General features: G+C 61.5%; 48 protein-coding genes, 3 tRNA genes and 1 pseudogene (1 of these 52 running past the window's edge). 10 read left to right on the top strand and 42 right to left on the bottom strand.

What is annotated here, in order from left to right:
• From proC to AAAV44_RS01565, 26 genes are all read right to left on the bottom strand, one after another.
• A protein-coding gene (gene proC, locus AAAV44_RS01690; protein ID WP_055285927.1) for a pyrroline-5-carboxylate reductase crosses the window boundary here: on the bottom strand, nt 1-515 show its 5' portion. 256 nt of this gene lie to the left of the window's left edge; only the first 515 of its 771 coding nucleotides appear in the window; the start codon lies at nt 513-515; the stop codon falls past the left edge of the window.
• Nucleotides 516-588: 73 nt separating this feature from the next.
• Complete coding sequence (gene rlmH / locus AAAV44_RS01685; RefSeq protein ID WP_349114238.1) at nt 589-1059, bottom strand: 23S rRNA (pseudouridine(1915)-N(3))-methyltransferase RlmH; 471 nt, start codon at nt 1057-1059, stop codon at nt 589-591.
• Nucleotides 1060-1065: 6 nt separating this feature from the next.
• Complete coding sequence (locus AAAV44_RS01680) at nt 1066-2004, bottom strand: SPFH domain-containing protein (RefSeq protein WP_270226098.1); 939 nt, start codon at nt 2002-2004, stop codon at nt 1066-1068.
• 288 nt (nt 2005-2292) lie between these two features.
• Nucleotides 2293-2379 (bottom strand) — tRNA-Leu (locus AAAV44_RS01675).
• Nucleotides 2380-2422: 43 nt separating this feature from the next.
• Nucleotides 2423-3340, bottom strand: a complete 918-nt coding sequence (locus tag AAAV44_RS01670; protein ID WP_349114235.1) for a TatD family hydrolase — start codon at nt 3338-3340, stop codon at nt 2423-2425.
• Nucleotides 3330-4190 (bottom strand): 16S rRNA (adenine(1518)-N(6)/adenine(1519)-N(6))-dimethyltransferase RsmA, encoded by an 861-nt coding sequence (gene rsmA, locus AAAV44_RS01665; protein ID WP_349114234.1) that lies wholly within the window; start codon nt 4188-4190, stop codon nt 3330-3332. The genes AAAV44_RS01670 and rsmA overlap by 11 nt, the downstream gene beginning before the upstream one ends.
• Before the next feature lie 105 nt (nt 4191-4295).
• Nucleotides 4296-5897 carry a methionine--tRNA ligase gene (metG, locus tag AAAV44_RS01660; protein WP_349114232.1) on the bottom strand — a complete coding sequence of 534 codons (1602 nt, stop codon included), beginning with the start codon at nt 5895-5897 and terminating at the stop codon, nt 4296-4298.
• Nucleotides 5898-5966: 69 nt separating this feature from the next.
• Nucleotides 5967-6845: a 16S rRNA (cytidine(1402)-2'-O)-methyltransferase gene (gene rsmI / locus AAAV44_RS01655; RefSeq protein WP_349114230.1), complete on the bottom strand. Its 879-nt coding sequence runs from the start codon at nt 6843-6845 to the stop codon at nt 5967-5969.
• 6 nt (nt 6846-6851) lie between these two features.
• On the bottom strand, nt 6852-7913 hold the full coding sequence (locus AAAV44_RS01650) for a cellulase family glycosylhydrolase (RefSeq protein ID WP_349114228.1): 1062 nt from the start codon (nt 7911-7913) through the stop codon (nt 6852-6854).
• Between the two features lie 282 nt (nt 7914-8195).
• A tRNA-Phe gene (locus tag AAAV44_RS01645) sits at nt 8196-8268 on the bottom strand.
• Nucleotides 8269-8391: 123 nt separating this feature from the next.
• Nucleotides 8392-8676: a hypothetical protein gene (locus tag AAAV44_RS01640; RefSeq protein ID WP_349114226.1), complete on the bottom strand. Its 285-nt coding sequence runs from the start codon at nt 8674-8676 to the stop codon at nt 8392-8394.
• Nucleotides 8676-8942, bottom strand: a complete 267-nt coding sequence (locus AAAV44_RS01635) for a hypothetical protein (RefSeq protein WP_349114225.1) — start codon at nt 8940-8942, stop codon at nt 8676-8678. Before AAAV44_RS01635 ends, AAAV44_RS01640 begins: the two co-directional genes overlap by 1 nt.
• Before the next feature lie 58 nt (nt 8943-9000).
• On the bottom strand, nt 9001-9360 hold the full coding sequence (locus AAAV44_RS01630) for a DUF192 domain-containing protein (RefSeq protein ID WP_349114224.1): 360 nt from the start codon (nt 9358-9360) through the stop codon (nt 9001-9003).
• The gene (locus AAAV44_RS01625; RefSeq protein WP_195363289.1) at nt 9357-9833 is read right to left on the bottom strand and encodes a hypothetical protein; all 477 of its coding nucleotides are present in this window, start codon (nt 9831-9833) and stop codon (nt 9357-9359) included. The genes AAAV44_RS01630 and AAAV44_RS01625 overlap by 4 nt, the downstream gene beginning before the upstream one ends.
• The gene (locus AAAV44_RS01620; protein WP_349114223.1) at nt 9833-11998 is read right to left on the bottom strand and encodes a hypothetical protein; all 2166 of its coding nucleotides are present in this window, start codon (nt 11996-11998) and stop codon (nt 9833-9835) included. The genes AAAV44_RS01625 and AAAV44_RS01620 overlap by 1 nt, the downstream gene beginning before the upstream one ends.
• Complete coding sequence (locus AAAV44_RS01615) at nt 11970-12509, bottom strand: TadE family protein (protein WP_349114222.1); 540 nt, start codon at nt 12507-12509, stop codon at nt 11970-11972. The genes AAAV44_RS01620 and AAAV44_RS01615 overlap by 29 nt, the downstream gene beginning before the upstream one ends.
• Entirely contained in the window at nt 12445-12663 is a 219-nt protein-coding gene (locus AAAV44_RS01610) for a hypothetical protein (protein ID WP_195234242.1), read from the bottom strand. Before AAAV44_RS01610 ends, AAAV44_RS01615 begins: the two co-directional genes overlap by 65 nt.
• A gap of 1 nt (nt 12664) precedes the next feature.
• Entirely contained in the window at nt 12665-13027 is a 363-nt protein-coding gene (locus tag AAAV44_RS01605) for a hypothetical protein (protein WP_349114221.1), read from the bottom strand.
• 164 nt (nt 13028-13191) lie between these two features.
• Entirely contained in the window at nt 13192-13425 is a 234-nt protein-coding gene (locus AAAV44_RS01600; protein WP_349114219.1) for a hypothetical protein, read from the bottom strand.
• A gap of 10 nt (nt 13426-13435) precedes the next feature.
• Nucleotides 13436-14077, bottom strand: a complete 642-nt coding sequence (locus AAAV44_RS01595; protein ID WP_138339730.1) for a type II secretion system F family protein — start codon at nt 14075-14077, stop codon at nt 13436-13438.
• Nucleotides 14074-15000 carry a type II secretion system F family protein gene (locus AAAV44_RS01590; protein WP_349114217.1) on the bottom strand — a complete coding sequence of 309 codons (927 nt, stop codon included), beginning with the start codon at nt 14998-15000 and terminating at the stop codon, nt 14074-14076. Before AAAV44_RS01590 ends, AAAV44_RS01595 begins: the two co-directional genes overlap by 4 nt.
• Entirely contained in the window at nt 14973-16301 is a 1329-nt protein-coding gene (locus tag AAAV44_RS01585; RefSeq protein WP_349114216.1) for a CpaF family protein, read from the bottom strand. Before AAAV44_RS01585 ends, AAAV44_RS01590 begins: the two co-directional genes overlap by 28 nt.
• The gene (locus AAAV44_RS01580) at nt 16298-17947 is read right to left on the bottom strand and encodes a P-loop NTPase (protein ID WP_349114215.1); all 1650 of its coding nucleotides are present in this window, start codon (nt 17945-17947) and stop codon (nt 16298-16300) included. The genes AAAV44_RS01585 and AAAV44_RS01580 overlap by 4 nt, the downstream gene beginning before the upstream one ends.
• Complete coding sequence (cpaB, locus tag AAAV44_RS01575; protein ID WP_227790272.1) at nt 17947-18606, bottom strand: Flp pilus assembly protein CpaB; 660 nt, start codon at nt 18604-18606, stop codon at nt 17947-17949. The genes AAAV44_RS01580 and cpaB overlap by 1 nt, the downstream gene beginning before the upstream one ends.
• Before the next feature lie 252 nt (nt 18607-18858).
• On the bottom strand, nt 18859-19938 hold the full coding sequence (gene rsgA / locus AAAV44_RS01570) for a ribosome small subunit-dependent GTPase A (RefSeq protein WP_349114386.1): 1080 nt from the start codon (nt 19936-19938) through the stop codon (nt 18859-18861).
• Between the two features lie 377 nt (nt 19939-20315).
• Complete coding sequence (locus tag AAAV44_RS01565; RefSeq protein ID WP_349114214.1) at nt 20316-22997, bottom strand: cation-translocating P-type ATPase; 2682 nt, start codon at nt 22995-22997, stop codon at nt 20316-20318.
• A 442-nt stretch (nt 22998-23439) separates the two neighbouring features.
• Between AAAV44_RS01565 and pyk the strand changes: the two genes are divergently transcribed.
• Both pyk and AAAV44_RS01555 read left to right on the top strand, forming a co-directional pair.
• A complete protein-coding gene (gene pyk / locus AAAV44_RS01560) occupies nt 23440-24900 on the top strand; it encodes a pyruvate kinase (protein ID WP_349114212.1) in 1461 nt (486 codons plus the stop codon).
• A 421-nt stretch (nt 24901-25321) separates the two neighbouring features.
• Entirely contained in the window at nt 25322-26395 is a 1074-nt protein-coding gene (locus AAAV44_RS01555; RefSeq protein WP_349114211.1) for a hypothetical protein, read from the top strand.
• On the opposite strand, the gene AAAV44_RS01550 is transcribed toward AAAV44_RS01555, so the two are convergent.
• The 6 genes from AAAV44_RS01550 to pheS form a co-directional block, all read right to left on the bottom strand.
• Nucleotides 26392-27240: a hypothetical protein gene (locus AAAV44_RS01550; protein WP_349114210.1), complete on the bottom strand. Its 849-nt coding sequence runs from the start codon at nt 27238-27240 to the stop codon at nt 26392-26394. The two genes, AAAV44_RS01555 and AAAV44_RS01550, sit on opposite strands and share 4 nt — an antisense overlap.
• A gap of 80 nt (nt 27241-27320) precedes the next feature.
• Nucleotides 27321-28091, bottom strand: coding sequence for an ABC transporter ATP-binding protein (locus AAAV44_RS01545; RefSeq protein WP_316365697.1), 771 nt, complete (start codon nt 28089-28091; stop codon nt 27321-27323).
• Between the two features lie 46 nt (nt 28092-28137).
• Nucleotides 28138-28974: an energy-coupling factor transporter transmembrane component T gene (locus AAAV44_RS01540; RefSeq protein WP_349114208.1), complete on the bottom strand. Its 837-nt coding sequence runs from the start codon at nt 28972-28974 to the stop codon at nt 28138-28140.
• Nucleotides 28952-30034: a cobalt transporter CbiM gene (cbiM, locus tag AAAV44_RS01535; RefSeq protein ID WP_349114206.1), complete on the bottom strand. Its 1083-nt coding sequence runs from the start codon at nt 30032-30034 to the stop codon at nt 28952-28954. Before cbiM ends, AAAV44_RS01540 begins: the two co-directional genes overlap by 23 nt.
• 246 nt (nt 30035-30280) lie before the next feature.
• Complete coding sequence (pheT, locus tag AAAV44_RS01530; RefSeq protein ID WP_349114205.1) at nt 30281-32734, bottom strand: phenylalanine--tRNA ligase subunit beta; 2454 nt, start codon at nt 32732-32734, stop codon at nt 30281-30283.
• A gap of 184 nt (nt 32735-32918) precedes the next feature.
• Nucleotides 32919-33995, bottom strand: a complete 1077-nt coding sequence (gene pheS, locus AAAV44_RS01525; RefSeq protein ID WP_035136801.1) for a phenylalanine--tRNA ligase subunit alpha — start codon at nt 33993-33995, stop codon at nt 32919-32921.
• Nucleotides 33996-34497: 502 nt separating this feature from the next.
• On the opposite strand from pheS, the gene AAAV44_RS01520 reads away from it, so the two are divergent.
• Nucleotides 34498-36072 (top strand): carboxypeptidase M32, encoded by a 1575-nt coding sequence (locus tag AAAV44_RS01520; RefSeq protein ID WP_349114203.1) that lies wholly within the window; start codon nt 34498-34500, stop codon nt 36070-36072.
• Between the two features lie 97 nt (nt 36073-36169).
• On the opposite strand, the gene glmM is transcribed toward AAAV44_RS01520, so the two are convergent.
• From glmM to AAAV44_RS01505, 3 genes are all read right to left on the bottom strand, one after another.
• A complete protein-coding gene (gene glmM, locus AAAV44_RS01515) occupies nt 36170-37501 on the bottom strand; it encodes a phosphoglucosamine mutase (protein WP_195521317.1) in 1332 nt (443 codons plus the stop codon).
• A gap of 83 nt (nt 37502-37584) precedes the next feature.
• On the bottom strand, nt 37585-39897 hold the full coding sequence (locus AAAV44_RS01510; protein WP_349114201.1) for a DUF4012 domain-containing protein: 2313 nt from the start codon (nt 39895-39897) through the stop codon (nt 37585-37587).
• A 149-nt stretch (nt 39898-40046) separates the two neighbouring features.
• Complete coding sequence (locus AAAV44_RS01505) at nt 40047-41069, bottom strand: EamA family transporter (RefSeq protein WP_349114199.1); 1023 nt, start codon at nt 41067-41069, stop codon at nt 40047-40049.
• Nucleotides 41070-41358: 289 nt separating this feature from the next.
• Here AAAV44_RS01505 and AAAV44_RS01500 point away from each other — a divergent pair.
• Nucleotides 41359-41433: transfer RNA gene (locus tag AAAV44_RS01500), tRNA-Val, on the top strand.
• Between the two features lie 226 nt (nt 41434-41659).
• Nucleotides 41660-42346, top strand: a complete 687-nt coding sequence (locus AAAV44_RS01495) for a DUF5710 domain-containing protein (RefSeq protein WP_349114198.1) — start codon at nt 41660-41662, stop codon at nt 42344-42346.
• 445 nt (nt 42347-42791) lie between these two features.
• On the opposite strand, the gene AAAV44_RS01490 is transcribed toward AAAV44_RS01495, so the two are convergent.
• Nucleotides 42792-43874: an HNH endonuclease gene (locus tag AAAV44_RS01490; protein WP_349114196.1), complete on the bottom strand. Its 1083-nt coding sequence runs from the start codon at nt 43872-43874 to the stop codon at nt 42792-42794.
• 215 nt (nt 43875-44089) lie between these two features.
• Here AAAV44_RS01490 and AAAV44_RS01485 point away from each other — a divergent pair, with 215 nt between their 5' ends.
• Nucleotides 44090-44581 carry a hypothetical protein gene (locus tag AAAV44_RS01485; RefSeq protein ID WP_349114194.1) on the top strand — a complete coding sequence of 164 codons (492 nt, stop codon included), beginning with the start codon at nt 44090-44092 and terminating at the stop codon, nt 44579-44581.
• Between the two features lie 100 nt (nt 44582-44681).
• Here the strand turns inward: AAAV44_RS01485 and AAAV44_RS01480 are convergent, their stop codons facing one another.
• Nucleotides 44682-46148: an ATP-binding protein gene (locus AAAV44_RS01480; protein ID WP_349114192.1), complete on the bottom strand. Its 1467-nt coding sequence runs from the start codon at nt 46146-46148 to the stop codon at nt 44682-44684.
• Between the two features lie 559 nt (nt 46149-46707).
• On the opposite strand from AAAV44_RS01480, the gene AAAV44_RS01475 reads away from it, so the two are divergent.
• The gene (locus AAAV44_RS01475; RefSeq protein WP_349114191.1) at nt 46708-49746 is read left to right on the top strand and encodes an insulinase family protein; all 3039 of its coding nucleotides are present in this window, start codon (nt 46708-46710) and stop codon (nt 49744-49746) included.
• A 196-nt stretch (nt 49747-49942) separates the two neighbouring features.
• Here the strand turns inward: AAAV44_RS01475 and AAAV44_RS01470 are convergent, their stop codons facing one another.
• Complete coding sequence (locus tag AAAV44_RS01470; protein WP_349114190.1) at nt 49943-50071, bottom strand: hypothetical protein; 129 nt, start codon at nt 50069-50071, stop codon at nt 49943-49945.
• Between the two features lie 44 nt (nt 50072-50115).
• On the opposite strand from AAAV44_RS01470, the gene AAAV44_RS01465 reads away from it, so the two are divergent.
• On the top strand, nt 50116-50712 hold the full coding sequence (locus AAAV44_RS01465) for a 5-formyltetrahydrofolate cyclo-ligase (RefSeq protein WP_349114189.1): 597 nt from the start codon (nt 50116-50118) through the stop codon (nt 50710-50712).
• 23 nt (nt 50713-50735) lie between these two features.
• On the opposite strand, the gene metA is transcribed toward AAAV44_RS01465, so the two are convergent.
• Nucleotides 50736-51662, bottom strand: a complete 927-nt coding sequence (metA, locus tag AAAV44_RS01460) for a homoserine O-succinyltransferase (RefSeq protein ID WP_117629029.1) — start codon at nt 51660-51662, stop codon at nt 50736-50738.
• A 211-nt stretch (nt 51663-51873) separates the two neighbouring features.
• On the opposite strand from metA, the gene AAAV44_RS01455 reads away from it, so the two are divergent.
• The gene (locus AAAV44_RS01455) at nt 51874-52851 is read left to right on the top strand and encodes an L-lactate dehydrogenase (RefSeq protein WP_349114187.1); all 978 of its coding nucleotides are present in this window, start codon (nt 51874-51876) and stop codon (nt 52849-52851) included.
• Between the two features lie 378 nt (nt 52852-53229).
• Here AAAV44_RS01455 and AAAV44_RS01450 read toward each other — a convergent pair whose 3' ends face one another.
• The 3 genes from AAAV44_RS01450 to AAAV44_RS01440 all read right to left on the bottom strand — a co-directional run bounded on the left by AAAV44_RS01450 (nt 53230) and on the right by AAAV44_RS01440 (nt 57080).
• A complete protein-coding gene (locus AAAV44_RS01450; protein WP_349114185.1) occupies nt 53230-54198 on the bottom strand; it encodes an SIS domain-containing protein in 969 nt (322 codons plus the stop codon).
• A gap of 144 nt (nt 54199-54342) precedes the next feature.
• Nucleotides 54343-55098 (bottom strand): GntR family transcriptional regulator, encoded by a 756-nt coding sequence (locus tag AAAV44_RS01445; protein ID WP_349114183.1) that lies wholly within the window; start codon nt 55096-55098, stop codon nt 54343-54345.
• A gap of 2 nt (nt 55099-55100) precedes the next feature.
• The gene (locus AAAV44_RS01440; protein WP_349114181.1) at nt 55101-57080 is read right to left on the bottom strand and encodes an ATP-dependent DNA helicase RecQ; all 1980 of its coding nucleotides are present in this window, start codon (nt 57078-57080) and stop codon (nt 55101-55103) included.
• A 257-nt stretch (nt 57081-57337) separates the two neighbouring features.
• On the opposite strand from AAAV44_RS01440, the pseudogene AAAV44_RS01435 reads away from it, so the two are divergent.
• Nucleotides 57338-57671: pseudogene (locus AAAV44_RS01435) on the top strand (IS110 family transposase); the annotation flags it as partial.

The following is a 57671-nucleotide window of genomic DNA, read 5'->3' as shown; positions in this document are numbered from 1 at the left end:
GCCGGAGCGCAACCACCCACCGTGCCGCCCACAAACAGCAGGCTCGTATCGAGCTCGACCACCGCACCGAGTTTGCCAAGCAGATCAAGCACCACTGCGCTCTGCTCATCACTAAGCGTGGAAGCCTTCTCGCAAGCGATGACGCCCTCGCCCACCGAAACCGGTGTGTTGGGCACCGTCGAGATATGCGCGACGCCCGGCAGGACCTGCTCCCACTTGGCACTGTCCCAGGTCCAGGCAACCGACAGAACGACCTTTTTGGCAAGAGCATCCTTGAGCGGGGCGAATACCTTCTCGATCATGTACGGTTTGACCGCAGCGACCACGATATCGGATGCGGCGACAACCTCGGCGGCATCGTGGCAGGCGACCATGCCGCGCGCCTCGCAGCGCTCAACCAGTGCGTCGTAGCGACCCGCGCAGGCGCACATGTCGCTCGCAGCTACACCGGCAGCGATCCAGCCATCGGCCATAGCGCTCGCCATATTGCCAAAACCGACAAATCCAATCTTCATATCTCATAGTCCTTTCAGACACATTCCTCAAAACGAAAGGTATTGTCCCACGCCATTGTTTCGTATTGCCGACCTATTTGTGATACGGCTCGCCACGACTGATCTTGCAGGCACGGTAAATCTGCTCTAGCAGCACCACACGCGCCAGGTTATGCGGCAAGGTAATGCGTCCAAAGCTGAGCATCTCGTCGGCGCGGGCGCGCACGTCATCGCTCACGCCGTCCGATCCGCCGATTACAAAGGCGATGTCGCTGCTGCCTCGCAGCATAAGATCGTCGAGCCTCGCCGAAAACTCCTCGCTCGAGCGCTCGTTGCCCTCAATGGCCAGCAGGATCACATGCGCTCGAGACGGCAAGGCAGCAAGAATCGCCGCCCCCTCCTTGTCGCGCGCGGCATCCACGCCGCCCGCCTTAGCCGGGTCGATATCGGCCACCTCGCGGATATCAACCTTGGCATAGGCACCTAGGCGCTTGGTATACTCAGCGCACGCGTCCTTCCAAAAGCGCTCCTTGAGCTTACCGACGCAAACGACGGTGTATTTCACGCGCGTTTACTCCTTCGAATCGTTTTGAACTTTGCCGGCGGTCAGCATCTGCTCGAACATCGAGGCCGACTGCGAAAAGTCACTCGGCAGCACGACCGTCGAGGTTTTACCCGTGCGAGCGAACTCCGTCATCATCTCGGACCACTGCGTAAACATGAACAGTTGGTTGGCCTCGTCATTGCCGACACCCGTCTCCTGGATGATCTCGAGCGAATCTTTGATACCCAGCGCGATGGCTTTGCGCTGGTTGGCGATGCCCTCGCCCGCCTTTTCCATTGCCTCAGCCTCGGCGGTCGCCTCGGTGACGCGCTTGATGCGGTCGGCCTCAGCGAGCTCCTGTGCCGCGGCGCGCTTGCGCTGGGCAGCGTTGATGTCGTTCATGGAGTTCTCAACCTCGGTCGGCAGTGCGATTTTGGTGATGAGCGTCGACACGAGGGTGAAGCCGTAGGCGGCCATCTGCTCGGAAACGGTAGCGTTGACATCCTTGGCGATGTCATCCTTCTTGGCAAAGACCTCATCGAGTGTGTAGACGGGGATCGAAGAGCGCAGGGCGTCGGTGATGAAGTCACGCATCTGGTCGACGGGCTCCTGCAGCATGTAGTAGCTCTTGTAGATACCCGAATCTGCCGGGCCGGCGCCCATGTCATAGCTCACGTGGTACTGAGCAGAGACCTCAAGGCCGATGGTCACGTTGTCCTGGGTCTTAACGTCGATGCCAAAACCGTTTTTCATGGTGCGCAGACTCACCGTGGCGGCCTTGCGGTCGATCACGGGCACCTTCATGTGGAAGCCCGCGTTGACGATGCGGTTAAACTTGCCCAGGCGCTCGATGATCACGGCATGCTGTTGTTCAACGACATAGCAGGCGTTGGGAAGCAGCAGCAACAAAATGATGATGGGAATCAAAAGGCTGGTAAGGGCGGCGATGATACCGGACAACAGCATGGTCTCTCCTCTGATAGGCATACGTTGGCACTAGGATACCCGTCCAAGGAGATCGTGCATAACAAAAAAGCCCCCATTGCTAGGAGCTCTTTCATTTAATGGTGCGGGCGAAAGGACGTCCGCGTATCCGCTTCGCGGATCCGCACCGGCTTCGGCCGCCTGCCGGCGTCCTCGCCAGCTCGCTAAAAACGCTCCGCGTTTTCTTTACGCTCGCTCCTTCACAGGTTCAAGTCCCTGTGATGGGCCCATAACAAAAAAGCTCCCATTGCTGGGAGCTCTTTCATTTAATGGTGCGGGCGAAAGGACTTGAACCTTCATGGGGTTGCCCCCATACGGACCTGAACCGTACGCGTCTGCCAATTCCGCCACGCCCGCGTGCAGGAATTAGAATAACGGAGCGCCACCACGAACGCAAGAACTATTTTTGAAAAAGTTTGCGAGCATTTTCCCAAGCGGCTTGCGCGATTGTTTCGGCATCCTCACCAGTGCGATCGACACGGTCGTTAACCAGCGCGTTTGCCGTAATGGAGATCATTGCGGGCTCGCATTCAAGACCGCGGATGGGCTCCGGAGCCATATACGGGCAATCCGTCTCGAACAAAATTCGATCGAGTGGGGTTGCCGCAAATGCCTCGCGCACGTCGTCGTTGCGCTTAAAGGTGGCCGCACCACCATAGGCGATATAGCAGCCCAGCTCCACAAAGCGCTCCATCGTGGCGCGGTCCTCGCCAAAGCAGTGCAGCACACAACCGGCCTGGGGCACGCCCACCTCACGAAGCACGTTGTAGGCGTCCACGTGCGAGGTGCGCTCCTGGTCCGTGTCCTCGTGACGCAGATGTAGCTCCACCGGCACGTTACGGCACACGGCAAGCTCGAGCTGGCGCGCCATGCAGTCAATCTGCACGTTATGGGGTGCCGGCGCGATATCGTCGTCATAGTCCATGTGATAGTCCAGGCCGATTTCGCCAATACCGGCGCATAAGGGGTCATCGAGTGCGGCAACGACCTGTGAGTGAACGTCGTCGGTATAGTCCGGCGCGCCATACGGATGCACGCCGGCAAGATACTTGATCTGCGGGATATCCTGCATCGGCAGAATTTCGCGCACGAGCCAGTCGCTATAGTCCGTCACGCTGCGTTTGTCAGCGATGGGGTCGAGCATCGTCACCAACAGGTCGACACCCGCGGCTTTGGCGCGCACGAGCGTCTCGGGCACTTCTTTGCCCCAAAACGAAAGCAGATGCGCATGCGTGTCGGCAAGCGGTGCCAAGGGCACGGGACAAGCAACCGTCTTCTTTTTCTTGGTAAACGTCACGCGTGCGGCATTAGGCATCATGGATTAGCTCCTGGGCCAGGCGGACAAAGTCGGCAACATCAAGCGTCTCGGCGCGCGTAGTGGGCGCGATACCGCAAGCCTCAAAGGCGGCATCGAGCACGTCCTTGGCAAAGCCGTTGGCGCTCATGGAATTACGGATGGTCTTGCGACGCTGAGCAAATGCGGCGTCAATCACGCGAGCCACAAAGTCGCGGTCAAGCCCCTCGGGCAGCGCACCGTCAACACGGTCGATACGCACGACGGCCGAGTCCACGTGCGGCGCCGGCATAAAGCAACGCGGCGGCACCTCAAAGCGACCCGTCACCTGCGCATACAGGCCGAGCTTTGCCGTATAGCCGCCATAGGTCTTGTTGCCCGGCACTGCGGCAATGCGATCGGCAACCTCCTTTTGCACCATGACGACGGCACGCTTGAGCGCCGGCATCGTCTGGAAGAACTGCAGGATGATCGTCGCCGCCACGTTATAGGGCAGGTTCGCGACAAACACCGTCGGCTCACCGCCCGCAGCCTGCTCAATCTGCTCCGGGCCCACCCTGAGCGCGTCGCCCATGATAAAGCGGAAGTTGGCATAGTCGGCGGCATAGGCGTCGAGCACCGGCTCGAGCTCGGGGTCGGCCTCGATCGACGTGACGCACGCCGCCTCCTGCAGCAGCGCAAGCGTGAGCGTACCAACGCCCGGGCCAACCTCGAGCACGCGCTCATCGCCCGTGAGCTCGGAAAGCTCGCAGATGCGCTCAATCACATGGTTGTCGATCAGAAAGTTCTGGCCCAGGCGATGCTTGGTCGCAAGGCCAAACTCCTCCAGCAGCTCCCTTGTTGCCGTGGGGTTTGCCAAAGGCGAAGTTGTCATAGTTGCCTCCTTAGCATGATGGCGGCGTCTTGAAACAAAAGGGCATGGACCGTTGCGGCCATGCCCTTACATCTAAACAGCAAATTGCCGATATGGCGCGGCGTCTTAGCCCAGACGCGGGAACAGCGGCTCACCCTTCTCAACGGGCTGACCACCGGCAAGCAGGCCCCAAGCGCAAATGCCCTTGAGGTCGTCGCTCGCGGCCTCGTTCTCACAGGACAGGCGGCGCAGGGCCTCGACGGAAGTCTGAGGCATGAGCGGCATCAGCAGGTGAGCGGCAATGCGGATGGCCTCGAGCAGGTTGTAGATCACGAACGCCAGCTCGTCAGCCTTGGCCTCGTCCTTGGCAAGCGCCCAGGGCTCGGAGTCCTCGATGTAGTGGTTGGCAGCATGGATGAGCTCCATGACCTCATCCTTGGCTCCGCCGTAATCGAGCACGTCCATCTTGGCCATGTAGCGCTCGACCAGACCATCGGCAATCTTTGCCAGCGGGTTGTCGAACGCATCGAACGATGCGGGCTTGGTGGGCGCGCAACCATCAAAGTACTTGCCGCTCATGTTGAGCGAACGTGAGATGAGGTTGCCCCAGCTGTTGGCCAGGTCGGCGTTGTAGACCTGCTCCATGCGATCGAAGCTGATGGCGCCGTCGGTACCGGGAACGACGTCGGTCATGAAGTAGTAGCGATAGCCCTCGACGCCCAGCATGTCGATAACGTCCTGCGGAGCGATGGCGTTGCCGCGGCTCTTGGACATCTTCTCGGCCTTGCCAGTCTCGGCATTGCGCACGGTCAGGAAGCCGTGGGCAAAGACGTGCTCGGGCAGGGCCTCGCCGATGGCCATGAGCATGGCGGGCCAAATGACGCAGTGGAAGCGGATGATGTCCTTACCCACGATGTGGAACTGCGCGGGCCAGCGATAGGCCAGCTCGGCACGCGCCTCGTCGGTGTCGACACCGTAGCCGACGGCCGTCATATAGTTGAGCAGTGCATCGAACCACACATACGTCACGTGGCCCTCGTCAAACGGGACCTGAATGCCCCAGTCAAAGCTCGTGCGGCTCACGGATAGGTCGTTAAGGCCGCCCTCGACAAAGCTGCGAACCTCGTTCATGCGGAACGCAGGCTCGACAAAGTCGGGGTGCTCGTCATAGAGCTTGAGCAGCTTGTCCTGGAAGGCGGAAAGCTTAAAGAAGTAGGACTCCTCCTGCACGCGCTCAAGCGGACGGTGGCAGTCGGGGCACAGGTGCTGGCCGACGCTGCCGTACTCCTCGTCGCCCTTCTGGACCTGTGTATCGGTGAAGTAGGTCTCATCAGGCACGCAATACCAGCCGTCGTAGCTGCCCTTATACAGGTAACCGGACTCCTTCATGCGCTCCCACAGGTACTGCACGGCATGATGCTGGCGCGGCTCGGTGGTACGAATGAAGTCGTCGTTGGAGATCTCGAGCTTGCTCCAAAGCTCCTTGAAGTGCGGAGCCTGGCTGTCGGTCCACTCCTGCGGCGTCATGTTGTGCTTTGCTGCAGCCTCGGCGACCTTCTCGCCGTGCTCGTCCATGCCAGTCAGGAACTTGACGTTATAGCCGGCTGAGCGACGATAGCGAGCCTGGACGTCGGCGATGATGGTGGAATAAGCCGTGCCCAGATGCGGATCGGCGTTGACGTAGTAGATGGGCGTCGTGATAAAGAACGAAGGCTTGGTTTGATCCATGGGGTCTGTCCTCCAGAAAAACGTTGCATACAGGGGATGATTCTAACGCAAGGGCTGGATATCCTCCATCTATTGCATATCGAGCACCATGGCATAGACATCGCGCTTGCGGCGCGAATACTTCTGAGACAGGCGCTTGGCCACCGCAGAGGCGGGCTCCCCCTCCTCGAGCGCGACGCGGATATCCTCGCGCAGGGCCTCGTCGGGATCCGCCGCCGCGGCGCCAACCGGCATGATACCGGCCTCCTCATCCTCGCTCGGCGGCGCGATGACCAGCGCAATCTCGCCCTTTACCTCGCCGCGGGCACGCAGCTCCTCGGCAAGCTGGGCAGCGGGTCCGCGCAAGACCTCCTCGTGCAACTTGGTGAGTTCGCGGCAGACGGCAACCTCACGCTGGGGAAAAACCTCTGCCACAGCCTCGAGCGTCGCCACGATGCGATGTGGAGACTCGTAGAAGATGAGCGCGCCGGGCACCACGGCAAGGCGCTGCAAGCGGCGCACGCGGTCGCCGTGCTTTCGGCCCAAAAAGCCCTCGAAGAAAAAATGCTCGCAGGGAATGCCGGACGAAACGAGCGCCGTGACGCAAGCAGAGGGCCCGGGAATAACTTCGACGGGCACATCGGCCTCACGCGCCGCCTCGACCAGCGCCTGGCCGGGATCGGACACGCTCGGCATGCCGGCGTCCGAGGCAAAGGCGAGGGTCTCCCCCGCCAGCAGACGGTCGACCAGGCCGGCGGCGCGGCTGGCGATCACATTCTCGTCGCAACGGACAAGCGGCTTGGAAATGCCCAGGTGCATCAGCAGCTTTGACGTCACACGCGTGTCTTCGCAGCAAATGGCATCGGCGGCGGCAAACGCCTCACCAACGCGCGGGGACAGGTCGCCCAGGTTGCCGATGGGCGTGCCGACCACATAGAGTTTGCCCGTATGGGCGCTGTTTTGCGTCATATCAACCTATTCAATCATGCCGCGTTCGAGCGTACCGAGCGCCGCGCGGGCGTCCCATGCTGCAATGCGCTTCTCGGTCTTCCACGTTTGGAAGAACCAACCGGCAGCCGGCGCAAACGAAGCCAGCTGGTTGGCGATAAACACGCGCTCGTAGGCATTGCGGCCCTCGGGCGTAACCGACGAGTTGGCAAAGATCGCCGCGCCCGACCATTCGCCCACCAGCACGGGGAACCCAGTCGAAATCGCTTCTTTAAGCTCGCGCTTGTTGCGCGAAATCGCCGTCGTCAGCCCGCGGGGGCTCGTGATATCGAGCGCATACTCGTCGCGGTAATGGTACAGGTGAAGGTCCATGTAGACGTTCTTGTACTTGGCGCCGCGCATAAAATGCTTCCACTCGCTGGGATGCCCCGAAGACGAAAAGACGACGATCTTATCCTCGAGCATATACGAACGGACGAGCTCGTAGGCATCGCGATAGAAATTGCGCAGGTAGTGAGCCGGAATGCCATCCGTCATGGCAAAGAGACTCTTGCGGACACTCATCTGCGGCGTATCCAGCAGCTCAATGCCCAGCAGGCTCTCGGCCTCGCCGTAACGCTCGGCCAAGCGCTCGAGCACGTCGAGCGCGACATGACGGCCGTTAGTGGACGAATGCCACTCGGCAACAGCCTCCGGCGTGGCGGGCGAATCGTTGGAATCGCCCTGGCCACCGGGCACCGTCGCCAGATCGAGCAGCACGCGGATGTCGTACTTGGCAGCCCACTCAATCGCGCGGTCGATGTAATCGACAACCGAGATGTAGGAGGCATCGGACTCCTGTGAGCCAAAGGCATACCAAGGCACCGGCAGGCGCACGGCGTTGAGGCCGATCTGCGCCATGCGACGGAAATCATCCTCGCTCACAAACGTCTCGTAATGACGGCGCATGCGCTCGTTATAGGCGGCGGTGCCCATGGCCTCCTGCAGCTCGGCCGCATTGGATGCACCGGTCGCCGCGTATAGCGACGGGGTCACCCAAGGCTCGGGAATAAACCAGCCAGAGAGATTAACGCCGAGTATCCTCTCCATCACTGCCCCCTTCGGATCGTGCAGGCCGAGCCTGCATCGTATTGCATAGGAAAAGTATCGTTTTGAGTATACCCGCGCGTGCGGACAGACGACCGAACGGTCTGTAAAGTGGCGCAAAAGCGGGAGGAATGTCTGAGCGGGCGGGCCCGAGATGTGCACGCACGTCGGAAGTAAGCGCCGGAAAACGCATCCCACTCTGAAGCCAAATTCCGGGACGCAGTTTCCGCAGAGCCCTCGATAAAAGAAAAGGACCCCTTTGCAGAGGTCCTAGTCAATTCAAGGTGGCGGGGAAGGGAATCGAACCCCTGACACGAGGATTTTCAGTCCTCTGCTCTACCAACTGAGCTACCCAGCCATTTGAGTTGTGCCTTGTTTCAAGGCTTGATTAGTATAACCAAGGACGCGTTCCGGTCAACCGAGAATTTTAAAAAAGTTTTTGAGCACAGCCTCGGTTCTATAAATCGGCACGTCAGAGGCATCAGCCGGCAGCAAGAAGTTTTTCACTCAGAGCCGCACGGGCAAACTCACTTGGCGTCATCCCCTCGGCAGCCGCCCGTCGACGAATGGCCTCCTTCATTCCCAGAGGAATCTTGACCGACAGCGTTGCCGTCCCCTCACCTGAGAGCGGGGGCCGTCCATGCACGATCCCACCAACGGTGCGTTCGCCATCCGGAAACTCTCCGCGCTCGTACGACTCGCACCACGCGTCAATCATTTCATCCGTTACAACCTGACCATTAGCGGCCGTATACGTCTTGCCCATCATCGACCCCTTTGCCGAGCCTGTTCAATCTCCTGCCAAAATTTCTTCTGGACTGGAGACAAGGCATGAATGATAAGCCGCCCACGGACAAGCTCGACCGCGACAAGCTCCACGCTTCGTCCGTCTGGGAGCCATCCAATCGCAAGCCATCTCGGCGGCTCGTCCTTCGACTCGCGACGAATGCACTCAGTAACCGCAAGCCAAGCGCTAAGCACCTGCTTTTCCGTCAGGTGCTTTTTAGCGTTGGGATGAATCTCAACATCCATGCATCTTCTCCTCCATCTTACCCAATTTCGTATGACGAAAGTCCACTGTCGCCAATTCTTAAGCCGGCACGCGTTGGAGAGCAGGGGTCGAAACAATGATTGAAGGACGCTCTAGTACGGCCCAGGCGCCGGGGCAGGAGCACATGCGCCAAGGGCGGACGTTTTCGTAGCGCGCGAGGATATTGCCGTCGCGATCGATGAAGGCGATGTCGATGGGATAGGCCATAAAACACGTATGGACCGAAGAGCAGCGTGGAAACGCCATGACGAGCGGCAGGCCGTTGGCGGCAACCGGACGCCGTCCCAGCATGCCGCGCAGGCGCACGACAAACGACTCCGCCACCGCAAACTCGGCCGGCGTCCAACCCAGCCTGTTGAGTGCCCGCGCGTAGGCGATGTAGGACGAGACCGCGGTCACATGACCACCCCCGGACGCCATGGATCGACCGTCACCGCACGCTCGTGCGACAACGTTGTCGGCGCCCCCAGCGGAACGCCAGCGATGCTGAGAGAAGTCGGCCACGGCTCATAGTGCATGGTGCAGGTGTAGGTCCTAAACGTACCGGATAGGGAGAGCAGGCCACCATCCGATGCCTCCGCGCCTTGCTCGCTCGACACTTCGATCTGCAAGTCATAGCCTTCCATGGCATTCAGAATTTGAGTCTGAACCGTCGCCGAGGCATCGGCAGAGCTCTCGTCACCCTCCCCGCCCGGCGCCACAGCGTGCGCCAGCACGATGTCGGGCACCACGCGGTCGAAGCGCGCGACAGCGCTGGCAAAGATCATAACGTTGTACACGATGAGCGCCAGCACCAGCAAAACGGGCGTAACCACTGCCATCTCCACCGTCGCTTGGGCGCGCTCCTCGCGCAGACGCATGCGGATACTCATTACGACCCACCGCCCAGAGCGCCAACCAGCGTGGCGACATCGACGGTGAGCGGGATGGAGCCGCCGCCGGGCAGAGGAATCTCCGCAAGTGTGAACACCGTACCGCTAATGGTGCGTTCGACTTGATATTCCAACGCCTCGCAAAGCGCCTTGGGATCGGTCACGCCCAACGGAATACTTCGCAGTTTGTCTTGCGCTTGAGAGAGACCCGCAATGTCAGACCCCGGACTCTTAATGATATTGGCGGAATCGGTCAGCACCGGCTTTCGCAGGCGCAAGTCGCACGGTTCCAAACCCAGCGCCGCCACGGACGCCGAAACGGTATCGCCGAGCCACGATGCGATGGAGCCCAACGCGCCGCTGCCCCCTCCTAGGCCTTTAATCATCTCGTCCATAAGTTCGTCGGCTGAGCCTTGGATATCACCGTATCCCACGAGTAGCCGTCCCCAAACATCCATGACGCCGTCGAGCACGCCGGCAACGCCGCCCGAGCGTTCCTTCAATGTCGAGAAAAACCGCGAGAGAACGTTATTTTGTGCCGTCGCATCATCGGGCGCGAGCACTGCAGCAGAAATTGCACCACGATCGCCAAGCTCAACTGCCGTGTTAAACGAAGAGTTGAGCTCGTCGGGACTGGAGATGGCGCCCGAGACCGCAAAGGCGACCACGCCGTTGCGACCGGGCGGGGCGATGCGCGGGCGCTCACCGGAAAGTTCTTTGATGGCGGTATCGAACGCATTGCCCGCACGGTCGGCTTCGTCCTCAGTCTGACGCTCGAGCTCAAGCTCCTTGTTACGACAGTCGACGTAGTCCTCCAGGGCGTCTTTAAACTTGTCAAAGTGATACTCGAAGCCGTTTTCGATAGAGGTTGAAGGCGCCGCAACAGCACCAAGCGCCGAAACGCCAAAATGGCATTTGCTGCATTTATCCTGTCCATCGTAATCGGCAACCGAAGCAAATCCGCTCGGCGTTCCTTTCTTATAGTTAGGGCAGGTCGTCCCGTAATGCAAATACGCCTTGTCATCGTTCACGCTAGTCGGCCACACCGCATCGGTATAGAGTTCCGTCGCCCGAACCTCATCAGAGTTGCGCGGCAGCAGCGGAATATAAGAGGAAACCCTGTCTCCGTTCTCGGTTATATATGCCCGATCGACCTCAGCGCTCGCATAGGTATAAAACGCCTTACGCGCCGCAGACTCTGCCTTCATCTCGACACTCGAGCCTTGGGGCTTCTCATTTGTCAGACGCCGATGGTAGTAGTCCTTCGCGCGATCAAGGGCAACTTGAGGCTCCCACGTAACGCTCGATGAGTAATGCGGATTTTGAACACCGGAGAGATCCGTTAGGCTTTTTGCACGCTCCCACATACACGAACAGCTGCCGACCGAACCTTTATCCGACCCACCGCAATCCGCTAGCCAGGCGCGCTCTTTGGCCTTCGCCGTCTCCTCCGATGCTTTTTGCAGTTCCTCGGCCGCGCGCTCCAGATCTTCCGACGCATCTTTAATGGCATCGGTCGAGATTTCGGATCCTTCGAGCGCAACAAAATCCGACTCGGATGTCCTGGGCACGGCAAGCGCCGTACCGGTATAGGTCACGCCGTCGGTATCCTGCGCCGATACTGCCTGCATTGCGCGCGCGGCAACCAGGTACGGCAAAGCGGTCTCGATCTTTTGCAGGCCCTTTGCCGCGCTTTTGGCAAACTTGTTACGCGTTTTAATGATCTGGGTCCCTGTGTCGATGATATCACTGCCGACAACCTCGGCGCCCGGAATGAGAATGGCAACCAAGCCGGTGCCGATCGTGGCAAACCCCGCCAGGCCCAAACTCAAAATGCTCGCATCGACCACCGTGGCGGCTGTGTGATAGGACGACACCACGTTGGCGCCCGCCAGCGCGCCGCTATCGGCCGCCACCTGGGTGTCTCCGGCGCGTGACATGCTCCATATCGCCGCGGTCGACGAAAACAGCAGCGTAAGCACCACCAGAATGACAACCGCAGAGGAGAGCGTGGTATAGGCACCGTCTTCGATAAACAAGTCGATACCGGCACGGCCCATAAAGCCGCCCCGCCTGCGGCGAGCGCCTGGTCGACGGCGGGCCGCAAACCTTTGCGTCACCCGCAGCAGGCAGCGCCTAATCCCATGCAGCAATCCATGAATCATAATCTCCCTCCAGCCATTCGGGACGCGATCGATACGAGACGTCGACCTTGAGCTCGACATAGCCGCCCTCACCCGCACTGCCCATGGCCTGCACAAATGCACCGATCACGGGCAGCGGCTTAACCTCGCCGGCAACAGACACGGACGAAACGCCGCCGGCACCGGCCCGCCCCAACTCGATATCCCACGACAGCGGCCCGCCGGCATGAAAAATCGAGACGTTGGGCACCGCGGCAAGTCTGCGGCGAGTGAACTCCTTAAGGTCATCGTCGTTCTCCACCGTCGTCGTGGTCATAAGCCGCGCGGTCTCGGCGGCGGCAGACTCCATGACCGCGCGCGTATAGAGCAGGCACACCGGCTGCAACGCGAGCAAGATAAGCGTCAAAAACGTCGGCAGCAAAAAGGCGGCCTCGACCGTAGACTGCGCCCGATCCTCACACGCGATATCAATACAGAGCGATGTCCTTGGCACCCGTCGCGGCGTCGATAACCGACGATGGGGCGACGCCATGAGACGCTGCCCGCTCGACCAATGCCGCCAAGCGCCCATCGGTGCCAGCGCGCCAAAGCCCCGCAATCGCCAGCACAATCGACAACAGCGCCACGGTGACGATGGCGTATTCGACGGTCGACTGAGCAGATTCCTCACGCAGGACATCATGCATTTCACGACCCCTCCTTTGACTCCGTTGTTTGCGGAACCAGACGCACGGCACGCAGGCGGCACGAGGCATCGCCGGCATCCGCGGCAACCGTCACCATGTCGACCCAGCCTCGCCCATCGCGCACGATGGCGCCCCATACGTTGCCCTTAATATCGAGATAGCCACTCAGGGCGAGCTGGGCCGTGGGCACCTCGCGGTAGGCGCGCAGCAGGTCTGCCGCTGCCTCGGTCATCGGCCGGTCCTCGGACCATGCGAGCCGAACCGCAATCGCGTTGTCTGCAGACGGCTCCGTCGCACTGGCCGCCCGCTCATCGAGTGCCCGCAAAAAGGTCTGAGCCGTGACGGCGGCATTCTGACCGCCCATAGCCCCCGCGCCTTCCGCTTGTGACACCGCCGCCGAGCCCGATCCCAAATCGGCAGTAGCGCCTGGACGCTGCTGCCGCGCAACACCCAGCCCCCAAAACGTCACCGCTATTGCCACGAGCAAGCAAACGAGCACCAGCGGCGAACCAACAGGCCGCCTGCCTCCTACAGGCTGTTGATGCCGTCTTTGATCGCGTTCCATAGTTCTTCGACTTTGCTCTTAAACGCGACGATGGCGATAATCGCGATCACTACGAGCACGCCGACCAAGATGGCGTATTCGGTAGTGCCCTGCGCGCTCTCCTCCCGCAACAGCGCCTTGGCACGCTGGCAAGCGCGGATTGCCCGGCAAAAAGCCCAGCTCCAAGCCTTGCCCGCAATGTCGGTCATCGTGTTCATGTATTCCTCCCTACATCATCCCGCCTGCTCCCAGCAGCGGGCCCAATATGGACAGAAGCAACGCCGGCAAGATGAGCGTGCCGGTGGGAATCAGCAACTTGACCGGTGCGCGCTCGATCTCGCGCTCGACTGCGGCGCGATGGGCCGCACGGATCTCGCGACTTTGAGCAGCCAGCGTCTCGGCCAGCGGAGCGCCCAGGGCAAGCGCCTGCCCCACCGTGATGGCAAAGGTCTCGAGCGCCCTCACGTCCAAATCACGCGCGGCAGCCAACAGCTCGGCCTCGCGCGTCCCCACGCCCACCTGCCACGCCATGCAGGCTCGCTCAAGACGGACGGCCAGCACCGACCGACGATTGGCACAGAAAATCTCGAGCGCCGCGTCAAACGAAAGGCCGGCAGAAAGCCCCAGGCGCACCACGTCGATCATCTCGGACACCTCACCGAGCGACACCCGCGCCGGGCCGCCCGCCCCAATCGCGCCCTTCATTCGCGCGGTCAGGGCATCAATCACCGAGCAGCCCGCAGCAATGACCAGTACCGCCTCACGCTTGCATGTCTCTGCAATCTTGCGAGCATCCGCACGCTCCAAACCCGTCGCGGCAAATACGCTCAGGGCGCACAGACAAGCCGCGACCCCGACCAGGGCGCTCATAGCTCCACCCGCATAATGCGCCGGATAACTACCAGGGCAACGACGTTGAGGGCAAGTCCCAGCACCACGGCGCCCGCACCAGCCGGCGTCGCAAGACCACGGCGAAAGTCTGCCGAAAGCAAAGCCAGTACCGCGCACATGCCCGCCGGCATCGCCGCGACCATGTGTGCCGACATACGCGCCTGTGACGTCTTAACGTCCAGACGGCGTTTGAGCTCGATGCGCTCACCCACCATGCTCGACGCCTCGGACAGCAAGCCGGCAAGCGGAGCCCCGGTACGCTGCGACACTTTGAGCGCCAAGGTGACAAGCGAAAGGCCGGGGGCATCGATGCGAACGAGTAGGTCATCGAGTGCGTCGGTCGCCGAGACACCGCAATCGATTGCCGCCGCCACCCGCAAAAACTCGGTATGAACCGGCTCTTGCGCATGGGCGCCCACAAAGCGCATGCCCTGTGCCAGCGAATGCCCCGAGGCAAGCGACATGGATAACGCTGTGAATGCCTCGGGCATGGCCTCTTCTACATCATGCTGTTCGCGTCGGCGATCGAAGGTGTCACGCGCGGCGCCCACGCCAAACGGCGCCACCAGCCCCAAGAAAAAGCCGATGGGCGACAACGATGCAACGGCCAGCAAGACGCTGCAGATACCGCTCGAAAGCAGCAGAAATGCCAGACGAGCCGCGTTATCCTCAATAGCAAGCCCAAGGCGATCTGCGGGGATCAGCGACGCCCACGAGCGGGCAGTCTTTGTCAGCAGGTCGTTTTCCGTCAACTCACGGGGCAGCTTCTCCGCCATCGATTCGAGCGTCTGGCGCGCCAGCTCCGCCGGCGGCCTCCGCGGCACACGAGGCCCTGCCCCACACGCCGTCGCGACAGAAAGCCCCGCCAAGCCCCCTACGACGAGGGGCATAGCGATCTCCATTCGTCCACCTCCTCTTGCGTGAGCGTTCCCGACCGCAAGCCCTCCGCAATAAACGGCGGCTCGCGATCGAGCGTCCAAGTGCGTTCGGCGGCATCGAACGTCACGTAGCGTTCGAGCTCAACACCGCCCGACGCGCCGCGGTGAACCCCCGAATATGAGGCCACAAACCGCCTGCCGTCTGCATGACGCTCGGACATCACGATGCCATCGAGCGCCATGGCGATCTGCTCTTCGATAAGCTCACTCGGCAAATCGATGCCGTAGCGCGCAAGCAGCGTCAGACGAACCACGGTCTCCTGCTCGGTACCCGCATGGAGCGTGGTGAGCGAGCCGTCGTGGCCCGTGTTCATGGCCTGCAGCATGTCGCAGCACTCGGCACCGCGCACCTCGCCCACGACGATGCGGTCGGGGCGCATACGCAGAGCATTGGTCACCAGGTCGCGGATCGTCACCGCACCCTCGCCCTCGATTGACGCCTCACGTGCCTCCAGACGAACAACGTGTGGGTGATGTGCAAACTTGAGCTCGGCGGAATCCTCGATCGTCACGATGCGCTCGCCGGTGGAAATCTCGCACGACAACGCGTTGAGCAGCGTGGTCTTGCCCGACCCCGTGCCTCCCGCAACCGCCAAGTCCTGCCGTAACGACACCGCGCACGACAGCAGCTGCGCATACCAAAGCGGCAGTGACCCCAACCCCACAAGCTCGTCCAACGAACAGATACGGTCCGAGAACTTACGGATGGTGAGAATCGGTCCGTCAATCGCCACAGGCGGAATCACCGCGTTGACGCGATAGCCCGTTTTGAGGCGGGCGTTGACGATGGGACTGCGCTCGTCGATACGGCGGCCAAGTGGCGAGATGATGCGGTCGATAAGCACACGGATCTGCTCATCATCCTCAAACGCATGCTCGATGGGGTACAAGACGCCGCCGCGTTCAAAGAAAGCCGAGCGGCAGCCGTTGATCATGATTTCGGTAACGGTGTCGTCCTCGATGAGCGGCTGCAACGGCCCCAAGCCCACCACGTCATCCAAAATCTCGTCGATGATAGTCTCGCGCTCGGGCGTCGCGAGATCGGTCGGCTCCTCAACATTGAGCGCCGCCTCCACCGCAGGACGCAATTCCGAGCGGGCAAGTGCCGGGTCGATATAGGCGCTGATACGCGCCACTTCGTCGTAACCCATGCGGTCCATCACGGCGCGCTTGGTGCGTCGTTTCACCGCGCGGCGACGCCCCGCATCTACAGGCGCTGCCGCCGCTGCAGCGCCAGCAGCCTTAATCCTCGTTTGCAGGCTCATCGCTGATCACCCTCGCGCGACCAGGGAAGGCGAATACGCGGGCGTTCGGTGCGCATTGCACGGTCGGCGACCATATCGCTCCAAGGGCCGACGGCGCACCCCAGTTCCACGAGCATCTCGCGCGTGGCCTCGCGCACGCTGGTCGCAAAAGCGCTGGTCTGCCCCACTGCCTCGTCAGCGCGCCCAAACGCCATGAGCGCGGCGAGATCCTGCCCGCCATCGGCGATACGAATCTTGGAGCTCAACGCACAGGCAATCTCAAAGCGCATGGCGACGTCCTCGTCTGCCCCGCGCGCACCGAACCGGTTGAACACGGCGCTCATGCGCGTGCGCGGCACACCTACTCGACTTGCCAGTTCAATGACGCGCGACGCCGATGTCGCGGACGACACCGCCGCATCGCCAACGACCAGGCAACGGTCGCTCGCCGCCACCGCAGCCGCCACGGCATCGCCCCAAAAGACCGAGGTATCGATAAAGACCACGTCGGATTCGCGACGCAGGACATCAAGCAATAGCTCCACCGGACGTGCCATGAGCTCGGCTTGCTCGGGCGCCGCGACGGGACCCCAGAGCGTAACGCCCGGCGCCACGCGCATCGATGTGGCTACGATATCCGGCTCGGTGAGCGCGCCCGCCGCCGACGGCTCGATAAGTGCCGCCATATCGCGCGGAGCATCGACGCCTAACAAGTCGTAAAGGTTTCCAAACATCAGGTCCAGGTCGAGCACGGCGGCACGCAAGCCCAACAGCGACGATGCGTGTGCCATGGTGGCAACGATCGTCGACTTGCCGCAACCGCCCGAACCCGAAATGGCGCAGATGACCGGAGCTCGATGCTGCGGAGCGGCAGCGTCTGCCGGCGGCATCGGAGGCGGCGGGGCGGGCGTCGGCGACAGCGTCCCCGTCTCCCCCGCCGCAACCACACGCTGCGTCCAAGCCGGCATGGCGGCTTGTTCGGTCTGCAAGGCAGGCTCGTTCTGTGCAATCTGCTCATGCTGCATCAGCGACAACTCGCCGCACCCGGCAAAGCCCTCAACTTCGTCGAGTTCATCCGCCAGATTCACGCCGTGCACGTATCCCATATCTACAGCCGGGGAGTCGCCAGCATGCTGTGCCGGCCCTCCAGCGTCATCGTATACAAGGGGGTTCCGGGGGCGCCGACCATGCTCGGCTTCCGCTTTTCCATAATCATCAACACGCGGGCCTCTTGTAGCGCGAGGCGCCCCGGGTTCCCTATCAACAAAAGCATCGGGCTCAATCGTCATGCGCCGATCGGAATCAACCGCTCCCTCGCCCGCGCGCCCGTTGCCGCATATACTGTGCGCAGCGATGACCTCGGTCGCCCCCGCACGAAACAGTCCCTCGATATCCGACGGATCGAGCACTTCTATCAACACGACCACGCGACTCACGCGGCCTTCGGCCGTCAGGCGCGCAACAGTCTTGCGCACATCTTCGATATCAAACAGAGACGCCGCGATGATGGCAGCCCCGCGGCGCGACGGAAACGCCCGCGCCATGGAAACCAGCCCGTCCAGGTCACCCACGCGAAGCACCTGTGCACCCGCATCACGGCCCTCGACTTCCCGCTGCAACAGCCCGTAATCGCCGCACGCGCAGCACGCAAGCCAGATCGCCTTCATCACTCGTCGCCTCCGCTCTTTTTGCCGCGCGCCGTGGCGGGAATCGTCAAGCTGACCGTTCCCTTGCCCGAGGCTCCCAGCAGTTCCTTGACGTCTTCGGGGTCAGCCGCCAGCGTCACCCATTCGATCTTGCCCTCGCGCGTGGCACCGGAATTCTCACTGGTATCGATCACGTGCGCGCCGCACAGTCGATCGGTTACGCCATCTTTTTGCACATACACGTCCACATAGCTGCCCACGCCCGTGGCACCGCCGACCGAGTGCTCGGCATCGACCGCCACCGAAACGGCGACCTTGCCCTTAGGCACCTCGAGCTTGTGGCTCTCGGCCTTGGTGTAGACATTGCAGATCACGGCGTTTTTGGGAATACGCGAAGTCGTCACGTCGCCGCGCACCTGGCGCAGCTCGGTCGCCGCGTCACGCGGCAGCAGACTCGTCAGCCATTCCTGGGTTATGACATTGGTCTCATCGAGGGTCTCGCCCACATCGATATCGCGCGCCGCGACGCATACCTCGACGCGATCGCCACCGTACTTGGCCAAGGTCTCAGCCTGGACCTGTTCGGCTTGCGAGCGGATCGACGAGCCGTAAACCATGCAGAGCAGAGCAGCGAGCACGCCCGCGACCAGACTGATGGCGATGCGCTTGCTCTTGTTCACGGCCGCTCCTCTCATGGCAGTGCCGGGCGAATGCCCGTACCACCATTGTCTGGGCGGTCAGAGCGCAAAGCGGCGCAATCGCGATCTTGGTTTTCGATGTCAAACCAATCGCTGACCAAAAGCTGACCAGCCCGTCAAGCTCGTGGCAAGGTTTTGGCCAGCACGTCAGCAAACTGCATGTTTCGAGGCTTTTCCGCAGCAAAAAAGCCGTCTCCCGAACAGTTGGGAGACGGCTGTCATAGGAAAAATCAATTACAGATGGACATCGGGATCGAGCATTTGAGCACTCACGCGCATGGATGACGCCAGGTTTTGGAACGTTTCCAAACGCAGACTGTCGATCTGCCCGGCGTCCTCGGCCTCGCGAACGGCACAACCCGGCTCATGGGTATGCGTGCAATCGCCAAACCGGCACGCGCGCGATGCCTCGACAATCTCGGGGAAGGCGCGCGCCAGACCCCGCTCGTGACCCACGAGCGGTAGACTGCGCAGGCCCGGGGCATCGGCGATCACGCCGGCGTCGCCCGGCAGCGCCACCATCACGCGCGCGACGGTAGTGTGACGGCCCTGGTCGTCGCGTTCGCGCACACCGCCGGTCGCCAACGTATCGTGGCCCAGCAGTGCATTGAGCAGCGTCGACTTGCCGGCACCCGACTCGCCCAGGATCATGGCGCAGCTCCCGGCAGGCACGCAGGCACGGACCTCGTCCAGGCCGCGGCCCTCGGCAGAGGACGTCACGATCACGTGCACGTCCGGACCCACCAGGCGGCGCACGCGGTCCAGATCGCGCTCGAGCTCCTCGGCATCGCAGCGGTCAGCTTTGGTAAGCACCACCACCGGCTCGGCATCGCAGTCGAGCGCCAACACCAGCGAGCGCGCCACGCGGTCGAGCAGCACCTCACCGGCACCGAGCGCCTGCACGATTAGCACGCTATCCACGTTGGAGCAGAGCACCTGACGCTCTCCGCGGGCACGGCCGCGCCAACGCTCAAAGCTCGTACGGCGCGGCAGAACGCACTCAATCACGCCCATATCGTGCCCGGGAGCGCGGCGCACCGCCACACGGTCGCCCACGGCGGGCAGCAGCACCTCGTCCTCGCCGCGCGACTTGGCAAACCCCACGGCATGCTCGGCACGAAAGGTATCGTCGGCCGTCGCCACCAGCGGAAACCCGCGATCTAAGCGCACCACGGCGCCAAGCTGCATCTGCTCGGGCTCCTCAGCATGTGCGCAGAAATCATCAAAGGCAGTCTGCTGGGTTTCATCGACCGGCAGGTCATCAAACGCCGGAACGTCCTGCAGCGCGTCAAGCCCCGGCACGCTTGCCAGCAGCTCCTCGGCAGATGCGGGGGCCTCGGTCGCAAGCTTCCGACGACGATCGCGCTTAGCCCGCGCCCCCGTCGTCTTTTTCTTCGCCTTAGCCTTCGCCTTGCCCACAAGCGCCTCCCAGCACCATAAATCACAACTGAGCAGGTATTTTAAATCAAAAAGAGCTGGCCGGGCAAAGCCCTAAATCAAAAAGAGCCGGTCGAGCAAACGCTCGATCGGCTCACAAACTTTCCCTCAGCCCTTTTCATCCGCACGGGAGAAAAGCCAGCAAAGCCACCGCAGGGCCCGCCCCGGAAGCCCTTTCTCCCGAACGATCCCGCAGCGCAAAGCGCGAGGACCAGTGAGGGAGAAAGGGCGTGGGGCGGGCCCGGACGAGTGCGCTACTCTTTTTCGACCGCGCGCATGATCGCCTTGTAGATCTCCATCAGCGGGATGATCAGGAAGGCCAGGCCCAGCGCGGCAAGAACGCCCTTGAGCTCAAGCGTCACAGGGCCAAAGAACATCTCGGCAAGCGTCGGCTGCACGGTCACGATCACCGTCAGCACCAGTGCCAGCGCGGCGGAAGCCCACAGCCACTTGTTCTGCTTCTTCATGGTGAACAGCGACGCACGACGGCTGCGCATATTGAAGCAGTGGAAAATCTCGACCATGTTGAGCGTGATGAACGCCATCATCACGCCTTCCTCGTCGGCATTGCCGGCGATCATATCGGCGATGTGGATGTAGCCCATGTCAAAGTACACGCCCACAAAGAAGCTCGCCAGCACCAGCACGGTGATGATTAGACCCTGGACCACGCAGTCCAGGCCCATGTGACCGGCAAAGACACCGTCCTTGGCGTTGCGCGGCTTGCGCTTCATGATGTCACCCTCGGCATCCTCCATGCCCAGCGCGAGCGCGGGGAAGCAGTCGGTGACCAGGTTCACCCACAGCAGCTGCACCGGCTGGAAGATGGTAAAGCCAATGAGCGTGGCGATAAACACCGAGAACACCTCAGCAAGGTTGGCCGAAAGCAGGAACTGGATGACCTTGCGGATGTTGTCGTAGATGCGACGGCCCTCTTCGCAGGCACCGATGATGGTGGCGAAGTTGTCGTCGGCAAGCACCATGTCGGCAACGTTCTTGGTGACGTCGGTGCCGGTGATGCCCATACCGACGCCGATGTCGGCGCGCTTGATGGACGGGGCGTCGTTGACGCCGTCGCCGGTCATGGCGACGATCTGGTCGCGCGACTTCCAGGCCTCGACGATGCGTGTCTTGTGCTCGGGCTGGACGCGGGCGTACACGCCGTAGTCCTCGATGTGCGCGTCGAGTTCCTCGTCGCTCATGCGATCGAGGTCGGCACCGGTGATGGCATGGCTGCGATCGGTGACGATGCCCAGCTGCTTGGCGATGGCCACGGCGGTGTCGATGTGGTCGCCCGTGATCATGACGGTGCGGATACCGGCGTCATGCGCCTCGCGGATGGCGTCGGCGACCTCGGGGCGGACAGGGTCAATCATGCCAGACAGGCCGCAGAAGACCAGGTCATGCTCGAGCGCGGCGGGACTGCAGTCGGCCGGGACCTCGGTGTAGGTGCGGCTTGCCAGCGCCAGCACGCGCAGGGCCTCGTCGGCCATGGCCTTGTTGGCGGCCACGAGCTCGGCACGACGCTCCTCGGTCAGCGGAACGACCTTATCGCCCTCGTAGATGTGGGTGCACAGGCCGATCACCACGTCGGGCGCGCCCTTGGTGTACTGCTCGTACTCGCCGTCCAGGGTCTCGACGACCACGGACATCATCTTGCGGCCAGAGTCGAACGGGGCCTCGCCCACGCGCGGGTGCTCGGCAGTCAGGCCGGTGAGGCCCGCCTTGCCGGCGTCGTTGACGAGCGCGCACTCGGTCGGCTCGCCCACGGCCTCGCCCAGCTCCTCGTCCCACTGGGCATCGGAGCACAGAGCCATGCCGGCCAGGAACTTCTCCGTAGGCGCGGCGAGCTCGTGCTTGACGACGGTCATCTTGTTTTGGGTAAGGGTGCCGGTCTTGTCGGAGCAGATGGTCTGCGTGCAGCCGAGGGTCTCGACGGCAGAAAGCTTGCGGATAATTGCCTGGCGCTTGGCCATCTTGGTCACGCCGAGCGACAGCACGATGGTCACGACGGCGACCAGACCCTCGGGGATGGCAGCGACGGCGAGCGAGACGGCGACCATAAAGGTATCGAGCAGGGCGGTCGGGTCGGTAAGAACGTTGCCCACGCCGTGGCGGATGATATCGACGCCAAAGATAACGACGCAGATGACGATAACCATGATAGTGAGGATGCGGCTGAGCTCGGCAAGCTTCACCTGCAGCGGCGTGAGCTCTTCCTTGGCCTCGGCCAGGGCGCCGGCGATCTTACCCATCTCGGTGTTCATACCGGTACCGACTACGACGGCGCGGCCACGGCCGTACACCACGGTGGAGCCCATGTAGCACATGTTCTTGCGGTCGCCGAGCGGCACGTCGTCGGTGCCGGCGGCGAGCTCGATCACGTTGGCATGCTTCTCGACGGGCACGGACTCGCCGGTAAGGGCGGCCTCCTCGATCTTCATCGTGGCGCTCTCGAGCACGCGGCAGTCGGCCGGGACGGAGTCGCCCGCCTCGAGCATGATCACGTCACCGGGCACGAGCTCGGCGCTCGGCAGGTGCACGAGCTTGCCGTCGCGCAGCACCTTGGACTGCGCCGCGCTCATCTCCTGCAGGGCCTCGAGAGCCTCCTCGCTTTTAGCCTCCTGGACCACGCCCAGCACCGAGTTGACGATAACGACGAACATGATGATGGCGACATCGGCAAAGTCCGCCTCGCCCTTGACCATGCCCGTGAGCGCGCTGATGACGGCGGCAACGATCAGCATGATGACCATGGGGTCGGCCATCTGCTCAAAGAAGCGCTTCCACAACGGCGTCTTCTCGGCTTCCTCGAGCTTGTTAGGGCCTGTCTTGGCGAGGCGCGACGACGCCTCGTCGTTGCTCAGGCCGAGGTTCTCATCGACACCTTGGTCGCTGAGTACCTCCGCCGCGGCGGACAGGTATTCCTTTTGCATATAGAGTCCCCTCCTGGGATTCGGGCCACTCAGCAGATTGATGCCCGATCATAATTCCCAGGAGAAGGGCAAGGGCTCATCAAGGCTGCCGTGCTGAGCGGCAGTTGATAGTGGAGCTATGGTACCCCAAAGCGGTGCGTCTAGCCAAAACATTCCAATTGGAAACACGGCTCGAGTGCAACGATGCAGACCGTGTGATGCTCAACATTGATAAAACGTTTTTTCTTCGGCGCATCGTCAAACTGAAATATCGCCCAGATAGCAGCGGTCAGAACGGTTGGTAAAGATTTTTCACGTACCGTTTTTACCGCAAAAAATGAACTTCTAATTCGGCATACGGTCGATTTTTTGGGGTATTCGGTCGGCATTTCGTTATAATCATCTCAGTTTTATTTCTTATGGTTTATCTATCAGCGCAAGACGATGTCAGATGGAGGTCTGAATGTACAAGCGCACCAAGATTGTATGCACCATGGGTCCCGCCTGCGATAGCGACGAGACCATCCGCGAGATGATCAAGGCGGGCATGAACGTCGCCCGTTTTAACTTCTCGCACGGATCCTACGACGAGCACCACGGTCGCATCGAGCGCGTCCGTCGTATTTCCAAGGAGCTCGGTCTGCCCGTCGGCATCCTGCTCGACACCAAGGGCCCCGAGGTCCGCACCGGCCTTCTGGTCGACGGCAAGAAGGTTGCCGTCAAGACCGGCGATAAGATTGTCGTCACCGCTCAGCCCACGTCCGAGGATTTCCACGGCACCTCTAAGCACATCTCCCTCGACTACCTGGCTCTGCCCTCCGAGGTCGAGAAGGGCTCCCTTATCCTGATCGATGATGGTCTGGTTGCCCTCGAGGTCGAGTCCGTCGACGGCCAGGACATGACCTGCGTCGTTAAGAACGACGGCCTGATCGGCGAGCGCAAGGGCGTCAACATGCCCAACGTCAACATCTCGCTGCCCGCTATCACCGAGCGCGATCGTCAGGACATCCTCTTTGGCCTGACCGAGAACATCGACTACATCGCCGCTTCCTTCATCCGTGACGGCGAGTCCGTCCGCGGCATTCGCAAGCTTTGCCGCGAGAACGGCGGCGAGCACGTGACGATCTTCCCGAAGATTGAGTGCGCCCTGGGCGTCGAGAACTTCGACGAGATTCTCGAGGCTTCCGACGGCATCATGGTCGCCCGTGGCGACCTGGGCATCGAGATCAAGCCCGAGCTCGTTCCGCACATCCAGAAGGAGATCATCGCCAAGTGCAACGCGGCCTACAAGCCCGTTATCACCGCTACGCAGATGCTCGACTCCATGCAGCAGAACCCGCGCCCGACGCGTGCCGAGGTTGCCGACGTTGCTAACGCCATCTACGACGGCACCGACGCCGTTATGCTTTCCGGCGAGTCCGCTGCCGGTAAGTACCCGGTCGAGGCCGTTAAGATGCAGGCCAGCATTGCTCTCGAGACCGAGAAGTACCTCCCGGCTCACGCTCCGCTCGAGGTTCCGGCTGACGCTCACGGCACCCGCGTCGTCAACAACGTTGTGGGTATGTCCGCTGTGAACATGGCCACCACCGTTGGCGCCAAGTGCATCACCGTGCCGACGACCACTGGTCGTACTGCCCGCCTGATCTCGCACTTCCGTCCCAACATGCCGATCTGCGCGTTCTCCCGCCACGAGTGGGCCGTCCAGCAGATGATCATGTACTGGGGCGTCATCCCGCACCAGGCAGAGATTACCCAGGGCACCGTCAACGGCACGATCGTCAAGGCGATCGAGACCGCTAAGGAGCTCGGCTACGTCAAGACTGGCGATTTGACCGTCGCTACCGCCGGCGATCCCCGCATGAGCGTCCAGCTCGAGGACAAGGTCTCCTCGACCAACGTCGCTTACGTCGCTCAGGTGCGCTAAATCGCACTTGCAAGCAGATTTGCATTGCAAAGGGCCCGGAAGGCATTGCCTTCCGGGCCCTTTTTCTGTGCACCGATGCCTACCGCACGGCATGGCACGCACCCATTTCATTACCAAAAGCGCGAAATCCGCCCTCCGAGGCCCAAAAAATAAAGCCCCAAGCGCTAAAAGTGTTCGCCCGGTGGCAAACCCACACCTTAACCGACGCTGCTAAATCGTTTTAGCAAGAACCAGATCAACCGCGTTTTCGGAAGTGCGGGGAAAAATTGCTTACCCCCGAGCATAAGTCCTTTTATTTCAACAAAACCCCTGATAAAGTTGGCTTAAATACCGCTTGTACCTGACCTATTTGTCTTTTTCACCGCACTTCCGAAACGGATAGCTTTTCTAGCCCAAACAACGCTCAAACGATCGGATCGCTATGTCATTTCTTGCCTGCGGACCTACGGCTTTTCAGTACTATCGCATCCCGCCCCAAATACTGGGACTCTATCCGGCAATCCTGCCGCCCGACCATGACCATCGCTTGGTGCATTACTCAAAACAACCGGTATTTAAAGACTTGCTCGGCACACCAGTTTGGAGATCCGTGAGTGAAAGGAAACAGCGCGCGAACGGAAAGCTATTTCATAGCCGTCTGCTAACCCAAGAGCCGCCTCCTGGGTCGTTTAGACAGACTGAACATGGATTTGATGTCACTTCACCGGAGTTCACGCTGCTCAGCCTTGCCACGCAGGTCTCACGCAACCAGTTACTCATGGCGTGCTACGAGATGTGCAGCTCCTTTGCAGTGTTTAAGCCCTGCGAGCGAACGCAACAACAACTCGATGAAGCTATTTCGCTTAAGTTCATTCCACCCAACTGCGGCTGGGAGCGAGTTAACGACACCAAGGGCAATGACACCAACTTGTGGAAGCGCACGCCGCTTCTTACCGCAACGGATATCGCCGCGTTCGCCAAGCAAGCCGCAGGCCTGCGCGGCGTCAAACAACTGCGCTGGGCGGCCGAGCACATGACGGGGCAGGCCGCCTCGCCCTTCGAAGTACAGACCTCCATGCTTATCTCGCTCCCCCGCGACGAGGGCGGCCAGGGCATCGAGATCGCCAACAACGCGCGCATCCCGCTCAGTGAAGCCGCACGTTCGCTGTATGACAAAACCTGCTGCTACGCCGATATCCTCATCGAAAGCGCCACCGACAGCATGGGCGTCATTCTGGAATGCCAAGGCCGCTCTGCCCACGACAGCGAAGCCGCGAGCCTCTCCGATGCCGAGCGCGCCACCGCACTCACAAGCATGGGCTACGACGTCATCCAAATTACCTATGACCAGATCAAGGAGAAGAAGAGCTTCGATCACATAGCCGAGCTCATCCATAAAAAGGCCGGGCTTCCCCACATCCCAAAGACCAAACAGGAGCGCATTGCCGAAGATACCTTACGGCAAGAGCTACTTGTCGATTGGGTTGAGCTATTCACTGCCGGGCCGGCCAGCTAGCAGCTAGCAATCAGGGGCAGCGCAGGCACATCGGGCGATTCGACACGGGCGGCAAAACCCGCCTCGGTCAGCTCGATGACCTCGGTAAACGTTGCGTCGAAGAATTTCTCGGTCAGCAGGCGGTATGGCGGATGGTCGGGCTCGCCGGGGTTTTCGCGTACAATCTCGTGCATAACGCCAATGGTCTTGAGCACATACTCCTTATGGATGGGATACTGACCAAAACGCGTCGCCGCAGTATACAGGCGATCGGTCGCGCGCGGAATCGAAACGATCCCGAGCGTCTTGCCAAACCAGTCAAAGTCGCCTTGCTTTTTAATGCGGAACTCCTCGCACGGCTTGCCGCCGTGCGCCTCCAGGTACTGATTCACGCGCGTATTCCATACGGTATCGGCCACCAGATGCGACCAGACACCCAGTGTCAAATCGAGCAACGACTGCGCCACGTCCTCGGACGCAAGCGAGAACTCACGAGCGCCGGGACCGACAACCGGCTCGGCATCCCTGTAGCGCTGGGGATAGTGCACGCGATTCAGTCGCTCGCGCTCCTCGACAATCGAGGTAGCCTCGGCGGGTTCGCCCGCGGGTGCGCCGTTAAGCAGCGGCGCCACATAGGTATCCCAGAACTCGTGCTCGCGCGGCTTAGGGATAGGCTCGGGCTTTGCAAAGTGCGTAATGCGGTACGGGATGGGATCGGCGATGCCAGGGACCATATAGCCCACGAAAATATCCGGAACCACGCAGCCAAACAAAAAGGCATTGCGGTCGCGCACGCTCTTGGCAAGCGCACCGGTGCGCTCCAGCAAACGCTCCGTCTGAGCGATATGAATGTTCCAGCTTGGCATAGCCACCCCCATAAAAAACCTGGATAACTATACCATCACGGCAAAGCCGCGCGGGCGGCTACGCACGCTCTACGCAGCAACTAGTCCGTAGCACCGCTTTCGGTTCCATACGACGGCGAAGGCGCCTCGACCACATGGTGATATCGATCGATATAGATTGCACGGGCACCCAGGCGTCGCACCAAATCCTGGTGATGTGTGCTCATCAAGACCGTCTTACCCGCCGCGACGTAGGCCAGCAAGAAGTTGACCACGATGTCGCATGAATCCTCGTCGAGCCCATTAGTAGGTTCGTCGAGAACCAAGATATCGGGGTTCATCGATACGACTGCCGCCAGCGCCACACGCTTCTTTTGCCCACCCGAAAGCTGATAGGGCGAGGCATCGACCAGGTCGGCAACTTGAAACAGTTCCATGGCATCGTGCACGCGACGGTCGAGCTCGTCTGCCGGCAGCCCCATCTGCGCGGGACCAAAAGCAACTTCCTCGCCCACCGTAGCGCAGAACAGCTGGGCGTCGGCATTCTGGAACACAAAGCCCACGCGCTGATGAAAACGCTGAGCGGCCGCGGAATCCTTTAGAAACGCCGCATCGACCACGTGCCCGTCGAACAGGTATGCCCCTGCGTCCGCGAGCTCAAGGCCGTTAATAAGGCGCATAATCGTCGTCTTACCGCAGCCGTTGGGACCGAGCAGGGCAACGAGTTCACCACGATCGACCTGCAGCGACACGCCATCGACAACCGTATGCCCCGCATAGGAGAACACCACGTCGCGCAGCTCGATGAGCGGCGCGACCTCGGCGCCGCCCGCACCGTTCGTGCCCGCCGCACTATTCATATCGATCGTCAAAACGTCGCCCTTCCCTATTTGCATCCCCAGCCGGAACCAGCAGCGCCTACAGCACGGCGCACAACACCGCCAGCAGCGCCACGCCGGCCGCATAGACCGCATCGCGCCAGCCAAACCCGGCGCGCGCGGGCGCCGGATACGCACCCGCAAAACCGCGGCACAGCATGGCCTCGTCCATCGCGCGGCTGCATTCCATCGCCTTGATAAACGTCATGCCCATGATACCCGCCAGCGAATCGGTGCGCGAAAAACCCGCAGGCGCGGAACCGACGCTGCGCAGCATGACCGATTCGCACAGATTGTGCGCCGTGCGACCCAGCACCTCGATGTGCTTGAGCGCCATATCAAACGTAAAGATGACCTCGTCGGGTAGATGCAGCATCTTGAGCGCCGCCGACATGCGGCTCCAGGTGAGCGTCCACGAAACGCCCAGCACGAGCGACACGTTAATGAACGTCTTAAGCGCAATTTTGAGCATGGCGCCCGTAGCGGAAGCGCCCAGCAGCAGGGCAGGCAGTGCCAGAACCACTGCGAACCCCGCGGCGCCAAGCGCCGGCACAAAGGTCGCACGCAGCCCGCGTACGGGGCGCACGGCAACGAGCACCAGCGCAATGGCCGCCATCAACATGAGGTACAGCGGGCTCTGTGTCAGACACACGCACAGGACGCAGACGAACATCCCCACCAGGCGCACCGGAGCCGAAACGCAAGAAAGGGCGCGGTCGACCATCGACCCGCCCTCGTGCGCGCCCCCACCCAGGCGAACCCGCTCAAGCAGGCTCGCCAGGTGCAGGACATTCTTTTGCATCACGCGATGCCGAGCCCCCACGGGCTCGTAACGCTGCTCGACCGCAAGCCAGCTAGGCAGCTCGGCTATTGCCATGAGCACCGCTTTCCTTAACCGTCAGCGAGATCAGACGGAATGCGGTGGTAAGCACCGCCACGCCAATCACGCCGGACAGGATATACATGGCAGCCTGACCGGCAAAGCCAAGACCCTGCTCCTCGGAATAGGCCTGCAGGTAATCACCCGTAGGCAGAGCGTCGGCAAAGGTCGGGGTATCGAGGCCGACCGAAGCCTGCAGACTGTCGTCACCAGCCTCCTGAACGGCGGTCGCGGCGCCCTCGGCGTCCCACTCGCCCCATGCGTCACCTGTGGCAAGCAAGCCGAACGGCGTAGCCACGACAAGCACGGCGACCAGAATGAGCGTGGGGACCAGCGAGGTCTTCTTGGCAGTACCATCGCCGGCAAGCTGTCCATCGACGGCCTCGGGCCCGACGATAACACTCGGCGCCGTCTTCTTAATGAAACCGTAGATGGCGGCCGTCGCCACGCCCTCGATCACGCCGGCAACCAGCATATGCGGGATCAACATGGCCGGAATAGCCACGGACAGCGGGAAGGGGCAGTACAGCGGCGCGCCCGAAGCGTTGGTAAAGAGCATCGGCTGAATACCAAACTCGATTGCCGCGCACAGGGCCGCCAGGCACAGGCCGACCCAGCCGCTTACGACGGCCGAAACCGAGGTGCCCCAGCCCTTGCCATGCAAACGGCTGTTGAGCGCACGAAACACGATAGCAGCGGCAAACGGCAGCACGAAGGCCATGTTAAAGCAGTTGGCGCCAAAGGACAGGATGCCGCCGTCGCCAAACAGCAGCGCCTGCAGCGCCAGCGCGACCGAGACAGCGATAGCCGCGGCCTCGGGGCCTAGCAGCAGCGCAATGAGGGCGCCGCCGACGGCGTGGCCTGTGGTGCCGCCAGGCAGCGGCACGTTGAACATCATGAGCAGGAAGGAGAACGCGGCGCAGATGCCCAGGAAAGCCATATGCTCGCGATCGAGCGTGGCGCGCACCTTCTTGATGCAGTGGACCCAAACGGGCACCATCGCCACCGCCATGACGGCATCGGTCTGCGGGGACAGATAATTATCTGGAATGTGCATGTACGCCTCCCGGTTATCGGCGCACAGAATTGCAACGCCGCTTGAATCACCTTGCCAGTGTTACGTATTGTCAGATTCGTAACACGCCGCGGGCTATCATAGCAAAACGGCGCACTGCCGACAAAGCAGCACGCCGTTATGTAATGCGCGTGTCATATATGCAGGCTCAGCAGTGCCTTATACCGAGCATAACGGTCTTGTAGGATTCGGCAGCAGTCGCCACCAACCCATACCCCAGCGCAGGACCTAGCCGCGGACCTCGCCGTTTACGCCCTTGCACACCTTGGTGACGATCTTCTGGTGCGCCTTTTCGACCTCTTCGCTGGTGAGCGTGTGGTCGTCGGAGCGATACGTAAGCGCAAAGGCCATGGATTTCTTGCCCTTGCCGATGCGGACCGGATCGCGGTAGACATCGAACAGGCGCACGCCCTCGAGCAGCTTGCCGCCGGCACTCGTAATACGACGCTCAAGATCCTCGCAGGTCACAGTGTTGTCGACCACGATAGCAAGGTCGTGCTCAACGGCCGGGTACTGCGAGAACTCACGGTAGTTCTCCTGGTTGCGGGCGCCCTTGATCAGCTTGTCCAGGTCGAGCTCAAAGGCAACGACGACCTCGTCAATGCCCATAGCCTCGCGCGCCTCGGGGTGGATCTCGCCAACCCAGCCCAGCACGGTACCGCCCGAGAGCACCTCGGCAGCACGACCCGGCTGCAGGAAGGCATAACTCTCGCCCTCGACGGGACGGAAGCGAACCTTCTCGATGCGCAGCTGGGCAAGCAGCTCCTCAACGATGCCCTTGCCAAAGAAGAAACGCAGCTTGCGGTACTTCATGGTCCAAGACTGCTCGCTCCACTGGCCAGAGAGCACGCCCGCCACGGACTTGGTCTCCTTGGGCAGGCTGGCGTTCTCGCGACCGTGGAACAGGCTGCCGACCTCGTACAGGTGCACGTTGGGCGTGCCGTGGGCCTCGTTGTAGGCCACAGACTGCAGCAGACCCGGCAGCAGCGAGCGGCGCATCTCGGTCTGCTCGGCCACCAGCGGGTTCATGAGAACCACGGGGCAGCCGCGGCCCTCGGTGGACATGCCAATCTTCTCCAGGTCGCCCGGGGCGGCAAAGCCAAAGGTCGTGGTCTCGTTGAGGCCACAGGCGCGCAGGATCTCGCCGACCTTGCGGGTAAGCTTCTGCTCGCGCGTCAGACCGCCGATGTGGTTCTTGGCAGCCGGAATGGTCGCCGTGACGCGACCCATGCCCCATAGGCGCAGGACCTCCTCGATCAGGTCGATCTCACGCGGTAGGTCGGGACGGAAGCTCGGCGGCGTGACCATAAAGTCCTCGCCGTCGCACTCGACGGTGCAGCCCAGGCGGGTGAGCGAGCGCTCGATAAAGTCGGGCTCGATGTCGGCGCCGCAGATGGCGCGCACGCGGGCCAGGCGCAGCTTGATGCTGTCGATGGTTTTGGGCGCGGGGAACACGTCCACATAGCCGGGGGCGACCTCGCCGCCGGCGATCTCCTCGATAAGCGCGCACGTCACATTGGCGACGTCCACGCAGCCGGTCTCGTCGACCTGGCGCTCAAAGCGGATGGAGGCGTCGGAGATCAGCGACAGGTCACGGCTGGTGTGCGAGGTGCGGCCGGCGTTGAAGCAGGCGCTCTCGACCATCACGTCAACGGTATCGTCCTCGATCTCGGAATCCATGCCGCCCATGACGCCGGCCAACGCCACAGGGCGCTCGCCGTCGGTGATGAGGCCCATGCCGGCGTCGAGCACACGCTCCTCGCCATCGAGCGTCGTGAACTTCTCGTCCTGCTGGGCGGCGCGAACCACCACGCGACGGTGGCCATCGCGCTCGGCAAAGGTGTCGAGGTCAAAGGCGTGCAGCGGCTGGCCGGTGAGCATCATCACGTAGTTGGTGATATCGACGATGTTGTTGTGCGGGCGCACGCCCAGGGCGTTGAGGCGCTTGACCATCCAGTCGGGCGAGGGGCCGACCTTCACGTTGCGCACGATGCGGGCGACGTAGCGGTCGCACAGGCCCTCGTCGGCAATCTCGACCGAAAGCTCGTCGTCGGTCGCGCGGCCGGTCTCGACCTTGATGGCGGGCAGCTCAACGTGGAAATCGCGGTCGAAGATGGCACCGGTTTCGCGGGCCATGCCGATCATGGACAGGCAGTCGGGGCGGTTGGGCGTGATCTCGCAGTCGAGCACGGTGTCGCTCGAGCCCACGTACTCGGCAAACGGCATGCCGCAGGGCGTATCCTCGGGCAGGATCATAATGCCGGAGTGGTCGCCGCCCAGACCGAGCTCGCGCGCGGAGCAGTTCATGCCCATGGACACGACACCGCGAAGCTTGCTCTTCTTGATCTTGACGTCGCCGGGGAGCACAGCGCCGATCATGGCCGTGACGATGTGGTCGCCGGCCTCGAAGTTCTGCGCGCCGCAGACGATCTGCAGCGGGGCGGGGTTGCCGTCGGCGTCGAGATTCTTGTCGCCCACATCGACCGAGCACACATACATGTGGTCGCTATCGGGGTGCGGGGTCTTGGTGAGCACCTTGGCGGTCACCACGTGGTCGAAGGACTCGCCCACGGTGTCGATCGCCTCGACCTCGGTGCCGGTACGGATATATTCGTCCGAAAGGGTCTTGGGATCCTCCGGAATATCGATCATGGTCTTGAGCCAGTCGTAAGAAACACGCATCTAGCTCTCCTTTCATACTGAAAGCCTGCGAAGAGATGCAGGTGGAAACTTCAACTTTGTGAACATTCCTTACAAAGCGAGGGTTGTCCAAGTGCGGCAGATCGGCCCGAAAGAGGAGCGCCGCGTACTTTGGTACGCAAGCGACGAATGAGCGCCGAGGTGCCGTGCTTGGGCAAGCCGCAGCCTAGAACTGATTCAGAAAACGCATATCGCCCGTCATGAGCGTTCTGAGGTCCGGCAGATCGTAGCGCAGTGCCGCGACGCGCTCGGCGCCAATACCAAAGGCGAAGCCGGTGTACTTCTCGGGGTCGATGCCGCAGTTGATCAGGACGTTGGGGTCGACCATGCCGCAGCCCAGAATCTCGATCCAGCCGCTGTGCTTGCAGAAGTTGCAGCCCTTGCCGCCGCACACGTGGCAGCTCACGTCCACCTCGCAGGAAGGCTCGGTGAAGGGGAAGAAGTGCGGGCGATAGCGCGTCTTGCGGTCCTCGCCAAACATGCACTTAACAAAGTAGTCGAGCGTGCCCTTAAGATCGCCAAAGGTGATACCCTCGTCGACGACCAGGCCCTCGATCTGGTTGAACTGCGGCAGGTGGCAGGCGTCGGCCGTGTCGGGACGGTAGACGGTGCCCGGGCAGATCATGTAGATGGGCGGCTTCTGCGACTCCATGGTGTGGATCTGCACGCCCGAGGTCTGGGTGCGCAGCAGCACGTCGGACTCGCCGTGAGCGTGAGCCTCGGGATGCGCGACGCTGCCGGGGTTGTTGTCGACCACATAGAACGTGTCGCGAGCCGAGCGGCTCGGATGATCCATGGGCGCGTTGAGCGCGGTGAAGTTGTAGTAGGAGGTATCGACCATGGGGCCGGACTCGACGGTGTAGCCGATGCCGCAGAAGATGTCCTCGGCCTCCTCGATGATCTGCTTGATCAGGTGCTGGTGACCGATCTGCGGACGGATGCCCGGCAGCGTGATGTCGACGGCCTCGTGCTCGAGTGCGTGCTTGAGGGCGGCGGCCTTCATCTCGGTGGTGCGCTCGTCGAGCATGCCCTCGATCAGCTGGCGCATCTCGTTGGCGCGCTTGCCCATCATGGGACGATCCTCGGGGGCGAGTTTGCCCATCATGCGCATCAGGCCGGTGATACGGCCTTTGCGACCGAGCAGCTCAACGCGCGCAGCCTCGAGCTTGGCGGCGTCATCGGCGCCTGCGACGAGCTCCTTGGCCTCTTCCTCGAGTTTGACCAGATCATCAATCAGACTCATGTCTTCCCTTTCGTCTCTCGCGCATCTCGCTTGCCGGGGCGGCTAGCACCCGATAGCTGCGGATGTGCGGCCCGGTTCGGTAACAAAAAACCGCCCTCGGGCATGTACATTGCCCAAGGACGGTTGAATTCCGCGGTACCACCTTGTTTGACCCGGCGGATGTCTGGCCCGCCGTGCCCACTCTGCGCCCCTTGTCGCGAGGCTCACGGCTTCCCTACTGGGGCTTCGCTGCCACCGGCCGCGCGCCCGTTGAGGTCGCTGCTCGGGAGTGAACGCTTGGCCCTTGCCACCGCAGGAAGGCTTGCAGCCCATGACCTTCCCTCTCTTGCCGGCGACACGGCGGGCAAAACCCTCTCCGTCAACGCATTGGGCTATAGGATAACACATTTCGCGAGCGCATCGCCGCGTTCCGTTTTGTTCGCGCTGGGTACAAGGCAAGTAGCTGTGCAAACTGGCCGTGCGCCCATCCGTGGCGCTCGGCTCGCGAGATCAAGGATATGGTATGGGAAAGAAACTCGATAAGAAGGCCAAGCCCGCAGCGGGCAAGACGCCCAAAGGCATGAAGGTCGATAAGGCCGTTAAAAAATTCCGCAAGCTCGAGGGCAAGCTGTGGACCCGCGAGTACCTGCTCAAGATTGCCGAGTTCGATGGAGCGACGATTGCTCCTGCCAACGGCGCTGCCGCCCGTGCCGACGCCATGGGCACGCTTGCCGGCGAACATCACAAGCTACTGACCAGCGAGAAGTCCGTTGAGCTCGTACGCTCGTTAGCGCGCGAGACCGTCGCCGGCGGCAAGATCGACGACCTGCAGCTGCTCGACGAGATCCGCGTGCTCGGCCGCGACCAGCGCGAAGCAAGCGTCATCCCCACCGAGGAGGCCGAGGCCTGGACCAGGCTCACCTGCGAGGCCGACGCCGTGTGGCACAAGGCCAAGACGGCCAATGACTGGGCGAGCTTTGAGCCCTATGTGGATAGAATCGTCGCCCAGCTTAAGCATCAGGCCGAGCTCATGGACCCCAAGCGCGACCCATACGATGTTTGGCTCGACCAGTACGAGCGCGGCCTTTCCACCAAGAGCTTCGATGCGTTTTGCGACGAGGTCAAGGCCACGGTCGTGCCGCTCGTGCACGCCATCGGCGAGCGCGGCCAGCAGCCCGATGCCGACTTTTTGCACGCCCGCGTGCCCGATGCCGCCCAGCGCGCCATGAGCTTTGACCTGATGAAGCTCGTCGGCCTGGACCTGAACGACACCACGCTTGCCTTTACCGAGCACCCGTTTAGCGAGGGCTTTGCCGTAGGCGACGCGCGCATCGCGACGCACATCTACGAGGACGACTGCATCTCCAACGTCTACAGCATCATCCACGAGGCGGGACACGCCATGTACGAGCTGGGCGTCAACCCCGCCTATGCGCGCACCTGCCTGGAGGGCGGCACTTCCATGGGCATCCACGAGAGCCAGAGCCGCTTTTTTGAGAACACCGTGGGTCGCAGCCGCGCCTTTATGGGCCCGCTGCTCGAGGTACTGCGCCGTCACGCGCCCGAGGTCTATGGCAGCGTGGACGAGAACACGCTCTACCGCGCCGTGAACATCGCGCAGCCGTCGTTGATCCGCACCGAGGCGGACGAGCTCACCTATCCGCTGCACGTTATGGTGCGTTACGAGATCGAGCGCATGCTGTTTGCCGGCGAGGCCACGGCCAAGGACATCCCGACGCTTTGGAATCGCTTTATGGATGAGTACCTGGGCATTCCCGTCCCCGACGACACGCACGGCTGCCTGCAGGATACGCACTGGAGCGGCGGCTCGTTTGGCTACTTCCCCACGTATGCGCTGGGCAGTGCCTACGACGCCATGTTTGTGCCGGCCATGTGCCGCGACGGCGTCGACCTCACCGGTGCCTGCGCGAGCGGCGATCTGGCGCCCGTCCGTGCCTGGCTGGGTGAGCACATTTGGCAGTGGGGCCGCGCCAAAGACGCACCGGAGCTCATCAAGGGCGCCTGCGGCATGGACTTTGACGCCCGTTACTACTGCAGCTACCTGCAGGACAAGTTCACCACGCTCTACGAGCTGTAAGGCATAACCGACACGCCAACGCAAAGGGGACGCCGCGGAACCAATCCGCAGCGTCCCCTTTCCACCTAGTCGTTTAAGAACGTCCCCAATGACTACCTTACAGAGCTTCCAGCGCGGCGGCGATGCGCTTCATGGCGGCATCGGCGGATGCTTGGTCGGGCGCCTCGGCCAGCACGCGGATAACCGACTCGGTTCCGCTCTTGCGCACGAGCACGCGGCCCTCGCCTGCCAGCGCAGCCTCGGCCTCGGCGATGGCGTTCTGCACGCCCATATTCTCGAGCGCGGCGTCCTTGTCCGCCACGTGCACGGCCACCTGCGCCTGTGGCAGCAGCTTGCACGGAGCCGTGAGCTGCGAGAGCGTCTCGCGCTCGGCACGAATCACTTCCATCACGCGCAGCGAGGTCATAATGCCGTCGCCCGTGCGCTCGATATCGCCAAAGATCGTATGGCCCGTCTGCTCGCCGCCCAGGCTGTAGCCGCCCTCGCGCATCTTGGCATACACGTGACGGTCGCCCACGCCGCTGGTCACGGCACTCAGGCCGGCAAGCTCCAACGACTTGATCAGGCCAAAGTTGCTGGCGATCGTCGGCACCACGGTACCGCCCGAGAGACGCCCGTGCTTGTTCAGGTACACACCGCACACGTACAGGATCTGGTCACCGTCGACCACGCGGCCGCGCTCGTCCACGGCCAGGCAGCGGTCGGCATCGCCATCGTAGGCAAAACCCACATCCAGGCCCTGCTCCACCACGTGGCGCTGCAGGCGCTCAATATGCGTAGAGCCGCAGTCGACATTGATGTTAAAGCCGTCGGGCGCGGCATTGATCACGCGCACATCGGCGCCCAGTGCGTCGAACACCGGCTTGGCCACCGAGGATGCCGAGCCGTTGGCGCAGTCGATACCGATCTTGACGCCCTGCAGCGAAAAGTTCGCGCTGGCGATGAGCGAAGCAATGTAGCGGTTGCGACCCTGCATGTAGTCCACCGTGGCGCCGATGTGGTTGCCCGTTGCCAGCGGCACCTCGCTCTTGCCATCGATATAGTCCTCGATGAGCTCCAGTACGTCCTCGTCCATCTTAAAGCCGTCACTGTTGACGAGCTTAATGCCGTTATCGCAAAACGGATTGTGGCTCGCGCTGATCATGATGCCGCAATCGAAGCAGCCTTCCACAGTCTGATGCGCTACGCCCGGCGTGGGGATCACGTGCAGCATATAGGCGTCCGCACCGCTCGCGACCAGACCGCTCACCAGCGCCGCCTCGAACATATAACTCGAGCGACGCGTGTCCTTGCCCACGATCACGCGTGCCTTGCGCTCGCGGTTGGCGCCGTAATACCAGCCCACAAAACGGCCAATCTTATAAGCGTGCTCTACCGTCAGCCCAACGTTGGCCTCACCGCGAAAGCCGTCGGTGCCAAAGTACTTCATGCGCTCTCCTTACAAAATAGGGGCGAACAGATTGCCTGTCCGCCCCAAAATGGTACTCGATTATCTGCGCTACCAGAAAAACCCTACGCCGACGCGCTGTCGCGAGCCGCCTGGCATGTAGGAGTCTGACGCAGCGTAAGCGGCTTGTCCCCCGCCTCGGCCGACGTGGTCAGCGTATACGTGATCGTCGTCGTCTCGCCAGCATGCAGGTCAACGGTGCCCGAATAGAAGGGGATTCCATGCCACGTGGCGGCGCCAAGACCAAACTGGGTGCCCTCAACCGTAAGGTCACTGATGTTGCCGCCCGTCGGGGCAAACAACGAGACATTCAGGCGTTCGTCGTCACGCGCGGCATCGGATGCGCTCGCCGCAACGTAGTCGGGCAGCTTGCCTGCCTCCTCCTGCGTCATGATGTTCGTCAGAGTAACGGTGATGCGATACGAGCACGTGCCGTCGCCGTTCTTGATGCCCTGGCCAATCTGCGTGTCGGCGTTCAGATACCAGTCGAGCTTGGAGAAGCTCAGGTTGTTAAAGTAAACGCCGGCAACGGGATCGGCACTCGGATCATCCGGATCGGGCAGCGAAGCGTCAATGCCCGTCTCTTTGATGGCATTCTGCTCATCATCGTTTCTCATCCAAGCAATCAGACGGCCCTCTTCGGCACCGCGCTCGAATGCACCGACAAGCTTTGTAACGTCGACGTCACCGATGCCACCGAGAATCTTGTCGAAGGCGGCGCTGGCAACAGCCGCAAAGATGCCGTCCGATTCCTCGACCGGATAGTTCCAATACACATCGTGCATGAGAACCTTCGCCGCGTTGGTACCGTCGACGACCGTACCATCAGGCAGCGAGACATTACCGACAAGGCCCAGCAGGTACTGCAAGAACACCGGATCGATGCCGACGACGCCATCAACGTCCTGCCCATACTGGGACTTCCACAGCGCGGCGACACGCTGCGAGTTGCGGGGCCAATCAGGCGAATAGGTATTGCCCGAGTTGTACAGGTTGCTGTGGTTGCCGAACAGCGCCTCATCCTCTTCGTCGACGCTCTCGACTGCCTCATCCTCGCTGAGTCCAATGCGGGGAACAAACTCGCCAATCGACATCTGGCCGTCGGTGACCGAAATCAGGCCCTGCGAACCGCCAAAGCCGCCGCAGGCACGAATCTCGACGTTGTTCATGGCGTACACAAGGTAGTTGCGCGTCTGGCCGTTGGCGCCGAGCATCTGGGGAAGGACGGGGGCGACCTTCTCCGCCGCGTCAACCGCGCCGTTGAGGGTGGCAAAGCCGTCCTTGGCCTTATCGACCAGCTCAGTCACCTGGGAAATATGAGTATCGCCAATGCCCTGGATCTTCTCGTTGGCGCTCTTGAACACCTTCGAGCTGCTGGAAAGCGAATCGGCGACCGCCTGCAGCGCGGATACGTTAATCATACCGTCCTGGAACAGCTTGCCGGGCGTGGCCTGCGAAAGGTTATCGGCCATGGGAACCAGCGCGTTGCTCGAGACATCGGACAGGGCATCAATCATGGTGCGGGCTGCGTTGATGTCACTGCCATACACCGGGATAAACGAAGCCGCCGTCCACAGCGGGCTCGAAGTCTCCGCCTTCATGCTGTTACAGAGCTCATCGATCTTCTTCGCGTCGTCAGGCAGCGTCGAAAAATCGCCCGACGTGACCTTGTCCTTAAGGCCACCGACAATCTCGACAGCCTCCTTCGCTTCGCTCTTTACGGTCTTTGCCGAGTTAAGCAGCATAAAGCCGCTTGCGCCAAGCGCAACGAGAAGCACCGCAACTACAGCGGCAATAATGGCGCCGGTGTGACGCTTTTTGCGCTCGCCCTTGCGATGGCGATGACGGACCAGACCGTCAGAGGTCGAACTCGACGAAGCGTCGCTACCGTAGTTCAAACCAAAATCGTAATAATCTTCCTTGGAACCCGAGCCCGCAAACTCGGCACCGCTATCATCCAGGCGGGCGAACGTGCCAGTCTCGGAGGCGCCGGTGTAAATCGTGCCAAGGTTACCCGTAAGCCCCGCGCCACCGGCAGAGGGAGTATTGTTGTCGGCCTTGCCGGCATTAACGTTGCCGGCGGCATTCGCGGCGTTGGCAGCACCTGCGTTGTTCGCAGGTACCGAAGGAGCCCCGCTCGGCTGCGACGCGGAGGTTGCACCGCCCACGAAGACATTCCCTCTTGCACGGCCGGTCTTTTTTGCCTTTTGAGACTGCTCGTACAGAGCGGTAAACATCGCCGTCTCGCCCGGGGACACGCGCTTACCGGAACCGCCCTGTCCAGCGCCGCCCGGCGTGCCGGCCTTACCAGCCCCGTTCGGACGCGGCGGAACTGCAGGACGGCCGCTATCGCTGCCCTTAAAGTGATTACCAGCCATAAAGAAATCCTCGCAATTGAGTCGCAATGAAAAAGTCCATAACGTTACTAGTTTATGGCATTTTGAGCATCGACAGCTAAACTCCAGACACGGACATCAATTGGCGAAAATGCGGCACAACACCTTTTCTGTCTTGGCGGCGGCGTCAACTACACCGTAAGGAACATCATCACGATGATCATGGCAAAGCCGATAAGGTCGGTCGGCAAAAACACCGTACCCAGCATCACGGCGCTGGTGATGGTCGCCGAAACCGGCTCCACAGTTCCGATGAGGCTCGCACGCACCGAGCCGATGTCCTTAACGCCCTGCATATAGAGCATGTAAGCAAAAAACGAGCCGATAACCACGAACACCGCGAGCGCCTCGACGCCGGCGGCATCAAGCGCCGGCATATGCGCCCAGGGCTGCACGAAGACGCACGAGACCACGCCCGCCGTGAGCATTGCCGAGCCCGTGACGATGGGGCTACCGTATTCGGGCAGGATCTTGGCGGGAATCACCGCCATACACGCGGCGCTGACCGCACACATAAGACCTGCTGCCAGGCCAAGCGGCGAGATATTCAGGCTGGTGGGGTCGCCGCCGGTGGCGATTAAAAAGGTTCCGCCCAGAGCCAAGCCAATGCCGATGACTTCGCGAGTACGCGGCATGCGGCGATCGGTTACGCAGGTGTAGCCCATGATGATAACGAGCTGCAGGCACTGGAGCACCGTCGCGGTTCCGGCGTTCGTCAGGCGCACGGCCGATAGATAGCAAAACTGGTTGAACAGCAGGCCAAAGGCGGTAAAGAGCAGCAGCTGTTTGCGATCGGCGGGTGTGGTCCAGAGCTTAACCAGGCGCTCGCGGTCGCGCGTAACAACCACGGCCATAAAGAGTAGACCGGCGAGAATCTGACGCACGCTCATAAGCCACAAGGTGTCGACGTGGTAGGTATCGAACAGAAAGCTCGCGCTGGTGCCCGAGAAGCCCCAAAACGAACCGCCCACCAGCGTAGCCAAGACGCCTGTGATCATCTTGCGCGTCGAAGCGTTGTTCAGGCGGTCGCGCCATGCGCGACGGGTGTTGCGGCTGAGCTCGTCGGTGCCCTCGGGCACATCAATGTTCGATATATCGGTCATCGGCACCGAAGCCCCTGCGCCTTCGACCTGCTCGACACACTCTTTGCTCATTCCACTCCCCCGAAACAGCCTGGAAACAATTCGGCTTACCTTACCATGGCGAAGGCACCAGTTGGAGGCTTGTCCGCTTATCGGTAGGACAATTCCGCAGGCGTCTTTCCATAGCTCGATACCGCAATGGCCTTGCATTATGCGACAGCCAAATCGCGGCAGCAGGCTCTTTTGAAATGGATATGACAAAGCCCCCGAATTCCACAATGTAAGCGATTTTTAAAAATGTTCTTGCCACCGAGTTCAGGCTCCGTTATATTATCCCTTGCGCGCTTGCGCACCCTTGATCGGGCGTTTAGCTCAGGGGGAGAGCGCTTCCCTGACACGGAAGAGGTCAGAAGTTCAAATCTTCTAACGCCCACCAAATGTTCGCAGTTCAGAGGCTATGTCCTCTGGGCTGTTTTGTTTTATGTCGCCAAATCCGCCGGCAGTTCCAACCGCCCAACTAGCCAAAAGCCGACCATCTACTAGCCGATATATCCATCGGCATAACCAATCAGTCCGCACCGCAACTTCTCAGCAAAACGCCGCGATGTCTGCGCCCTGCGGTATCCTTGGGCCACTTGCACCTGCAGCACCAAGGAGCCGCCATGCGCACCGAGCTCGATGTCCCCTTTTCGCACAAAGAAGAAGCCAAGGCGCTGGGCGCCAAATGGGACCGGACCAAGAAGGTCTGGTATGTACCCAGCGGCGTCAACCCCGAGCCCTTTGCCGAGTGGCTGCCCGGTGTTGACCGATCCGACCCCTCAGCGCCGTATATATATCTAGTACTGGGCAAGCGCGAGTGCTGGAAGTGTCACAAAGAGACCTCGGTCGCGGCCTTCGGCATTCCCTATCGAACCGATAACGACGAGAGCGTCGCCATCGCGCACGCGCCCAACGAAGCCGGGCACATTGCCATCGACACGGCCAACGCCAACGCACTCGCCATCGTGCCCGCTCTTGGCTGCGTGCCGGGCGAGATCCGCGACTACCTTCATAAGCGCTGCGGCTACAAGTCCGTAGGCGCGCGAGCCTCCAAAGCCCCGTCGCTCGGCAACACGTGCACCAGTTGCGACGCGCTGCAAGGCAGCCGCCATCTGTTCGAGGAGCCCTCGTCCCCGTTTGCCCTCACTGCCATCAACAAGCTGCCGGCACTGGAGTTTATACGCGTCGAAGTTGCCGGCGTCTTTGGCCTCCCAGCCACACGCACCGACTTTGACCAGGCGCTCTTTACCTGGGCACAAGACCATCACGCCGAGTTCCACAAGCAACTCGGTGAGGGGATTTATTTGTAGAGACGGAGAGGCCTTCACAGTCAGCTCCTCCGCATCACCTATCCCTCGTCGCCGACGTCGTACACGATATCGAGGCCGCAAACAGGGCATTTCTCCGGATACACCGGCATATGAACGCCCGTCCGTTTTCTCACTTCGTCGCTGAGTCTGTCGCGCGCATCGATGAACCGAATGTCGAGACACTGTATTTGCGAGCCACAGCAAGGGCAGGTGACGACAAACGACCCGCAATCAACCTCTACGCTCGGAAACATATTGTTGTCTATAAGGGCACACGGCAGTTTTCCGTACTTCCCAATCGCAATATCGCCTCGCCAGCTCATACACGCTCCCCTCTCGCTATACAAAACAGGAAGAGCATGCACCGGCGGGCATGCGCGAGATTGCATCGCCACGCGATCCGATCAAACAACACGATCGTCAAAGAATGCCAAAGCCAAATACGCTAATACGGCAGAAGCCCCGCCTTTTCACGCTTCTTTTCCGAGCGATCGAACTCAATGCGATGGGCCTCAAGAAACACCGTATTGGGTCGCCACTGACGCTCATTCGGCTGCCTTAGCGTCGCACCCGCAAAGGAAGCGTAGCCGGTCTTATCCAGCAGGTACGATCCGCACAGCCGATATTCGCCGCAAACAGGCTCAAACGAAATCAGATGAGCATCGAATAAAGCATGTAAGTCGCGCCGAAGCAGAATGCCGTTGCTGGCAACCTGCGATTTGGGTCCCGAGTAATTCTCGATATGTGCAGCCTCCAGAGCTTCGCTGACGCCGCAGTCCGACACCGCGCAACGGCCATCATAGGCGGCAACGAGCTGCTTGCGGAACCATTGCTGCCCCAATCGCTCGCGCCTTAACGCATAGCGGACCTTTTCGTCGTCGGTCGTACCCTGTCCGGCAAACTCAATATCGACGGGCATGTGCTTCAGATAGCTCATGTCGGGCGCAAAACGGGGGTCCGGTCCGCCTTTATGAACAGGACCGTGCAGAACAAACCATCCGTTTTCGGGCTCGAACCGTTCAACAAACGCAAGGCCGAGCACCTTGTAGCCCACCTCGGTTGCAAATATGACTCCGACTGGAACGCCACATTCCATGCAGTTGAGCATTTTACGGTTGTAATTCTGGTCTCGAGAACCAACGGCGCCTGGCGCTTGGACCGAATACTTAATGACCCACGTACCATCGTCCAAATAGAGCGGAGGTACATCGGTGTAGAAGCTCTTTTTAGAGTTATGGACCGAAAGCGCAAAGATCTTATTGGGATCTTGCTTCACCCGATCCTGGCCCGGCCAGAAGATCCCTGAATCCCGCGTTACGGGAAAGAAGTCCGAGCCAATTCTCAAACGATACTGATACTGAGGGCTATCTTCCTTGGTGTGGTGCGGAAGGCTGGTCCAAACGCCGCCGCGCTGTTCCTCACCCAGAAACCACTCCCATGCCTCAACGTATTCGGAAGGCACGAGACTGCAGGCGCGGTCATAGCTTGGTCCATCCATCAACGGAAGAGCAAGGTCAATGTCGTTCATCGCCAGCACCTACAACCATACGAACGCGAGTCATGCCACTCAATAATATGGCCGAGAGTCAATTATTACGAGATCTCATTCCGCGATCGGCACATCGTTGATGCTCTCGGTTTGCCGCTGGCGCGTTTGTACCCCGCTGCCCCACTTCCCTGTATACTGATGTAGCACGTGTTTCATCCGGGCTTGTTGGACCGGGTCGTTCATGGGAGGGTCTTATGGCTGTTTCGAATCCGCCTAAGGGGAGCGTTTCTTCTTCGTCCATCAAGCCGGTTACGCGCAAGGCCGTGCGCTGCCAGCGCGAGGTCGCTTGGCTTGTCACGCAGGCGGCGGGCAGGCTTGTGGCGACCACTCAGGACGTCAATGCGCCTACACCGAGCTTTGTGTTAGCAGCGGCGCTGGATTTTGTGCGCCAATTGGAGCTTGCCGAACAGGATGCCAACGGCCACCTCGACTACCAGAATGTTATGGCGCCCGACCTGCAAACGTTCTGCCACATGGCCAAGTTGCCCGCCGCGCCCAATGCGCTTTCGGACGCAGGCTACATGTTTACGCTTTCGGGCGCGGACCTTATCCGCGACATCTATGCATACTGCAGCGAGCTCGCCGAGCGCCACGTCTTTGACGCGGCAGAAGTCAAACCGGGATATGTCATCAAGCTGGTTCTTAGGCTGTTCTTGATGGACGGGTTCGGGGCCATGCCGGCGTAAGCCGAGTCTTCAGCATCACCGTCGACTGAGCAACAACCGCTTTACCTTAGTGGGCGCCAATTGAGGGTCGATTATTGGGTCGCCTCGTCCACTAACGCATTTATTCCACGCGCTCTGACAGTCGATACTTGCGGTTGCGGCTCGTCGCCGGCGCCGTGGGCTCAAGCTCGCCTTGAGCAATGAGCGCGTTGACGCGCGACCTAACCTGGGAAATTGTAAGCCCCGTGCGTTCTGCCAGCTCACGCGTCCCCAGCTCGCCGTAGTGTTTGAGTGCCGTCACAATTAAGCCCCCGCCATGATCGACCGGCTCGATCTTTGAACGGTAAAGTACGACCTTGAACCGATCGAACCCCGGGCAGAACAGGGGCTCGGCCAGACCATGCGCGCGCATGGCATCGATCATCATCGGGATGCCCGAGCCATTGCCCTCAGCCGGCGAACCTGCGCCATCCGGCAGCGGGACAATCGACATGAGTTTCACGAGCGTCGCGTTACGGCATCGGGAGCTGCCGTCAAACAAGTTCTCGCGAGTCTTTCCCCCGTAAAGGCCGCCAGGATTCGTCACCTCGACACGATCGTCAAAGACGTCGACGGCAATCGATTGTCCACAGGACCGATCCCCGTATTCTCGATGGATTACGGCGTTGGCGATTGCCTCGCGCAGAACCTCCTCGGGAATCTCCAGCGAGTCGACACGCGAGACGCCTTGGACGGTCGAGGTTCGCCGCAAATTCTTGGCGACGGCCGCGACAGCATCCGAAATCATCTCGCCCAACGTTCCCTCACAGATTGTGCGGTCCATGAACCTCAGCGACCCCGCCGTGCCTTTCCGGGTCCCCGCATAGACAGCCATGTCGATAAAGAGCTTGGGATAAAACTGCTGAGGGTAGGTGCCCGCAACTAGGAGTCCAGCCTTGGTGACATTGCCCTGGGAATCAAGGAAATTTAGGCGCTCCAGCTTCGTTTGTTTGTCCGGCGCGCCGCGCATTGCCCGAGGCGTCAACGAGAAAGCCCGATCTATCGTACGGTCGACCAGTGCCTCGTCAAGATCGCCTGCAACCGCGCCGGGCACTGCATCGCGATCGCTAGGACTCGTCCGCTCGTATGACGACAGTGCCAAAACCTCGGTCGACGAAAGCGGAACATCTTTGTCATCGATGCGTTTGTAGCTGCCGCCTTGAGCGCCCCGCTCTATGACATAACAAGGCTTGCTCGACGGGTCGAGCTCCTCAATTGTGATGACCAGAACCACGGTGCCCTGGAGCTCCACGCGTTCAATGGTGTATTTGGGCGGATTGGCCAGTTTTCCGCGACCGCCGGCATCACCCATGCCCGCTACGAATTGGTTGAGCACCTTCTCGGTCTCAAAGTTCTCAACCGGGACAAAGCCCGCGCGCTCGCTCACGCCGAGCACGATAATTCCGCCAGCGGTATTCGCGAATGCGCTAACCGTTTCCCATACGTCGCGGGAAAGCGTCGTGGCGCTCTCCTTGACCTCGACGTTAAGATCGTCCGAGCCCATGCGCCTTAAAGACTCGAGCAGACCGGTTAGCTCGTTTTCGTTCATCTGCATGTCCTTTCGCTCGGCCCGGCGGAGAATGCCACGAATAGATTTCCTTCGTCTCTCAGTTATCTCTCGTAATTATCTCTCATCTTTCTGCTATCTCTCATATTAGAGATAAGTGAGAGATGAAAGAAAAGATGTCTGCCATCTGTTTCATTTAAACATGTTTTTGCTGGTAGAACAATCAGTATTGAGACAACACCATGATTGCTTGTCTCTTTGCTGCTCAGTTATCTCTCGTCTTTCAGTTATCTCTCGTATTAGTGACGAATGAGAGATGAGAGATGTGCGGGCGGCGGATGAGCGTGGATTTTGGACGGTCGGGAAATGAGGGTGGATATTTGGACGGTATTTGGGCGTTTTGAGGCTGATTCCGTCCGAAAATCCACTCTCATTCGATAGGCGTCCAAGTTTCCACGCTCGCGCGGCGGGCACGCGGGGCCTTTACCCAATCCGTTGGCATCGTCTTCAGTTCGCCGCAGAACCGCAGCCCCATATGGGTATACTCACGAGGATTCGACTCGATTCGCCCCCCCCGCTGGGGCGTCAAAGGAGACTGCATATGCCCACCACCTCAACCGATCCGCGCGCTGCTGCTGCCGCGCTGCTGGTGCCCGGCACTACCTGCCACGGCTTTGCCGTCGAGCGCTGCGAGACCGTGCCCGAGCTCGACTCGGACGCCTACGTGCTGCGCCACACCGCCTCGGGCGCTCGCCTGCTGTACCTGGCGTGCGACGACGAAAACAAGGCCTTTGCCATTGGCTTTAAGACGCCGCCGGCCGATTCCACCGGCGTGTTCCATATTCTTGAGCACTCGGTGCTGTGCGGATCGGCCAAGTTTCCCGTCAAGGAGCCGTTCGTGGACCTGATCAAGAGCTCCATGCAGACGTTCCTCAACGCCATGACCTACCCCGACAAGACCATCTACCCCGTTGCCACCACCAACGAGCAGGATCTGTACAACCTGATGGACGTGTATCTGGACGCAGTGTTCAACCCGACCATCTATACCAAGCCCACCATTTTTGAGCAGGAGAGCTGGCACTACGAGCTGGACCTGCCGGAGGACGCCGAGGTCGACAGCAGCTCCGCGAGCCTGCGCGAGGGCACGCTGCGCTATAACGGCGTGGTGTTCAACGAGATGAAAGGTGCGCTGTCCGACCCCATGAGTGTGCTGGACGATGCCGTCAACGCCGCGCTCTATCCCGACACCGCCTATGCACACGAGAGCGGTGGCGACCCGCGCGCGATTCCCGCGCTCACCTACGAGCAGTTCCTGGACACGCACGCGCGCCACTACAATCCTTCCAACTCTTATATAACGCTCTACGGCGACCTAGATGTGGACCGCGCACTGGCCTTTTTGGACGAGCGTTATCTGTCGCAGCCGAGTGCCGCGAGCCGCCGCATGGACGCTGCCGTCGCCGCCGGCGAGGACCCGTCCACGCTGGCGCCCAATCCGCTGGGCGTGCAGGCACCCGTGACCTGCGAGTACAAGCGCGTCGAGATGGCCACTACACCCGAGAACGCCCTGGTGGGCCTGGGCCTGGTGCTGGGCAGCGCGCTCGACCGCAAACGCACGATCGCGGCGGATATCCTGTTCGAGGTGCTACTGGGCTCCAACGAAGCGCCGGTTAAGAAGGCCATTCTGTCCGCCGGCCTGGGCGGCAACGTGGTGAGCTACACCGCGGCCGAAAGCCTGCAGCCCTACGAGCTCATCATGCTGCAAAACGCGCAGCCCGGCGTGGCGCACGAGCTGCGCCGCGTGTTCCAGGACGCCTGCCGCGACCTATACGAGCATGGCGTTCCGCGCGAGCGCCTGGAAGCCATCATCAGCAGCAACGAATACGACCTGCGCCAGCGCGACTACGGTATCGCCGACGGCGTGGCCATTGCGTGCGACGCGCTGAGCACGTGGCTCTACGATGACGACGCTGCGACGCTGGCGCTCAAGTACGGCCCGGTGTACGAGGAGCTGCGTAGCGAGCTGGACGGCAGCTATTTTGAGGACCTGCTGCGCGAGCTGGTGCTGCAGAACAATCACATGGCACTGGTCGAGCTGGTGCCGGTGGACGCCGCCGAGGGTTCGGAGGGTGCCGAGGCCGCCGAGCTGGCAGCCAAGCGCGATGCCATGACCGATGCCGAGCTGGCCGACGTGGTCGAGCGCACGGCCGCGCTGCGTGCCGCGCAGGAGGCAGAAGACACGCCCGAGGCCAAGGCCACGCTGCCGCGCCTGCGCGTGTCCGACATTGGCGAGGCGCGCTCCGAGCCGCCGCTGGTCGTAGACACGACCGCGCCCATCCCCTGCCTGCGCCACGGCATCCCCACCAACCGTCTGGCCTACGCCATGCAGTATTTCGACCTGAGCTGCGTCGCGTTTGAAGACCTGCCCTACGTGACGCTGCTCTGCCGCCTGTTCAAACAGCTGCCCACGAGCGAGCACTCGGCCGAGGAACTCGACAACTTGCTTGCCGGCAAGCTGGGCTTTTTGAGCTTTACGACCGAGGTCATGACCCAGCCCGACGTGGACGGCGTGCGCCCCTATCTGCTGGTGAGCGCCGGCGCCCTGTCCGAGAAGATCGATGCGCTGGCGAGCCTGCCGCGCGAGGTGTGGTCGAACACGCTGCTGGCGGATGCCGACGCCGACCGCGTCCGCGACGTGCTCACACAGATTCGCATTGGGCTTGAACAGGGCTTTATCAACAACGGCCACTCGGCGGCGCTCGGTCGCGCGATGAGTTACAGCTCGCCTTCGGCCGTGGTGCGCGAGCAGCTTTCGGGCGTTGATTTCTATCTGTTCCTGCGTGATTTGCTCGAACACTTTGACGAGCGCCTGGACGGCCTGCGCGCCAAGCTTACCGAGCTGGCAGGTCGTATCTTTGTGGCCGACGACTGCCTGGCGAGCTTTACCGGCAGCGATGAGGACTTTGACGCGTACTGGAATGCTGCGGGCGACCTGGGGCTGGGCGCGGGTGCGGCGGGCATTGCCGGCAACGACGCGCTCGTGGTGCCGACGCCGCGCGACCGCCACGAAGCCTTTGTCATCCCCAGCGACATCTGCTTTGCGGCGAGCGCGTGCGATCCGCGTCGCTTGGGGCTCGAAGTGACGGGCGCCTGGGCGGTTGCTGCCAACGCACTCTCCTACGACTACCTGTGGAACGAGATCCGCGTGAAGGGCGGCGCGTACGGCTGCGGATTCCGCGCGGCCGGCGAGCGTCAGGCGGCGTTCTACACCTACCGCGACCCGGCAATCGACCCCTCGATTGAGCGCGTGGCGCGCGCAGGCGAATGGCTCGGCAGCTTTGAACCCGACAAGGCCGCCTTTGAGGGCTTTATCGTGAGCTGTGTGAGCGGCATGGACGCGCCGGTGAAGCCCTACGCGCTCACCAAGCGCCGCAACACGACCTACCTGGCCGGGCTCGATCCGCACGCCCGCGAGGAGCGCCGCGCCCAGATGCTCGCCGCCACGCCCAGTGAGCTGCGCTCGCTCGGCGCCGACGTGACGCGCATCGCAGCCGAATCGCCCACCTGCGTCTTTGGCGGCCGCGAAGTCATCGCCAAGAGCAACGCCGGCTTTAACGTCGTCGACCTGATGGGCTAACGCACAGCAAAGGTAGATTTTTGGGACATGCCTGAAAATCTACCTTTTTCTTTTGCCGCAGTCTGCCGGTTTGTCTCGATCTGTAACGCTAAGACGGCAATATTAGCTCCAGATGTTACAAATCGAGACGTTTTTGGATGACGCCGGCCCTTTGTCTCAATCTGTAACATCTAGGTCCGATTTTGCCGAGCTACTGTTACAGATCGAGACAAACCGCCGCGAACACCTGCTCTTCGTCAAAACCCACGAAGGTGTCCATGAACTGCCCCCCCCCTGCGATGGTTTGTGTGATGGTTTGGGTGTTTGCCCAGATAAAACTTGCCAAAATAAACCTGTCCCTTTTTGGTAGGTTTGCTAGAGGAGGCTGGGATGGACAAGGCTGAGTTGCGGCGGGCGGCGATTGCTCGGCGCGATGCTCTTGATTTGGATGTGCGGGCGGCAAAGTCCGCTGATATCTGCGTGCGGCTCGTTGAGCTACTGGGCCGCTCGGATCCCGCAGCCCCGCACACCGTTGCCGTCTATGCCGCGATGGGTTCCGAAGTCGACCCTGCCGTGTTTGCCGCTGCAGCCGCCAAACACGGCTGGCGCGTGGCCTATCCGTGCATGTTCTCGGCAATCGATGCCGCAGCTTGTGGCCAGCGCATGTGCATGCGGGCAGTTGCTGTCGACGATGCGTCCGCAGCTCCGTTTGTCGACCACCCCACGCGAGCCTTCGCGGCCATGGACATCGACAGCAGCCGCTTCCCTATCGTGCCTGCCGAAGCTCTCGACATGGTCGTCGTGCCGCTCGTAGCCTTCGACCGCGCCGGCGCGCGCCTGGGCTACGGCGGCGGCTGCTATGACCGCTACCTGCCCATGCTCTCACCCGCATGTCAAATCGTCGGCATCGCCTTTGACGAGCAGCGTGTCGACCACGTTCCCACCGACGTCCACGACCTGCCGCTACCCAACATCATCAGCGCCTAACGGCTGGCGCACCTCCCGACGGCCTAGTGCTCCTCGCCGGCGCGGGCCAGGTCGTAGGGCGTGGTCTGGTAGACGTAGTAGTTGAGCCAGTTGGTATAGAGCAGCTGAGCCTGGCTGCGCCAGACGTTGCGCGGCTCGGCGGTGGGGTCGTCGCCCGGGAAGTAATGCGCCGGCACCTGGGGGTTGAGCCCACGCTTCACGTCGCGCTCGTACTCCAGGCGCAGCGTGTCGGTATCGTACTCGGGATGGCCAAAGACAAAGAAGCGACGGCTGTCGGTCGACTTGACGATGTACAGGCCTACCTCGTCAGACACGGCCACGACCTCAAGCTGCGGCTCGGCCTCCACGTCCTCGCGGCGCACATCGGTGTTGCGCGAATGCACGGCATAGAAACGGTCGTCAAAGCCGCGGACCAGCGGGCTTTGCGGCTTCACCAGATAATGCTCGAACACGCCACTCGCCTTTGCCGGCAGGTCGTACTTCTGGATACCGTAATGATGGTACAGGCCGGCCTGTGCTCCCCAACAAATGTGCAGCGTGGAGTGCACGTGCGTGGTGGACCAATCCATGATCTGGCAGAGCTCGGGCCAGTAGTCGACCTCCTCAAACGGCATCTGCTCCACCGGCGCGCCCGTGATGATCAGGCCGTCGTAGTGGATGTCGCGGATGTCGTCGAACGTACGGTAGAACGTCTCCAGGTGGCCGGCGCTCACGTGCGTGGCCTCGTGCGTTTTGGTGCGCAGCAGGTCCACCTCCACCTGCAGCGGCGTGTTGGAGAGCTTGCGCATGATCTGCGTCTCGGTGGCGATCTTGGTGGGCATGAGGTTGAGGATGAGCACGCGCAGTGGACGGATGTCCTGGTGCAGCGCGCGGTACTCGGTCATGACAAAGATGTTCTCGCTCTCGAGCTGCGCAGCGGCAGGGAGGGCGTCGGGGATGCGAATGGGCATGGATGCTCCTTATGAGTCAGTTGCAGCTATGGTACAACGACCGGCCCCATCCGCGCGAGCACATCGCCCAGCGATGCCGTCAGCGGCCCAAATCACTCCAAAAGTAGAGATTAAGGCATGTCCCAAAAATCTACGGCGCTTTAGTCTAGCAAAGTGGCAGCTGGACGCTACAATGGTTCGACGCAAAAAACTCGGCCGGAAGGATACTCATATGTACCAGACGCGTAAGATCGGTGTGGTCGGCCAGGGCCACGTAGGAGCACATGTCGCCAACAGCCTGCTCATGCAGGGCATTGCCGATGAGCTGTACCTGTGCGATATCAACGAGGCCAAGGTGACGTCCGAGGTCCAAGACCTGCGCGACTCCCTTTCGTTTGTCCCGTACAACACCAAGATCGTCAACTGCTACGACCACTACGAGGAGCTGGCCTGCTGCGACGTCATCGTCAACGCCGCCGGCAAGGTCGCGCTGGCCGCCGGCAACCGCGACGGCGAGCTGTTCTTTACCACCGACGCCGCCCGCACCTTTGCCAAGCGCATCGTCGACGCCGGCTTTGACGGTATCTTCGTGAACATCTCCAACCCCTGTGACGTCGTATGCACCGAGCTGTGGCACCTGACCGGCTACGATCCCAAGAAGATCATCGGCTCGGGCTGCGGCCTGGACTCCGCCCGCCTGCGCACCGAGATCTCCAAGAAGGTCGGCGTGAGCCCCAAGTCCATCGACGCCTACATGATCGGCGAGCACGGCTTTAGCCAGCTGGCCGCCTTTAAGGCCGCGACCATCGCCGGCAAGAGCCTCAACGAGCTTCAGGCCGAGAACCCCGACAAGTACGCCTTCGACCACATGGAGGTCGAGGAGCTCGCGCGTAAGGGCGGCTATGTGACCTACCAGGGCAAGCAGTGCACCGAGTACGCCGTCGCCAACTCCGCCGCGCGCGTCTGCGCCGCCGTGCTGCATAACGAGCACGCCGTGCTTTCGGCCTCTACGCTCATGACCGGCCAGTATGGCGAGGAGGGCATCTTCACATCCCTGCCGTGCGTGATCGGCGCCGAGGGCGTCGAGGAGGTCTACACGCTCGACCTGTCCGAATACGAGCTCGAGGGCTTCCACAAGAGCTGCCAGCACATTCGCGACAACATCGCCCAGCTCGACTGGTGGGACGCCGAAGGCGTCGTCGGCAAGTAGGCCGTCAATCGCCGAAATCTCGCGAATCTAAGCGCGATACCAAGCGGGCCGCGCCGGAAATCCCCGGCGCGGCCCGCTTTTTTGACTCACACAGTGCCCTTGCAAATCGAAGGTGAATACTTTTCTGCGAAGTGAACGAGCAAGAACGAGCCCCCGAAGCATCGACACTTTTCAGACGCCGTTTCCTGCGGTTTCGTCGAGGTTTTCCTGCGGTTTTGCCGCCAAAAAGTGTGAATGCTTCGGGGGTCCAAAATAGGTCGTTCACTTCGCAGAAAAGTATTCACCTTCGTTTTCGCGCGGACACGAATCCGGCCGCCACAACGCAAAACGGGGTCCACGCGCAGCGCAAACCCCGTCAAAAAAGATAATTCCCGGTGCCTAGTACTGCTCGATACCCATGTAGCGACGGACCTCAGGGCTGTGGTCGAACACCTTGCCGCGGGCGGCGCGCAGCTCGCAGCTCATGTTGTAGAAGAAGATCGGCTCCAAGAACGAACGCACGCTGGCAGGCACGTCGCCCACGCCGTACTCGAGCGCATCGAGTACCATGACCGTATCGGTGTGCGTGTTGAGGAACGCGAGCGCACGCTCCTCCATGGGGCGGCACTCGCCCGATCCGAGCTGTACAAAGTAAAACACGCCGGGCTCGGTGGCTTCGAACGGGCCGTGGAAGTACTCGCCGGAGTGGATGTAGCAGCAGTGCTGCCACTGCATCTCCATGAGCGAGCAGATGGCCATGGCGTAGGTCTGGCTAAAGTTGGGGCCGGATCCCAGGATATAGAAGAACTTATGCTGCTGGCAGAGCTCGGCAAAGCGATCGCCCAGCTCGGCGTTGACCTTCTCGCGGGCAGCGGGCAGCAGCGCATCCATCTGCTTAAGGCCGGCGTACATGTCGGCAAGCGCCTCGTAGCCCTCCTGCTGGTCGAGCAGTTCGGCGGCAATCAGAGCACCGATACCCTGCGGCACCTCGGCCTGCGGCACGCCTTCGCCCCACGGATAGACCCAGGTGGTCCACTTGCCGTTATCGATCTTGGAGCCTTCGCAGTCGGTCATGGCCACGACCTCGGCGCCGGCTGCCAGCGCCATCTCGCAGCCGTCGACGACCTCCTGCGTGTTGCCGCTGTGGCTGCAGGCAATGACGAGCGACTTCTCGCCAAGACTCTTGGGAGCCATCAGGCAAAACTCGCGCGCCGTGTAGACCGTCGAGGTAAACGTGGTTGCCTCGCGCTTGAGCAGCTCGTTGGCCGGCATCAGGTCGATCATCGAACCGCCACAAGCAATCCAAAAGACATTCTCGATCTTGCCCTTGCGCTCGATGATTTCCTGAATTAGATCGCGTGCGTTCATGGTGATGCTCCTCCTTGTGTGGCGGTTTTGAACGACGGCAGCTCTTACCTGCGGTCGTTCTATGTTGTCCTATTTATAGCACGCACGACGACACCCGTGAAGTCATTTCACCAAACTTGTTCTATATTGTTCTATCTGTGGACGTTAGATGTCGAACACGTAGCGCGAGCCCACGATCTTTTGGCGTCCGAGCAGCAAGGGCCGCCCGTCCGCATCGGTAAAGTATGCCTCCATATAGAAGAGCGGCTCGCCGACCGGCACCTCCAGCAGCGAGGCCGACTGAGCATCGGCAAGCGCAATCTCCACAGTACAGGGGTCGGACTTGAGCGGCGCACGGCCCGAATGCTCGGCAACGAGTGCAAAGATGGAATTGTCCGTGAGGTCCTTGTCGGCAAGCGTCTGCAGATAGGGATGGTCGGCCAGCACAAAGGCGTTGTTCTCGAGCATGACGGGCACGCCGTCTGCCGTGCGCACGCGCTCGACAACGATGAGCTCGCAGCCGGGTTCCACCCCAAAAAACGCCGCGTCCTCGCGCGTCGCCGCAACCACCGTGCGCGACACCAGGCGTGCTCCGGCCACCATGTCGTTGGCAGCGCAACCTTCGGAAAAGCTCTGGACGTCACCCTTCTGGACAATCTTGCGCTTGAGCTTGGGCGCGCACACAAACGTGCCCCTCCCCTGCTGGCGGCTGAGATACCCCGCGCGCGATAGTTCCTCGATAGCGCGGCGCACGGTGATGCGTCCCACGCCGTAGTACTTCGCGAGCTCCATCTCGGAAGGAATGCGCGAGCCGGATGCGTACACGCCACGCGCGATCTCGCCCTTTAGGTCATCCATAACCTGCTGGTACAGCGGCACGGCGGACACCTCAGTGCGCTCGGTTTTATCGTCGGATGCCATCGTTATGCTCCATTCCGTGCATGTTCGGACTCAAACTCTTCAATCGCCGCCATAAACTGCTCGCCAAAGGCGTCGGCCTTTTTCTCGCCGATACCGCTGACCTGGATAAGCTCGTCGCGCGTCTGCGGGCGTAGGCGGCACAGACCGCGCAGAGCCTTGTCGGAAAAGACCATGTACGGCGCCATCTCCAGCTCGGTCGAGATCTCCTTGCGCAGGGCACGCAGGCGCTCGAACAGCTCGGCATCGTCACCCACACGCGGGCGCTGATCCAGCTCGGCCTCCTCGCGCAGCAGATCCACCGCACGGCGGGCGCGGGCCGAGGCCTTGCGCTTGGACGCGCGACGCTTAACGGTAAAGGCAAACGTCTCGTCCTCGACCTCGCCAGCGCGCGGGCCAAGCCCCACGACCGGGTACTGCCCCTGCGAGGTGGCCAAATAACCGCGGCCGCACAGCTGGCCGATGATGTCCTTGATGCGCCCGACCGATTCGCTCGACAGCTCACCGTAGCCGCGGTCCTCGTCCAGATGCATCTGGCGAATGCGCTCGGTGTTGCCGCCGTGGAGCACATCGGCGATGAGCGACTTGCCAAAGCGCATGGGACGCGTGGCCACATAGCGCACGGCAGCGCGGGCCATATCGGTGACGTCCTCGACCTCGAACTGCGTGAGGCAGTTGCTGCAGTTGCCGCAGCTCTCGACGTCGTCCGTGGCGGTGCCGCCCGTACTGGCCGCGGCATGCTCGGCCGCGGCCTCGTCGCCAAAGTAGCGCAGCATGTATTCGCGCAGGCAGCCGGTGGTATTGCAGTAGCCCTCCATCTGGCTGAGCAGACGATATCGATTCTGGAGCGCCCACGCGCGCTGCTCGTCGTCGAGCGCCTCATCGGCAGCATCGCCGCGGTCGATCAGAAAGCGGCGCATGCGAAAATCGTTGCCGTTCCACAGCAAGTAGCAGCTGGCCGGGTCGCCATCGCGGCCGGCGCGGCCCGCCTCCTGGTAGTAGGCTTCGATGCTCTCGGGCACGTTGTTGTGGATCACGTAGCGCACGTTGGGCTTGTCGATGCCCATGCCAAAGGCGTTGGTGGCAACCATCACCTGGATATCGTCGTCGATAAAGGCGCGCTGGCTTTGGCGACGGGCGTCGTTGCCCATGCCGGCATGGTAGCGGCCAACGCGAATGCCGCTGGGGCCCAGTGCCTCGGCAAGCTCGCCCGCCAGCGCATCAACTGTCTTGCGGGTCGAACAATACACGATGCCGCTCTCGCTCGAATGCGCGATCGCGTAGTCGCGCACCCAGGCAGTCTTGGCCTTGTCGCCCATCTCCTCGCAACCAAAGTAGAGGTTCTTGCGATCGAAGCCCGTCACTACCGTCGCGGGGTTTTGCAGGCCAAGCATCTGCTGAATGTCCGCGCGCACACGCTCGGTCGCCGTAGCGGTAAAGGCCGCCACGATGGGGCGCTGCGGCAGGGAATCGATGAACTCACGAATCTGCAGATAGGCGGGGCGGAAATCCTGGCCCCATTGGCTCACGCAGTGGGCCTCGTCAATGGCCACGAGCGGCACGCCAATGCCGCCGTCCGCCGCGGCCTCCCGCGCAAATGCCAAAAAACGCGGCTCGAGCAAGCGCTCGGGCGCCACGTACATAAGCTGGTAGCGGCCCTCGCGCGCTCGCTTGAGCACGGTGTTTTGCTGGGCCGGAGTAAGGCTGGAGTTGAGATAGCTGGGTCGCGCACCCGCCGCGAGCAACGCACGGGTCTGGTCCTCCATAAGCGACAGCAGCGGACTCACCACAAAGGTGATGCCGGGCAGCATGAGCGCGGGCACCTGGTAGCAAATGGACTTGCCGGCGCCCGTGGGCATAACACCCAGCGCATCGCGACCGGCAAGAATCGCATCGACCATGCGGTCCTGCCCCGGGCGAAACGAGGTGTAGCCAAAATAGGCGCCGAGCGTGTCGAGCGCCATCTGCTGCATGCTATCGGTCATGGTTTCCTAACGTCCAAGTCATCTGCCGCCGATTATACGCCGCCACGCGGACAGCAGCACACGGCCGCCGCCCAGACTAGTCGTTTAAGAACGCCCCCAACGGCTAAGGAGTGTCCCCAGGTGCCGGCAGAGACGATATGAGCAGGACATAAAAACATTGAGAGCCCCTGCTGCATGAAAGACCGCGGATCAGGCCGACAATGGTGAGTGTCTAATCCAACCGCGGCGGCCACGCCGCATTCATGGAAGGGGCTCCCATGCTCGATACTACCACCTTCATCGGCCTCGACGTCCACGCCCGCTCGATAAAGGCCGTCTCCCTCGACGTCATGACCGGGGAGGTGCGCTGCGCGACCTTCGGCTACGACGCCGGCGCCGTCGCGGAGTGGGTGCGGTCCGTGGACCCAAAGGCCAGGTGCGTGTACGAGTCCGGGGTCACGGGCTTCGACCTGCAGAAGAGGCTCTCCGGCCTGGGGGTCGACTGCGTGGTCGGCGCCGTCTCGAAGATGATCAAGCCCAGCGCGGACAGGCGCAGGAAGAACGACCGCAACGACGCCGAGTTCCTCGCCCGCATGCTGTCGGTCGGCAACG

This window comes from Collinsella sp. CLA-AP-H1 (genome assembly GCF_040092945.1).
In the GTDB taxonomy this organism is placed as follows: Bacteria; Actinomycetota; Coriobacteriia; order Coriobacteriales; family Coriobacteriaceae; genus Collinsella.
The sequence above is the reverse complement of the archived record's forward strand: the minus strand, read 5'-3'. Positions and strand labels throughout refer to the sequence as shown.

Coding starts and splice junctions, on each gene's coding strand:
- AAAV44_RS01550 (WP_349114210.1), bottom strand. CDS start 27,240: ATGCCAAGCTGGAACATTCATATCGCTCAGACGGAGCGTTTGCTGGAG.
- AAAV44_RS01590 (WP_349114217.1), bottom strand. CDS start 15,000: ATGGAGATCGCTATGCCCCTCGTCGTAGGGGGCTTGGCGGGGCTTTCT.
- AAAV44_RS01465 (WP_349114189.1), top strand. CDS start 50,116: ATGGACAAGGCTGAGTTGCGGCGGGCGGCGATTGCTCGGCGCGATGCT.
- AAAV44_RS01585 (WP_349114216.1), bottom strand. CDS start 16,301: ATGAGCCTGCAAACGAGGATTAAGGCTGCTGGCGCTGCAGCGGCGGCA.
- AAAV44_RS01490 (WP_349114196.1), bottom strand. CDS start 43,874: ATGAACGACATTGACCTTGCTCTTCCGTTGATGGATGGACCAAGCTAT.
- metG (WP_349114232.1), bottom strand. CDS start 5,897: ATGGATCAAACCAAGCCTTCGTTCTTTATCACGACGCCCATCTACTAC.
- glmM (WP_195521317.1), bottom strand. CDS start 37,501: ATGAAGTACTTTGGCACCGACGGCTTTCGCGGTGAGGCCAACGTTGGG.
- cbiM (WP_349114206.1), bottom strand. CDS start 30,034: ATGCACATTCCAGATAATTATCTGTCCCCGCAGACCGATGCCGTCATG.
- AAAV44_RS01485 (WP_349114194.1), top strand. CDS start 44,090: ATGGCTGTTTCGAATCCGCCTAAGGGGAGCGTTTCTTCTTCGTCCATC.
- AAAV44_RS01455 (WP_349114187.1), top strand. CDS start 51,874: ATGTACCAGACGCGTAAGATCGGTGTGGTCGGCCAGGGCCACGTAGGA.
- AAAV44_RS01600 (WP_349114219.1), bottom strand. CDS start 13,425: ATGAACACGATGACCGACATTGCGGGCAAGGCTTGGAGCTGGGCTTTT.
- metA (WP_117629029.1), bottom strand. CDS start 51,662: ATGCCCATTCGCATCCCCGACGCCCTCCCTGCCGCTGCGCAGCTCGAG.
- pheS (WP_035136801.1), bottom strand. CDS start 33,995: ATGAGTCTGATTGATGATCTGGTCAAACTCGAGGAAGAGGCCAAGGAG.
- AAAV44_RS01625 (WP_195363289.1), bottom strand. CDS start 9,833: ATGAGTATCCGCATGCGTCTGCGCGAGGAGCGCGCCCAAGCGACGGTG.
- AAAV44_RS01565 (WP_349114214.1), bottom strand. CDS start 22,997: ATGCAAAAGGAATACCTGTCCGCCGCGGCGGAGGTACTCAGCGACCAA.
- AAAV44_RS01440 (WP_349114181.1), bottom strand. CDS start 57,080: ATGACCGATAGCATGCAGCAGATGGCGCTCGACACGCTCGGCGCCTAT.
- AAAV44_RS01495 (WP_349114198.1), top strand. CDS start 41,660: ATGCGCACCGAGCTCGATGTCCCCTTTTCGCACAAAGAAGAAGCCAAG.
- AAAV44_RS01555 (WP_349114211.1), top strand. CDS start 25,322: ATGTCATTTCTTGCCTGCGGACCTACGGCTTTTCAGTACTATCGCATC.
- AAAV44_RS01505 (WP_349114199.1), bottom strand. CDS start 41,069: ATGAGCAAAGAGTGTGTCGAGCAGGTCGAAGGCGCAGGGGCTTCGGTG.
- AAAV44_RS01680 (WP_270226098.1), bottom strand. CDS start 2,004: ATGCTGTTGTCCGGTATCATCGCCGCCCTTACCAGCCTTTTGATTCCC.
- AAAV44_RS01520 (WP_349114203.1), top strand. CDS start 34,498: ATGGGAAAGAAACTCGATAAGAAGGCCAAGCCCGCAGCGGGCAAGACG.
- AAAV44_RS01445 (WP_349114183.1), bottom strand. CDS start 55,098: ATGGCATCCGACGATAAAACCGAGCGCACTGAGGTGTCCGCCGTGCCG.
- AAAV44_RS01670 (WP_349114235.1), bottom strand. CDS start 3,340: ATGATGCCTAATGCCGCACGCGTGACGTTTACCAAGAAAAAGAAGACG.
- AAAV44_RS01635 (WP_349114225.1), bottom strand. CDS start 8,942: ATGGATGTTGAGATTCATCCCAACGCTAAAAAGCACCTGACGGAAAAG.
- AAAV44_RS01615 (WP_349114222.1), bottom strand. CDS start 12,509: ATGGCGTCGCCCCATCGTCGGTTATCGACGCCGCGACGGGTGCCAAGG.
- AAAV44_RS01475 (WP_349114191.1), top strand. CDS start 46,708: ATGCCCACCACCTCAACCGATCCGCGCGCTGCTGCTGCCGCGCTGCTG.
- AAAV44_RS01640 (WP_349114226.1), bottom strand. CDS start 8,676: ATGGGCAAGACGTATACGGCCGCTAATGGTCAGGTTGTAACGGATGAA.
- AAAV44_RS01540 (WP_349114208.1), bottom strand. CDS start 28,974: ATGGCAATAGCCGAGCTGCCTAGCTGGCTTGCGGTCGAGCAGCGTTAC.
- AAAV44_RS01595 (WP_138339730.1), bottom strand. CDS start 14,077: ATGAGCGCCCTGGTCGGGGTCGCGGCTTGTCTGTGCGCCCTGAGCGTA.
- pyk (WP_349114212.1), top strand. CDS start 23,440: ATGTACAAGCGCACCAAGATTGTATGCACCATGGGTCCCGCCTGCGAT.
- AAAV44_RS01610 (WP_195234242.1), bottom strand. CDS start 12,663: ATGCATGATGTCCTGCGTGAGGAATCTGCTCAGTCGACCGTCGAATAC.
- pheT (WP_349114205.1), bottom strand. CDS start 32,734: ATGCGTGTTTCTTACGACTGGCTCAAGACCATGATCGATATTCCGGAG.
- AAAV44_RS01450 (WP_349114185.1), bottom strand. CDS start 54,198: ATGAACGCACGCGATCTAATTCAGGAAATCATCGAGCGCAAGGGCAAG.
- rsmI (WP_349114230.1), bottom strand. CDS start 6,845: ATGACGCAAAACAGCGCCCATACGGGCAAACTCTATGTGGTCGGCACG.
- AAAV44_RS01650 (WP_349114228.1), bottom strand. CDS start 7,913: ATGGAGAGGATACTCGGCGTTAATCTCTCTGGCTGGTTTATTCCCGAG.
- AAAV44_RS01480 (WP_349114192.1), bottom strand. CDS start 46,148: ATGAACGAAAACGAGCTAACCGGTCTGCTCGAGTCTTTAAGGCGCATG.
- AAAV44_RS01605 (WP_349114221.1), bottom strand. CDS start 13,027: ATGGGCGGTCAGAATGCCGCCGTCACGGCTCAGACCTTTTTGCGGGCA.
- AAAV44_RS01510 (WP_349114201.1), bottom strand. CDS start 39,897: ATGGCTGGTAATCACTTTAAGGGCAGCGATAGCGGCCGTCCTGCAGTT.
- rsmA (WP_349114234.1), bottom strand. CDS start 4,190: ATGACAACTTCGCCTTTGGCAAACCCCACGGCAACAAGGGAGCTGCTG.
- AAAV44_RS01620 (WP_349114223.1), bottom strand. CDS start 11,998: ATGATTCATGGATTGCTGCATGGGATTAGGCGCTGCCTGCTGCGGGTG.
- AAAV44_RS01580 (WP_349114215.1), bottom strand. CDS start 17,947: ATGAAGGCGATCTGGCTTGCGTGCTGCGCGTGCGGCGATTACGGGCTG.